This is a genomic window from Bacillus sp. FSL K6-6038 (assembly GCF_038050455.1).
GTDB lineage: Bacteria > Bacillota > Bacilli > Bacillales > Bacillaceae_G > Bacillus_A > Bacillus_A pseudomycoides.
The window spans coordinates 3749602-3807272 of the sequence record NZ_JBBOUH010000001.1; the positions used below are offsets into that span (position 1 = coordinate 3749602).

At 36.8% G+C, this 57671-nt stretch carries 52 protein-coding genes, 1 pseudogene and 1 other annotated feature (2 of these 54 only partly in view); of the genes and pseudogenes, 5 read left to right on the plus strand and 48 right to left on the minus strand.

Features of this window, described 5'->3' with window-relative positions:
* From coaBC to NSQ40_RS19685, 6 genes are all read right to left on the minus strand, one after another.
* Positions 1-276, minus strand: the 5' end (the start) of a protein-coding gene (gene coaBC / locus NSQ40_RS19660) for a bifunctional phosphopantothenoylcysteine decarboxylase/phosphopantothenate--cysteine ligase CoaBC (RefSeq protein ID WP_003199652.1). The gene continues 930 nt to the left of window position 1, outside the view; the window shows 276 of its 1206 coding nt (coding positions 1-276); it begins with the start codon at positions 274-276; its stop codon lies off the left edge, out of view.
* A gap of 198 nt (positions 277-474) precedes the next feature.
* Positions 475-687, minus strand: coding sequence for a DNA-directed RNA polymerase subunit omega (gene rpoZ, locus NSQ40_RS19665; protein ID WP_003199650.1), 213 nt, complete (start codon positions 685-687; stop codon positions 475-477).
* A gap of 1 nt (position 688) precedes the next feature.
* A complete protein-coding gene (gene gmk, locus NSQ40_RS19670; protein ID WP_003199649.1) occupies positions 689-1306 on the minus strand; it encodes a guanylate kinase in 618 nt (205 codons plus the stop codon).
* A gap of 13 nt (positions 1307-1319) precedes the next feature.
* Complete coding sequence (gene remA, locus NSQ40_RS19675) at positions 1320-1583, minus strand: extracellular matrix/biofilm regulator RemA (RefSeq protein ID WP_001251459.1); 264 nt, start codon at positions 1581-1583, stop codon at positions 1320-1322.
* A gap of 67 nt (positions 1584-1650) precedes the next feature.
* A complete protein-coding gene (locus NSQ40_RS19680; protein WP_003208193.1) occupies positions 1651-2526 on the minus strand; it encodes a YicC/YloC family endoribonuclease in 876 nt (291 codons plus the stop codon).
* 99 nt (positions 2527-2625) lie between these two features.
* Positions 2626-5346 (minus strand): calcium-translocating P-type ATPase, SERCA-type, encoded by a 2721-nt coding sequence (locus NSQ40_RS19685; RefSeq protein ID WP_258248238.1) that lies wholly within the window; start codon positions 5344-5346, stop codon positions 2626-2628.
* 104 nt (positions 5347-5450) lie between these two features.
* Here NSQ40_RS19685 and NSQ40_RS19690 point away from each other — a divergent pair, with 104 nt between their 5' ends.
* The 3 genes from NSQ40_RS19690 (at position 5451) to NSQ40_RS19700 (ending at position 9273) form a co-directional block, all read left to right on the plus strand.
* On the plus strand, positions 5451-7160 hold the full coding sequence (locus NSQ40_RS19690) for an Rqc2 family fibronectin-binding protein (RefSeq protein WP_003199640.1): 1710 nt from the start codon (positions 5451-5453) through the stop codon (positions 7158-7160).
* A 422-nt stretch (positions 7161-7582) separates the two neighbouring features.
* Complete coding sequence (locus tag NSQ40_RS19695; RefSeq protein ID WP_098158930.1) at positions 7583-8650, plus strand: M24 family metallopeptidase; 1068 nt, start codon at positions 7583-7585, stop codon at positions 8648-8650.
* A 98-nt stretch (positions 8651-8748) separates the two neighbouring features.
* Positions 8749-9273: a DinB family protein gene (locus NSQ40_RS19700; RefSeq protein ID WP_041488515.1), complete on the plus strand. Its 525-nt coding sequence runs from the start codon at positions 8749-8751 to the stop codon at positions 9271-9273.
* Positions 9274-9308: 35 nt separating this feature from the next.
* On the opposite strand, the gene NSQ40_RS19705 is transcribed toward NSQ40_RS19700, so the two are convergent.
* Positions 9309-9689, minus strand: a complete 381-nt coding sequence (locus tag NSQ40_RS19705) for a YoqO family protein (protein ID WP_258248237.1) — start codon at positions 9687-9689, stop codon at positions 9309-9311.
* A gap of 194 nt (positions 9690-9883) precedes the next feature.
* Here NSQ40_RS19705 and NSQ40_RS19710 point away from each other — a divergent pair.
* Together NSQ40_RS19710 and NSQ40_RS19720 are read left to right on the plus strand one after the other, a co-directional pair.
* Positions 9884-10203: pseudogene (locus tag NSQ40_RS19710) on the plus strand (hypothetical protein); the annotation flags it as partial.
* A gap of 275 nt (positions 10204-10478) precedes the next feature.
* The gene (locus tag NSQ40_RS19720; RefSeq protein WP_003199628.1) at positions 10479-10730 is read left to right on the plus strand and encodes a YbeF family protein; all 252 of its coding nucleotides are present in this window, start codon (positions 10479-10481) and stop codon (positions 10728-10730) included.
* Between the two features lie 1093 nt (positions 10731-11823).
* Here NSQ40_RS19720 and NSQ40_RS19725 read toward each other — a convergent pair.
* The 41 genes from NSQ40_RS19725 to NSQ40_RS19930 form a co-directional block, all read right to left on the minus strand.
* Positions 11824-13239 (minus strand): homocitrate synthase/isopropylmalate synthase family protein, encoded by a 1416-nt coding sequence (locus NSQ40_RS19725; RefSeq protein WP_258248236.1) that lies wholly within the window; start codon positions 13237-13239, stop codon positions 11824-11826.
* A complete protein-coding gene (locus tag NSQ40_RS19730; RefSeq protein WP_041488513.1) occupies positions 13236-14300 on the minus strand; it encodes an alpha/beta hydrolase in 1065 nt (354 codons plus the stop codon). The genes NSQ40_RS19725 and NSQ40_RS19730 overlap by 4 nt, the downstream gene beginning before the upstream one ends.
* Positions 14301-14314: 14 nt before the next feature.
* A complete protein-coding gene (locus NSQ40_RS19735; protein ID WP_033798446.1) occupies positions 14315-14752 on the minus strand; it encodes a DUF441 family protein in 438 nt (145 codons plus the stop codon).
* A 15-nt stretch (positions 14753-14767) separates the two neighbouring features.
* On the minus strand, positions 14768-15634 hold the full coding sequence (locus tag NSQ40_RS19740; protein ID WP_003199617.1) for a HesA/MoeB/ThiF family protein: 867 nt from the start codon (positions 15632-15634) through the stop codon (positions 14768-14770).
* A gap of 13 nt (positions 15635-15647) precedes the next feature.
* On the minus strand, positions 15648-16496 hold the full coding sequence (locus tag NSQ40_RS19745) for a HesA/MoeB/ThiF family protein (protein ID WP_033798445.1): 849 nt from the start codon (positions 16494-16496) through the stop codon (positions 15648-15650).
* A gap of 674 nt (positions 16497-17170) precedes the next feature.
* Positions 17171-18382, minus strand: a complete 1212-nt coding sequence (locus NSQ40_RS19750; protein WP_003203522.1) for an IS110 family transposase — start codon at positions 18380-18382, stop codon at positions 17171-17173.
* 516 nt (positions 18383-18898) lie between these two features.
* Positions 18899-19531 (minus strand): orotate phosphoribosyltransferase, encoded by a 633-nt coding sequence (pyrE, locus tag NSQ40_RS19755; RefSeq protein WP_098158931.1) that lies wholly within the window; start codon positions 19529-19531, stop codon positions 18899-18901.
* On the minus strand, positions 19528-20244 hold the full coding sequence (pyrF, locus tag NSQ40_RS19760) for an orotidine-5'-phosphate decarboxylase (RefSeq protein WP_003199832.1): 717 nt from the start codon (positions 20242-20244) through the stop codon (positions 19528-19530). Before pyrF ends, pyrE begins: the two co-directional genes overlap by 4 nt.
* Positions 20245-20246: 2 nt before the next feature.
* Positions 20247-21158 carry a dihydroorotate oxidase B catalytic subunit gene (gene pyrD, locus NSQ40_RS19765; protein ID WP_018764743.1) on the minus strand — a complete coding sequence of 304 codons (912 nt, stop codon included), beginning with the start codon at positions 21156-21158 and terminating at the stop codon, positions 20247-20249.
* A complete protein-coding gene (gene pyrK / locus NSQ40_RS19770) occupies positions 21155-21934 on the minus strand; it encodes a dihydroorotate oxidase B electron transfer subunit (RefSeq protein WP_098158932.1) in 780 nt (259 codons plus the stop codon). The genes pyrD and pyrK overlap by 4 nt, the downstream gene beginning before the upstream one ends.
* On the minus strand, positions 21931-25149 hold the full coding sequence (gene carB, locus NSQ40_RS19775; protein ID WP_098158933.1) for a carbamoyl-phosphate synthase large subunit: 3219 nt from the start codon (positions 25147-25149) through the stop codon (positions 21931-21933). Before carB ends, pyrK begins: the two co-directional genes overlap by 4 nt.
* A complete protein-coding gene (locus tag NSQ40_RS19780; RefSeq protein ID WP_018764746.1) occupies positions 25134-26231 on the minus strand; it encodes a carbamoyl phosphate synthase small subunit in 1098 nt (365 codons plus the stop codon). The genes carB and NSQ40_RS19780 overlap by 16 nt, the downstream gene beginning before the upstream one ends.
* Positions 26228-27514 (minus strand): dihydroorotase, encoded by a 1287-nt coding sequence (pyrC, locus tag NSQ40_RS19785; protein WP_033796376.1) that lies wholly within the window; start codon positions 27512-27514, stop codon positions 26228-26230. Before pyrC ends, NSQ40_RS19780 begins: the two co-directional genes overlap by 4 nt.
* Complete coding sequence (locus NSQ40_RS19790) at positions 27498-28412, minus strand: aspartate carbamoyltransferase catalytic subunit (protein WP_098158934.1); 915 nt, start codon at positions 28410-28412, stop codon at positions 27498-27500. The genes pyrC and NSQ40_RS19790 overlap by 17 nt, the downstream gene beginning before the upstream one ends.
* A gap of 148 nt (positions 28413-28560) precedes the next feature.
* Positions 28561-29844 (minus strand): uracil permease, encoded by a 1284-nt coding sequence (uraA, locus tag NSQ40_RS19795; RefSeq protein ID WP_003199817.1) that lies wholly within the window; start codon positions 29842-29844, stop codon positions 28561-28563.
* A 147-nt stretch (positions 29845-29991) separates the two neighbouring features.
* Positions 29992-30534: a bifunctional pyrimidine operon transcriptional regulator/uracil phosphoribosyltransferase gene (gene pyrR / locus NSQ40_RS19800; protein ID WP_001156487.1), complete on the minus strand. Its 543-nt coding sequence runs from the start codon at positions 30532-30534 to the stop codon at positions 29992-29994.
* Between the two features lie 204 nt (positions 30535-30738).
* Positions 30739-31647: an RluA family pseudouridine synthase gene (locus NSQ40_RS19805; protein ID WP_258248300.1), complete on the minus strand. Its 909-nt coding sequence runs from the start codon at positions 31645-31647 to the stop codon at positions 30739-30741.
* Between the two features lie 4 nt (positions 31648-31651).
* Positions 31652-32110, minus strand: a complete 459-nt coding sequence (lspA, locus tag NSQ40_RS19810) for a lipoprotein signal peptidase LspA (protein WP_018764750.1) — start codon at positions 32108-32110, stop codon at positions 31652-31654.
* A gap of 123 nt (positions 32111-32233) precedes the next feature.
* On the minus strand, positions 32234-32563 hold the full coding sequence (locus NSQ40_RS19815; RefSeq protein WP_018764751.1) for a molecular chaperone DnaK: 330 nt from the start codon (positions 32561-32563) through the stop codon (positions 32234-32236).
* A gap of 226 nt (positions 32564-32789) precedes the next feature.
* Positions 32790-35555, minus strand: a complete 2766-nt coding sequence (gene ileS2, locus NSQ40_RS19820; protein WP_033796378.1) for an isoleucine--tRNA ligase — start codon at positions 35553-35555, stop codon at positions 32790-32792.
* Positions 35556-35629: 74 nt separating this feature from the next.
* Positions 35630-35854, minus strand: a binding site (T-box leader).
* A 51-nt stretch (positions 35855-35905) separates the two neighbouring features.
* Entirely contained in the window at positions 35906-36412 is a 507-nt protein-coding gene (gene divIVA, locus NSQ40_RS19825) for a septum site-determining protein DivIVA (RefSeq protein WP_016116021.1), read from the minus strand.
* 91 nt (positions 36413-36503) lie between these two features.
* Positions 36504-37277, minus strand: a complete 774-nt coding sequence (locus tag NSQ40_RS19830) for a YlmH family RNA-binding protein (RefSeq protein WP_003208221.1) — start codon at positions 37275-37277, stop codon at positions 36504-36506.
* 15 nt (positions 37278-37292) lie between these two features.
* A complete protein-coding gene (locus NSQ40_RS19835) occupies positions 37293-37556 on the minus strand; it encodes a YggT family protein (protein ID WP_003199802.1) in 264 nt (87 codons plus the stop codon).
* Positions 37557-37562: 6 nt separating this feature from the next.
* On the minus strand, positions 37563-38027 hold the full coding sequence (locus NSQ40_RS19840) for a cell division protein SepF (RefSeq protein ID WP_003199801.1): 465 nt from the start codon (positions 38025-38027) through the stop codon (positions 37563-37565).
* A gap of 19 nt (positions 38028-38046) precedes the next feature.
* Positions 38047-38721 (minus strand): YggS family pyridoxal phosphate-dependent enzyme, encoded by a 675-nt coding sequence (locus NSQ40_RS19845; protein ID WP_003199799.1) that lies wholly within the window; start codon positions 38719-38721, stop codon positions 38047-38049.
* A gap of 5 nt (positions 38722-38726) precedes the next feature.
* Positions 38727-39536: a peptidoglycan editing factor PgeF gene (gene pgeF / locus NSQ40_RS19850; protein WP_003199797.1), complete on the minus strand. Its 810-nt coding sequence runs from the start codon at positions 39534-39536 to the stop codon at positions 38727-38729.
* Positions 39537-39651: 115 nt separating this feature from the next.
* Positions 39652-39930, minus strand: a complete 279-nt coding sequence (locus tag NSQ40_RS19855) for a YlmC/YmxH family sporulation protein (protein ID WP_016116026.1) — start codon at positions 39928-39930, stop codon at positions 39652-39654.
* 150 nt (positions 39931-40080) lie between these two features.
* A complete protein-coding gene (gene sigG, locus NSQ40_RS19860) occupies positions 40081-40860 on the minus strand; it encodes an RNA polymerase sporulation sigma factor SigG (RefSeq protein WP_003199794.1) in 780 nt (259 codons plus the stop codon).
* A gap of 194 nt (positions 40861-41054) precedes the next feature.
* Complete coding sequence (gene sigE / locus NSQ40_RS19865) at positions 41055-41774, minus strand: RNA polymerase sporulation sigma factor SigE (protein ID WP_003199790.1); 720 nt, start codon at positions 41772-41774, stop codon at positions 41055-41057.
* 19 nt (positions 41775-41793) lie between these two features.
* Positions 41794-42711 carry a sigma-E processing peptidase SpoIIGA gene (gene spoIIGA / locus NSQ40_RS19870; protein WP_033797269.1) on the minus strand — a complete coding sequence of 306 codons (918 nt, stop codon included), beginning with the start codon at positions 42709-42711 and terminating at the stop codon, positions 41794-41796.
* Between the two features lie 492 nt (positions 42712-43203).
* A complete protein-coding gene (ftsZ, locus tag NSQ40_RS19875) occupies positions 43204-44361 on the minus strand; it encodes a cell division protein FtsZ (protein WP_003199787.1) in 1158 nt (385 codons plus the stop codon).
* Positions 44362-44400: 39 nt separating this feature from the next.
* Positions 44401-45702: a cell division protein FtsA gene (gene ftsA / locus NSQ40_RS19880; protein WP_003199785.1), complete on the minus strand. Its 1302-nt coding sequence runs from the start codon at positions 45700-45702 to the stop codon at positions 44401-44403.
* Between the two features lie 401 nt (positions 45703-46103).
* Positions 46104-46874: a cell division protein FtsQ/DivIB gene (locus NSQ40_RS19890; protein ID WP_003199783.1), complete on the minus strand. Its 771-nt coding sequence runs from the start codon at positions 46872-46874 to the stop codon at positions 46104-46106.
* 98 nt (positions 46875-46972) lie between these two features.
* Positions 46973-47878 (minus strand): UDP-N-acetylmuramate dehydrogenase, encoded by a 906-nt coding sequence (gene murB / locus NSQ40_RS19895; protein WP_018780901.1) that lies wholly within the window; start codon positions 47876-47878, stop codon positions 46973-46975.
* 50 nt (positions 47879-47928) lie between these two features.
* Positions 47929-49032, minus strand: coding sequence for an undecaprenyldiphospho-muramoylpentapeptide beta-N-acetylglucosaminyltransferase (gene murG, locus NSQ40_RS19900; protein WP_098158936.1), 1104 nt, complete (start codon positions 49030-49032; stop codon positions 47929-47931).
* A 107-nt stretch (positions 49033-49139) separates the two neighbouring features.
* Positions 49140-50237: a stage V sporulation protein E gene (gene spoVE, locus NSQ40_RS19905; protein ID WP_018764756.1), complete on the minus strand. Its 1098-nt coding sequence runs from the start codon at positions 50235-50237 to the stop codon at positions 49140-49142.
* Positions 50238-50321: 84 nt separating this feature from the next.
* On the minus strand, positions 50322-51674 hold the full coding sequence (gene murD, locus NSQ40_RS19910) for a UDP-N-acetylmuramoyl-L-alanine--D-glutamate ligase (RefSeq protein WP_003199773.1): 1353 nt from the start codon (positions 51672-51674) through the stop codon (positions 50322-50324).
* Complete coding sequence (gene mraY / locus NSQ40_RS19915) at positions 51675-52649, minus strand: phospho-N-acetylmuramoyl-pentapeptide-transferase (protein ID WP_018764757.1); 975 nt, start codon at positions 52647-52649, stop codon at positions 51675-51677.
* 22 nt (positions 52650-52671) lie between these two features.
* The gene (locus tag NSQ40_RS19920; protein WP_003208236.1) at positions 52672-54147 is read right to left on the minus strand and encodes a UDP-N-acetylmuramoyl-L-alanyl-D-glutamate--2,6-diaminopimelate ligase; all 1476 of its coding nucleotides are present in this window, start codon (positions 54145-54147) and stop codon (positions 52672-52674) included.
* Between the two features lie 282 nt (positions 54148-54429).
* On the minus strand, positions 54430-56346 hold the full coding sequence (locus NSQ40_RS19925) for a stage V sporulation protein D (protein ID WP_003208238.1): 1917 nt from the start codon (positions 56344-56346) through the stop codon (positions 54430-54432).
* A 100-nt stretch (positions 56347-56446) separates the two neighbouring features.
* Positions 56447-57671 carry the 3' portion of a penicillin-binding protein gene (locus NSQ40_RS19930; protein ID WP_098158937.1) on the minus strand. Its footprint extends 923 nt past the window's final position, so the window shows 1225 of its 2148 coding nt (coding positions 924-2148); the start codon falls outside the window, past its right edge; the stop codon is at positions 56447-56449.

Consider the following 57671-nt stretch of genomic DNA (forward strand, 5'->3'; position numbering starts at 1 on the left):
ATTCGCTGTTGCTGGTGCAATAAGCACAACGTCCGCCCAATCCGCTAAATCAATATGAGCGATAACTGCAGAATCTTTTTCATCAAACGTATCCGTGTATACATCATGGCGAGAAAGCGCTTGAAATGTAAGAGGTGTAACAAATTTCATCGCCGATTCACTCATCATTACTTTTACAAGTGCTCCTGCTTGTGTTAATTTACTCGTTAACGCAGCCGCTTTAAAAACAGCAATGCCTCCTGTTACACATAGAAGTATCTTTTTCCCTTTTAGCATATGACTCGTCCTCTTTCTTTTTCAAACTTATTCTGCTGAAATGTATTCATTCCAGCTCGTCAGTGCTAGTATTTCATTAAACAAAAACCTATTTCTTTTAGCTCTATCATAAAAAAATAACAACCTACTTGTAAATAGGTTGTTACCGTTACATAGAAAAGTATAAAGTCTATGTTTTCATTTGTCGAAGAGAATGCCTTACTCAGATACTTTCTCTTCGCTTGGTACATAATTTAATGCTTCCGCATCGATTTCTTCCAACGCTTTACCTACACATTTATGAGAAACAGGATTTTCAACAACACAGTTGTTAGCCATTTGCATTTCACGAGCGCGTTTTGCCGCTACTGTTACTAATGTATATTTAGAGTCGATTTTTTTTAGCAATGAATCAATTGATGGATTTAACATATTATATACCCTCCGTCATTTCTTTATAATATTTCGCTACTCTGTCGCGGCGGCAATGTTCACCAACCACAATAGCTTTAATGCGTTCACAAGCAAGTTCTACTTTATCATTTTCTACTACATAGTCATAAGCGTCCATCATCTCGATTTCTTCTTTTGCTACAGTTAAACGATTTTCAATAACATCTTCAGTCTCTGTACCGCGACCAACGATGCGATTCTTAAGCTCTGATAAGCTTGGAGGAGCTAAGAAAATAAATACCCCTTCTGGGAAAGCTTTCTTTACTTGAATTGCTCCTTGTACTTCAATTTCTAAGAATACATCTTTTCCTTCTTGCAATGTTTTTTCAACATAATCGATTGGTGTTCCATAGTAATTCCCAACGAACTCTGCCCACTCAAGCAGCTTTTCGTTACGAATCATTTCTTCAAACTCTTCTCTCTCTTTAAAGAAATAATCCACACCATCTACTTCACCTTCACGCGGTTTACGTGTCGTTACTGAAATAGAGTATTGAAATCTTGTATCTTCATGGCTGAACAACTCTTTTCGAACTGTCCCTTTCCCAACGCCAGAAGGTCCTGAAAGAACGATGAGCAACCCTCTTCTACTTCTCATAAATATGTAAAACCTACCCTTCCTCACTTAAATCTTCTTTATTATTTAAACGATGTGCAATCGTCTCTGGCTGAATTGGGCTTAGTACAATATGCCCATCATCCATAACAATAACCGCCCTTGTTTTTCTCCCATACGTAGCATCTAGTAACACGTTATGTTCACGCGCTTCCTGCACCGTTCGTTTAATAGGAGCTGACTCCGGACTTACAATTGCAATAATTCGATGAGCAGATACAATATTCCCATATCCAATATTTAAAAACCGCATGGCCATAGTTTGCGCCTCCTAGTAAGTCTATCCGATTTCCCCACCACGTATAACTTTATATATTTTTTGACAGCTACTCAATATTTTGTACCTGTTCACGAATTTTTTCAAGGTTATTTTTCATTTCTACAACATATTTTGAAATTGTTAAGTCGTTTGCCTTAGAACCGATCGTGTTAATTTCCCGATGCATCTCTTGTACAATGAAATCCATTTTTCTACCAACAGGCTCCTCGATCTCAAGGGCTTCATGAAATTGAGCTAAATGACTTTGCAAGCGAACCAATTCTTCATGAATATCCGAGCGCTCCGCAAACATCGCTACCTCTGTCAGCAACCTTTGTTCATCTAACTCATGATTATGTAATTCTTTTAAGCGATTTTCCAATCGTTCACGATATTTTTGAGTAACAATTGGTGCATGCGGAATAATCGCATTTACACAATCGTGTATCTCTTGTAAACGATACGCCATATCTTTATGTAATCGTTCTCCTTCGCCATCTCTCATCGTTTTTAACGTACGAGCAGCTTGGCGAACAGCTTCATATAAATTTTGTTCAAATTGTTCATTTACATTTTCCATTTCTTCAATCGCCGTTACTTCTGGCATTGCCATTAATTGTTGAAGTGTAATGGAATCTTGTAATTGAAATTTCGTTTTCACGTCTTCCATAATGGATTTATACTGCTTGAGAAGCGGCCAATTCACACTTAACTTTCTTTCAACAAGCCCTTCCCCTGTAATAATAATGGACACTTCAATACGCCCGCGGCGAACTTGTTCTGCAATTAACTTACGAATTTTGTCCTCAAAAACCATCATTTGTTTCGGAAGTCGAATGTTCATCTCTAAAAAACGATGGTTCACTGACTTCATTTCTACTGTAATTTGAAAAGCATCATTTTCCACTTTCGCTCTTCCAAATCCTGTCATACTAGAAATCATCTTTATCACATCCACACCATGAAATAACTCAATGAAAAAGGTAATAGAGATGCAACTCTACTACCTTTTGTAAATTATATCACATTTTCATATCATTGACTATTTCAAGTTTATGCCTCTCTTATACAATATCGGCTTCTTCTTCTCCTTTTTCCCTGTCAATAAAGAGCCGACTAATAAAAATGTTGGAATGGACGATAAACCAACGATTAATAACCAATCTCTCGCTTGAATTGGCATTGTACTAAAAATCGGTTGCAATGGTGGATAATAAATAACCACAAGCATTAATAACACCGAAATAATAACTGCTCCAACCAAATATATATTCCCAAAAGGATTACGATGGAATATAGAGTGTTCACTGCGGCAGTCAAATACATGAATAAGCTGTGCTAAAACTAGTGTAGCAAAAGCTACTGTTTGCGCATATTTCAATTCATTTGGATGCTGATTAAATGCAATAATAAATGCCAGCAAGGTTACAATACCAATTAAAAAGCCTCTACTCACAATTTTCCAAGCCAACCCTCTTGCAAACACCCCTTCTTTCGGATGCCGTGGATTTCTTCTCATCACATCTCCCTCAGCTGCATCCAACCCTAGTGCCATTGCTGGTAAACCATCTGTTACTAAATTCACCCATAAAATTTGAATTGGAACCATCGGAAGTGGTAAAGCAAGCATCATCGCAAATAACATAACTAAAATCTCTCCAACATTTGATGCTAATAAATACCGAATGAACTTCCGAATATTCTCATATATATTTCGTCCCTCTTTAATTGCCGATTTAATCGTAGCAAAGTTATCATCTAGCAAAACAAGAGAGGAAGCTTCTTTAGCTACATCCGTTCCTGTAATTCCCATCGCTATCCCAATATCAGCTGTTTTAATAGCAGGAGCGTCATTCACTCCATCACCTGTCATCGCCACAATATGATCTTTATTTTGAAGAGCTTTTACAATTTTTAATTTATGTTCAGGAGATACACGTGCAAATACATAGGTATCTTCTACAATATCCTCTAGTTCATCTACAGACATATTTGCTAATTCTACACCTTCTATAACGCGGCCATTCGGTGGTAAAACCCCTAACTGCTCCGCAATTGCCATCGCTGTTACTTTATGGTCTCCTGTAATCATTACCGTTTTAATACCAGCCTCTTTACACTCTTTTACGGCCTGTTTCACTTCTGGTCTTGGCGGGTCTATCATTCCTTGTATCCCGACAAGCATGAAATCTTTTTCTACTTCTCTTTCATGTTCAATTGAATCTGTTACTTTTAAAGCCCTAAATGCAACAGCAATCGTTCGAAGCGCTTGACTTCCAAGGTTATGAATTGCCGCTTGCACTTCTTTACGATATAACTCACTTAAAGGTTGCTGTTTATCCCCCCATAAAATTGTTTGGCTCATTTGCAAAAGAACATCAGGTGCCCCTTTTGTGACTACAAATTTTCTACCATCACGATCACGAACGATTACGCTCATCATTTTTCGTGTGGAATCAAAAGGGAGTTCATGAATAATTTCAAACTTCTCTTTTAAAGCTTCTCGGGATATTCCTGCTTTCATCGCCGCTGCAACGAGCGCACCTTCTGTCGGATCTCCATCTAGGACATATGTTTTTTTCTTTTTTACAATGCTCGCGTTATTGCATAAACACCCAAATGTTAATAATTGATATAACGCCCTTGTAGATTCCGGATTAACCTTCTGCTCACCTTTCATAAATGATCCAGTAGGCTCGTAGCCTTGCCCGGTTACATGCCATGTTTCGCCACCTGACCACATATGTGTTACCATCATTTTATTTTGTGTCATCGTACCCGTTTTGTCCGAACAAATAACAGAAGCACATCCTAAAGTTTCTACTGCTGGTAATTTTCGAACAATCGCTCTCTTTTTAATCATGCGCTGTACACCAAGTGACAATGCGACCGTAACAATCGCTGGTAATCCTTCTGGAATTGCTGCAACAGCAAGTGACACACCCGCTAAGAACATATGATACACTTCATTCCCTTGATACACTCCAGCTAGTACAACAAGTGCTGTTAAAATAAGGGCAACAATGATTAGAATCTTCCCAAGTTGTTCTAATCTTCTTTGCAGCGGTGTTTCCATTTGCTCTGCATTTTGCAACAGATTTGCAATCTGCCCCATAGCCGTGTTCATCCCTGTAGCTACTACTACTCCGGCCCCGGAACCCCTTGTTATCATCGTCCCCATAAATGCCATATTTTTTTGATCACCAATCGCAACATTTTGACCGCCTAATGCTTCCACTTTCTTTTGAACAGGTACAGATTCTCCCGTTAAAGCCGATTCCTCGATATATAAACTCGATGCTTCAACAAGACGAATATCAGCACCAATACGGTCGCCGCTAGAAAATTTAATGATATCCCCAAGGACAAGTGCTTTAGATGGTATTTTCATCCATTTTCCATTTCGTAAAACCGTTACTTGCGGGGCAGCTAATTCTTTCAAAGCCTCCAATGATTTTTCTGCTTTTCTTTCTTGAAAAAAACCAAGAACACCATTGATAATAACAATTGCGACAATTGCAATCGAATCAATATACTCTCCTAAAAAAGCTGAAATGATTGTCGCACCAAACAAAACAAGTACCATAAAATCTTTAAACTGCGCCAAAAATACAAGAAGTGCAGAAGGCCGCTTTGCTTCTTGTAATTCATTTGGCCCTAGCTTCTTTAAGCGCCCTTCCGCTTCTTGCTCTGACAGTCCTACCTTCACATTCGTATTCGTTCTTTCTTCCACTTCATGTGCACGCATTTCATACCAATTCATCTCGCTATCGACCTCCTGATTGCAGACATGCTCTAATGAAAGCTTATTCAGTCCCGTCCAAAAAAATGCTATAATTAACATTTAGTTAGAAAGGAGTGTTCATAATGGCATTCGATGGATTATTTACAAGAGCGATTACACATGAAATTGCAAATTCTCTTCAAACAGGAAGAATTTCAAAAATATATCAACCATCAAAATATGAGGTTTTGTTACATATTCGAGCAAACGGAAAAAATCAAAAATTACTTATTTCCGCACACCCTACATACGCACGTATGCATCTTACAAATCAAAGTTATGATTCACCAGCATTACCACCAATGTTTTGCATGCTTCTTCGCAAACATTTAGAAGGTGGATTTATTGAGAAAATTGAACAAATCGATTTAGAACGTATCATTCAAATTACCGTTCGAAGCCGTAACGAGATTGGGGACGAATCGTTAAAAACATTAGTGATTGAAATAATGGGTCGTCACAGCAATATTATTTTAGTAGACGCGAAAACAAATATCATTTTAGATAGCTTAAAGCACGTTTCTTTAGCGGTAAATCGGCATCGTACTGTATATGCTGGCGCTGAATATATTGCACCACCAGCACAGCATAAAATTAATCCCTTGCAGATTGAAACACAAGATGAGTTTATTAGGCCACTAGACTTTTTAGCAGGAAATATGGATAAACAACTTGTTGGGGCCTTTATGGGGATTTCTCCGCTATTTGCAAAAGAAGTTGTAAAGAAAGCTGTTATGGTAAATGAACATGCATTATCAGAAGCGTTTTTCACATTACAAAAACCAATGCAAGCGCATCAATATGAACCAACAATGATAACGGCAAATGGAAAAGAGTTCTTTTATCTCTTCCCTCTTACACATTTAAAAGGGGATAATAAAACATTCTTATCTGTAAGTGAATTATTAGATCGATTCTTCTTTGGAAAGGCTGAACGCGATCGTGTAAAACAACAAGCACATGATTTAGAACGATTTATGCACAATGAAAAAGCAAAAAATGAAAAGAAATTAATTAAATTACAAAAAACACTACAAGATGCTGGGAAAGCTAATAAATATCAATTATTCGGTGAACTTCTTACAGCTAACATGTATGCATTAAAAAAAGGTGACAAAGAAATTGAGGTTGTCAACTACTACGATGAAAATGGCGGAACAGTAAAAATTACATTAGATCCACTGAAAACACCGTCAGAAAACGCACAACGTTATTTCCAAAAGTATCAAAAAGCGAAAAATTCTGTTGCAATCGTAAAAGAACAAATTGAAAAAACAAATGAAGAAATCCTTTACTTTGATAGCCTACTTCAACAAATGGAGGCTGCTTCTTCAAAAGATATCGAGGAGATTCGCGAAGAATTAGCTGAAGAAGGTTATATGCGTAACCGTAAGTCGAAGAATACAAAGAAAAAAACATCAAAACCGATATTAGATAAATATATCTCTACCGATGGAACAGAAATTTTAGTCGGTAAAAATAATAAACAAAATGACTATTTAACAACCAAATTTGCACGTCGTGATGAAATTTGGTTACATACAAAAGATATTCCTGGTTCTCACGTTGTTATTCGCTCATTAGAACCAACTGAAGAGACTTTATTAGAAGCTGCTAAACTCGCTGCTTATTACAGTAAAGCAAAAGATTCTAGTTCTGTTCCTGTAGATTTCACAAAAATTCGCCATGTTAAAAAACCAAGCGGTGCTAAACTTGGGTTTGTGACATATGATAATCAACAAACATTGTATGTAACACCAGATGCTGATACGGTGATGAAATTAAAAGCTTAAAACAAAAAGAGGTAATAACGATATTAATTAAATCGTTATTACCTTTTTTTATACCTATCACTTAATAAAAACTATTTTTCACAAAAAAGTTATTGAGCAATTAAAAATATATCGTGTTAAAAAGTTTATACCCTAGATTTTCATGTCAAAAAAATGTAGACACATATAATTTTATATGTCTACATTTTTTGACAGTATATTCATTACTAAGTATCTTCCCTCATAAAGTGAAGCTTTAATCAGTAGGAGGTTTTCTTCATCCCCACTGATTATTAGCCCTCACCAATCGGGTGCCCGATCCCCACCTATCTTCTTTACTTTTGTTGAATTTTACAGTGGGGGTCTTATTGCCCACGAACAGCTAGATTGAGAATATTGGCATAATTATTGCTTTATATAGACAATGAAAAGGAGGAATCAAAATGACTACTAGAATCAAAAAAATTCAAGAACAACTAACCGAATATGGAATAGACGGATTACTCATTACGAAAAAGGAAAATCGCCAGTATGCAACTGGATTTACAGGTAGTGCTGGAGTCGTATTACTATCTGCAACTGAAACTGTATTCATTACAGATTTCCGCTATGTCGATCAAGCAAAAACACAGGTACAAGAAACTGAAATCATTATGCATAAAGGAAACATAGAACAAGAGATTGCAAATCAGACAACTAGATTAAACATCCAAAGACTAGGCATCGAAGAAAACAATATGACCTTAAAACAGTATAGTTCGTTAAAAAAATATACAAACATCAAACTTGTACAAGTAAGTGAACTAGTAGAAACAATCCGTTCCATTAAGGAAGAGTCTGAAATCGAAACAATTAAAGTTGCAGCACGTATGGCCGATGAAGCATTTCAACATATAACAGGATTTCTAAAACCCGGTGTATCTGAATTTGATGTCCGAGATGAATTAGAGTTTTTTATGCGAAAACAAGGGGCCTCTTCCTCATCATTTAACATTATCGTAGCTTCTGGAGTCCGTTCTTCTCTTCCCCACGGCGTTGCCACAAATAAGATGATTGAAAACGGAGATATGGTTACATTAGATTTTGGTGCACTTTACAATGGGTATTGCTCTGATTTAACACGTACTATTGCGATTGGAAGTTACTCCAAAGAATTCGAAAAAATATATAGTATTGTATTAGAAGCATTAAAACGAGGAACCAAAGCAATCCGGCCTGGTGAATCCGCAAAAACGATTGATGATGTGACAAGAAATTACATTACAGATAACGGCTACGGTGAATACTTTGGCCATTCTACCGGCCATGGCGTTGGATTAGAACTTCATGAACCACTTCGATTATCACAAGAAAGTAAAGCTACTTTACAAGAAGGAATGGTTGTTACTGTCGAACCAGGTATTTATATTCCAAACTGGGGTGGCTGTAGGATTGAAGATGATATTGTCATTACAAAAGATGGGCATGAAGTAATTACAAAGGCAAATAGAGACCTTATTGTTATTGGTTAATAACCACAAACTTGATTCATATACGCTCCTAAAAAAGAATTTCTTCCTACATATAGAAACCCTTCTATAAAGAAATTATTTATTAGGAGGAATTTCTATTGAATTTCGTAATTGATAAGATTGACGGATTAAACACAGAGTTCTCAAAACTTGTTTCTATGCTGAATTATACTCGCTATACAACTATGCAAGCTGTACAAGACTTAACAATTGAAGAACTCGATTATTTGCACGATGATCAGGCAAACTCGATTGGTATGCTTTTGTACCATATGGCTGCAGTCGAGTTTTATTATCAAATTCATCCCTTTGAAGATCGCGAGCCAACAGAAGCTGAATTAGAACGCTGGTTACCAGGAGTTGAATTGGGTGATCTTGGACGTCAAACGATTAAAAATCACCCTATAGACTACTACATAGATACGTTACAAAAAGTTCGCGATAAAACGATTGCAACGTTTCAATCACTACCAGATGAATGGCTATATAAAACCACAACGTTTTGGCACGACAAACCTGCAAATAACTACTTCAAATGGTTCCATGTATTCAAGGATGAGCTGAGTCATCGCGGGCAAATTCGTTTAATTAAAAAAATGCAAAAAACTCATTCTGTAAAATAATAAAAAGTGCTATCTCTTAGCGAGGTAGCACTTTTTTATGTTTTAGATACGTCATCACCTAATAATAATTTTTTATTCACTTTTGTAACAATCATTCCCACAATACCTAAGATTATAAGTAAATATACTAATCTAGCAAAAGATAGCCACCCTTGAAAAATTGGCATCATATCCATTTGTCTACCGCCTTCCAACAATATGAATGGCACTGTAGCTATTAAAATGACAAACTCAATTCCTAAAACGATCTTCTTTTTTCGGGTGTATGCTCTAAATTCATCCCAACGATATAATACAGCAAAAATAAAACCCACTGCATAAATAATGTCGATCCAATCACTTTCAATAAAATACTTTAAAATAAGTCCTATAGCGAAGCATCCCATAAGACCGTAAAAACCTATTTTCTCCTTCATATATTCCATCTCTCTATCTAGTAATAAAACCGTATAATATTTTATCCACTTTCAGGATTATTTGTATTATATCATCCACTTTCACCTTGTAAGTGCAGTACATGAAATTGTTATATTTTCTTTCTCTACGTACTCACACACTCCCACTCTCTTCATACACTAAACTACCCGAACGCCTAAAGGATGTGAGCAAAATGGGAGTAGAATTAACACTTCTGCACGCCCTCTATATTCTTTGTTTACTTACAATTATCACCTTTTTTTATTCTTCGAAAAGATACGACAATCATTTGTATTGTTTTTTATCTTTTTACTAGCTCTAACCGCAACACATTCCATTCCTCTTGCCGTTAGCGAGATTTTTCAAAGTTTTATCTATGCCATTACCGAACTACTACCAACTATTTTAATCATCTCTATTATTATTTCAATGAGCAATTTACTCGTGCATACTGGTTCTGTTGAATCAACTGAACCAGCTAAAGTTCTTACTTCTATTACTCCTCGCACAAAAAAATGGTTAGCAATTTGTAAAGTAGATCCATTCGAACTTGCTAGACGCAATTTTATACCGGTCGTTATCGGGTTAATTGTCACTACAATTGTCGCGATGTTTCTTTTATAACCGTAGACAAGTTTTCTTTGCTTACTGTTTTCCTTTGCGAACTGTTGAAATATACTGATTCCCAAAAGGGATTTCAAACCATCTGTCAAAATTATATTAAGAGAACAATTAGTTTAAAACGTTTAAAAGAAACATATTACTTCTTAAGAAAAGGGGACATAACCATGAGTGAATTGATTTTCTTCTTATTTATTTGTCCATTACTTATTTTTATTGTTTCAGTACTTGGGACACGTAGAACAAGAACGTATTACGTAATGCCAATTGTAACGTTTGCTATTTTTCTTATATTAGGAGTTATATTGTTTCCCCCTTCATTTTTCTTTTGGATTGGCATGTATAGCATCTTCTCATTTATCGTTTCTTATATAACTTTATTATTTGTAAAGGGGTATGAAGCTGTGGAGGGAAAATAGTAATATCTTTTATTTAAGAAATTTAACGATTCTGTTTGAAAATGTACCTCTCATCTTCAAAATCATTCTCTTTATCTTTTTTAAATAGCCTTTTTAATTTATCAAACAATCTTTCCCCTCCACCTAAAGATAATGATATATAAGTTTTCGTTTTCTTAGCTTGATGACAATGGGGTAACACAACATGCCCATCAACTTAAGACATTTTATAATTCATAAATATTTAAAGATGAAGTTACCGCTCAGAGAAAAATTTGATAAAGTTTTTAATAATATTCTTCCTTATCGCAATAATTATATTTTATAAAGCTGGGTCCTGCCACATCGCTATCAAGCTAGTATTTTGAAATGTCCCACAACGAAAAAAATGAAAGCTGTATTTCCATGCAACTATGAAGAGATAAAATTTTCGTTTTGAGGAAACTTCAGTAACGTTCAATTCGTCTTGTAAGCTCTTTTCAATATATTCAATTGAGTTTTGTATTCTTTCAAAATGATTCATTCCTCAATACCACAGTATATTCATATTTTATAATTCAAACAAAATATTTTTTGGTAATTTTCGCTAATTCTACCTTTATATTGTAACCTATACTCTGTGCCTCTTTATGAATTTTAAGTGCATTTAAAAAGATGGCTTTCCTTTAACGCAAGGAAAGCCATCTTTTAATTTTCATAAGTTATCTTTTTACCATTGTTTCCATCTTATGCAAACTTATGAATACTTTGATTAGGGATCTGTATGAACTATTTAAGGGCGCAACACATTTGTACCAGAGTCAATAATCGTATACATGTGCTTTCAGATAGATAAGTAATGTTTATGAACACATAAAAAAAGAAGAGAATTTTTATAATTCTCTTCCTTTTTAAGTAGGGAAACTTTCATGCTCTTTAGTTGTTCAGTTCATTGAAAAATGCTGTAAAATTTACCCTTTCTATTATCTACTCTTGAAAATTAAGGTTCTTATTCGTCTTTTGAAGTAGCTCCCTATCTTCATCAAGCAAAAAATAAAAACATCCCAAAAACGAAATTTTTTTTCGTTTTTGGGATGCAAATGTATTTTAACTTAATGGCATTTTAGATTACCCATTATACATGCATTTTTGATAAATTATCCTCTAACAAACTAGAATTATAATTAGGTGCTAGTACGATATTTGTATATGTTCCTATACCCGAAAGGTACTTATACCTATGCTTGAAACCCGTTGGAATAAAAACAGATGCAGGACTCTCAATGATTTGAGACTCTCCTTCAATTTCCACTTCACATACGAGGCCTGTACCATCTATTTTATTCCCCCAGAAGATAAAGGCACTATCACAATGATGTGCGTGAATATCTACATGTCCTTCTAAGTTATCATCCATATGCGCACCGTAGAATACACGCTGTATCACATAAAATGAAGCCCGTTCATCCGTTCTATAATCCATCTGCACCCACCGCTCTCCTGGACCATCGCGATGATATAAAAGCTCAGATGCTCCCTTTACAAATGGTTTACTAACTCGGAGAGACTTTGAAAGCCTTGGCCCTTTTCTTTCTATGCATTTTTGTTGAATGTTCCTTACTCTTCCTATCATTTCAGGCTGAATACCCTCGTATGCTGAGTCATTCTGCTGAACAGCTTTTTTATGATAAGGTGCCGTATGAGTAAATATGTTCTTTCCAATAATCGGTCTCCAATGATCTACTTTACAACCAGTAGCTAATTGAAGAGATCGAGTCAATTCAGGAATCATCTGTAGTTTAAAGTACTGAAGATTACGCTTTTGAGATAAAAATACTGATAAATTTAGCAAGTCAACAATCCCAGCACGTTCACCTATTCCGCACAATGTAGTATCAATGACAGATGCCCCTGAATCGATTGCAGCAAGAGCATTTGCCATGGCTAGTCCTAAATCATTATGAAGGTGAACTTCAATCTCACAAGGGAATGTCTCAACAGATTTCTTCACGATTGTCGCACACTGACTTGGTTCCCAAATTCCTACAGTGTCTGCTAAACTGATTCGGTCTGCTCCAGCTACATGTGCAACCTGTCCAATGTAGGCGATATCTTCCCATTCAGTTCGCGAAGCATCTTCAATAGTAAAACGGATTTTCATCCCTAAAGATTTTGCTTCTTCAATAGCTTGTTTCACTTGATTAATAACGTAGTCTTTTGATCTATTGGTGTACTTTGTTTGTAAAGAAATGGGGTTAATAGACGCCCAGATTCCTATCCAATCGGCACCAGCACGATAAGCCGCATGAACTTCTTCTTTTTTTGCCCGAGCATGCATAAGTATTTCAGCGTACTTTGCAGAGGCTGCAACTTCTCGGCAAATCTCTTCTTCTTCTTCAGAAATACCCGGGTGTCCAACCTCGATAAGAGTTACTCCAAAATTCTCTAACATATGGAGTAAGGTAATTTTATCTTCCTTGGAGAAACGAATACCACATTGTTGTTCTCCTTCACGTAAGGTGGCATCCAATATTGTTATACCCTTATTCATTCCTTTTTTCCTTCTTTCATTTCTATAAAGTTTAACGTTTGTTCGAATAGGCTATTACGATTCTTTTCATAAACAGCCCAGTGCGTTGCATCGGGGATTACAACTTCTTTTTTTTGTTTTGTACCTGTTAGTTTTGACATCATATTTCGGTCTGCAAACGTGTCATCTTCTCCATAAATGACAAGTACTGGAACGTTAATTTTAGATACATCATATAAAGGCTGATTTTTCCAAATGTAAAACAAATCCTCTAGTGGACCAATTGGTCGACGAATAGTTTGATTATTTTTCTTACTCATAGGATCCGAATTGATAAATACTTGTTTTACGGCATCCATTGCTTCATTTGTAACGATTGTTTTCTTTCCCATCATCATATGCCAATGATGCATTCCTTTATCAAAGTCCACCATTTGATAGGCTGATGCTTCAGGATTAAATTGATTAGGTTGTAATGGATTTTCAAGAGATTTTGTCATCATAGGAAGTGTGAATCCATGCATATACCCATATAAAATAAGTTTATTAATATCTTGAGGATGGGATATTGCATAATTTCCAGCGACAACACCCCCATATGACCATCCTATTATATGAATCTTTTTCACATTTCTTTTCTTTTGGATCCACTTTACAACTGTTTCTAGATCCTTAGTTGCATCATTCACATGAATAACCGGACGGTTTTGGGAAGGAGGATCTGACATTTCTTTAGGGCGAGAAGAATGACCAAACCCTCGAAAATCCATGGCCCAAGTATCATATCCTTTTTTGGCATACTCATCCATCCACGAATATTTTGGTACATCAAATGCTTGAGCTGTAGGTACACTAAATGGTTCTAAAAATAAGACAATTTCATCGGATTTATACTGTTTTTTATTATTTAAGTTTTTATGAAGCAAAAATAATTTTTCTTCTCCTTGCTGAATTTCTAATTCTTGTTTTACTACTTTAGGAGTCTGAGCATTTTGAGAAGTTTCTTTTATATTAGAACAACCAGACATAAGCATTATAAAAAAAATCCCTACTAAACTAATATGTGTCCATTTTATCTTCATTTAGAATGTCCCTTTCATTTCATAGAAATAATAGCTATTATTCCAGCCGCAATAATTAATCCGGCTGGTAAACCTTTTGTAAATAATACGGCAACAAGAGTCCCTATTAAGACACCTAACAATATCGTAGGATTCATAGATAGAATTCCTACACCCTTCCCTCCTATGTATGACACAGTGAAACCTGCAAGAATGGACCCTAATCCCATAGGGGAAGCAATTAATTTTACTACGTTTTCGTTTGTAATCTTCCCTGATGCAATTGGAATTAAAAAGAATAACATAAGAAAGAAAATACCAATTTGAAAAGAGTATTGTTGAATAAAATGTAATAAAGTTTTTTGTCCAACAGCAAGTAAAATTCCTAATAAGCAAGCCGCACCAGCTAGTGCATAATCCTTTATAAGCAGAGCGAGCATTACAATTATTCCAAGTAACAAAAAAGGAAGCATAATCTTTTCTCTCATCTATAGTGTGGTATAGTCCCAACTACCATTTTCCGGTATAGAGACTTGTACCATATTCTGGTTTGCAAGGTTAATTTGAATTAAATTTGGACTTATTACAGGTCTTAACTCTTCTCGATTTATCATAAATTTAAATGCTTCAAAGCTTGCTAGAATGCCTACTATATTCGCAACGGGAGACAATACAGCCCATGGACGATCTTTTTGTACATAACTGCTTGCCCATTTCTCATCCGCGCCATATGTAACGGAATGAAGAGCACGTCCATCTTTTAATTCATGAATTTTATTTTGCATTTCTGGTGTTAGCTCTTGTTGATAAGACGGATATCCTAACGCAATTTCATAGGGCGTAGAGTTAGGAGTTAAAGACATGACACCACCTCTAAAGGGGGGGGTAACCGCGATCCAAATAGAAGGGATTCCTAGTTTCTGAGCTGTACGATGGATAATTACTCTCGCTACTAAATTGTCAGTTGCATCTATAATGACATCTGCATTCGTTAGAAGTTCTAATGCATTGTCCTCGGTAACAAATTCTTTTGTTATCTCTATTTGTAATAATGGATTAATGTCTTGCAAAACTTCTAAAGCGACCTCTGCTTTTTGCTGTCCTAATTTACTGATGGAACTTAGCATTTGTCGATTGATATTGCTTGCTTCAAATACATCTTGATCAATAACATGTAAAGAACCTACACCCATTCGTGCCAATTGAATGAGTGTAATTCCTCCTACTCCCCCTGCTCCAACTACAGTAACGCGAGCATTTTTTAATTTTTCTTGCTCCTCTACAGAAATGACGCCAATATTTCGCGTGAAACTTTCTTCATATATATTTTGTGTATTTTTATTTTTTGTTAACAAATTATTTTCCTCCTTACAGTGTTGTATAATCCCAACCATCTTTTGGTGCATTTTTTACTTGGACGGGGTTCTGGCTATTTACATCAATAACAATCCCTTTTGGAGCTCTCGCTAACGGTTCACGACCAGTTAACACTTGGATTGCTTCATGAAAGCTAAATAATGACAATAGATGGGCACGCATCGGCGTGATAATCCATCCTGCTTTTCCATCACAAAAATCTTGTGCCCACTCTTTTGGTGCCCCTTTTTCTACAGAATACCAAGCTCGACTTTTCTTTATATCCGCAATTTGTTGTCTTAATTCGTGATTGGTTAATTTGCCTCCTACAATAGATACATTCAATGCTTCCTCATAAGGAATTCCAGTTGGAAAAAATGTAGAAACAAATCCTCTTGTGGGAGGACTACCTGACATCCCCACACTTGGTATACCTAATTCTCTAGCAGTTCTATGTATAATAACTCTTGAAGGCATATCATCTACGGCTTCTACTACAATATCGTGCCCTTTTATAAGTTCGATTACATTATCTTCATCTACTCTTGTTTGTATAAAGTTTGTTGATATATAGGGATGTATATCTTTTACAACCTGTTCTGCAACTTTTGCTTTTGGTTCACCTATAACACTAGAAAGTGCTAACATTTGTCTGTTAATATTAGATATTTCAAATTCATCTGGATCAACGCCTGTAATATGCCCAATCCCCATCCGAGAGAAGAGAATTGCTTCATATCCACCTACACCCCCTAATCCAAAAATAATAACCTTCTTATTTCGAAGACATTCTTGTTCCTGTTCAGAATACACACCAATATTCTTCTTAACCATTTCCCAATAATATGAATCCATATCCATTTTGAAGTCTCCTTTATATGTAGTAACCATTTCAAAAAAATAATTCCTGTATATAAAAATAGCCTAGAAGTATGTCTTTTTTGTGTGCTATTTGTAAAAAAATAGAAAAATCTTCAATTCTTATTTTTTTAACAAATGAATATCTCTCCATTTATCCCGCATTAATGGGCAGTAATACTCCCACCTCAAAATTCTACGAAAGCAAAGAAGTTAAGTGGGAGATACACTGCCCATAAAAGCCCGATTGGTTCAACTAATAATCAGTGGGAGATGGAGAAAACCCCCACTGATTAAAGTTTCACTTTATTAAAGAACTAAATAAATATAGCAATTTTTTTTTAGTTAACAGAAGATGTCTTCCGTTAACTTGTTAAACTTAATATATATAATAGATACTTTTTACGGAACACAATTGAAGAAAGAAGGATGATGATGGATTTTAAAACTTGGTTAAAAAATGAAGAAAAACGAACGGAAATCGCACCGTTACGAAAAGAAAACGATTTTTGATATTTCTTACGATTAGTCAATCCTTATTTTTAGATTTTTAATCAATTAAATATCGCAAAGCCTATATCATATATGTTAAATTTAATGCAAACTAAATACCCCTAATATGTATTCGTTTTTTTACTAGGGGGAATAAATATAGTATGATGAATGAGACTATGATTTCAGGCGGTTAACCGATAATCATAGTGTATGTTATGTGTAATAAGGTAGAAGAGGAGCTTCAATAACTTATTTACACATGCGATTGACGCAACTTTATGACATTTGTTATAAGGTTGCGTTTTTAATTTATCATAATACTCAACAATGTGGTTCTGTCCGTAACGACGTAGCTTTATCATGTTCTGGATAATGAGAAAAAGAAGCTTACGCAGATGCTTATTTCCACGTTTATTGATCTTATCTTTGAAAAAAGTTTTTCCTGATTGAAAACGGCGTATATCAATACCTGCAAATGCATTAAGTTGTTTGTTATTTTCGAAGCGAGTAATATCCCCGATTTCAGCTAACAAACGTATAGCCGTATTGGGACCTATTCCCGGAAAACTAAGAATAATTGGATATTCTGTGCGACTTTCAGCTAATCGTACCATCTTCGTGATACACTGTTCTTTTTGATAAAGGAGCTCCTGATAGCGTTTCGCGTACGATTTGAGTTGTTCACATAAAACGTCATCCTGACGTACGGCTGGATAAGAATACCTGGCAGCCTCAAGTACTTCCATAGCTTTCTTTTCTGCTATGCTGATTGAGATGTTTTTATTGGTATTCTTGCGAATCTGATTCTTCATGACCGTTTTGGAAAGATTTTGAACAAAATCTGGGTGAGGGAATAATTGAACAAAGTTTAAAAATAAATCTGACTTAGTTGTGAAAATCTGTTCCAATTCCGGAAATGTCAACTGAATGACTTTATGCATCCGGCTACGAATCAAAGATAATTCGTCATCCAGTTCACTATAAAACCTTGAGAGTGATTTTAATTGATAAAATAAGTTATCTGTGCCTGTCTTTTCCCTCCGGGAAGCCGTGAAATGTGTGAGAGCTAATTGATGCGCGTCGCTTCTATCGGTTTTATGAATCCGTAAGGAATCGCATTGTAATTTCGCTTCTAAAGGATTCAACAGAAAGTATTCAAACTTGTTATCTTGCATAAAACGCTCTAGTTGTCTCGAATAGACACCAGTTGCTTCGAACACAATATGAGGTGATTTTTTATTTTCATTCATAAGTTGATCTATTCGTTTTCGTAGTTCTTCAAAATCGGGCTTAGAATGATTGATTTCACTTTCAAAAATACATTGTTTTTGAGCATTATAAATAACCATATAACTCTTTCCCATACTAACATCAAACGCAATTACATGTTGCATATTTTGCCTCCTTATGTAGAATTGAAGTCCTCATCTTACTCTTATCGATTCCCATTTCTTATACACGATCTCAAGGATCCACATACTAAACTGATTCAAATAAGGTAAGTGAAGAAGATCTGTTTTGGGTACGGATTTAAAATCCCAATATCAAAGCGACCTATTCTTCACTTCTACTATAAAAAAATAGTAGTGTAAACCAATGCCTTGGTTTACACTACTAATCTTAGTATGTTTTGGGTGTTATGTATTGTAAGATGTTACAAATACGAAAATCCACATAAAAATATAAAAAAACCATTAAATAGTTTTTGTCATGCCCATTTTTAGTGTATTCATAGAGAATCAATAAAAATGCACTACCATATTACCTTTTAGTATGCTTAGCTTGATGACGATGTGTCGGGACCTCATCTAGAATAATTGTTAGAATTACCAGGATAAGAGGATATTTATCTAACCATATTTTCTATAAAAAACACGACCGCGTTTCCCCCGCGGTCGTGTTCTTTATAATTAGGCTGTAATCCAATCCTCGTCAGCTGGATTTTTACGCCATTCTTGTAATTTTTTTGTTTCAGCTTGTCCGATCATACCTTTTTCTGCTGCCACTTCAGTTAATGCACTGTAGTCGCTTAGAGAATATGATGCTACGTTTGCTGCTGCTAGTTTTTCTTTTCCTGCTTCAAGCTCATACGTGAAGATTGATACGATTCCTAATACTTCACAGCCAGCTTCGCGAAGTGCTTCTACACAAGTAATTGCACTGCCGCCAGTTGAAATTAAGTCTTCTACTACTACTACTTTTTGACCTTTTTCTGCTTTTCCTTCAATCTGGTTCCCTTTACCATGACCTTTTGCTTTACTACGTACATAGCACATTGGTAAATCCATACGATCACTTACCCATGCAGCGTGCGCAATACCAGCAGTTGCTGTTCCTGCAATAACTTCTACAGTTGGGAAGTGTTCTTCGATTAACTTCTCTAATCCTGCCGCAATCGCTTGGCGTACTTTTGGATATGATAACGTTAAACGATTATCACAATAAATTGGTGATTTCATACCAGAAGACCATGTAAATGGATCATTTGGTTGTAAAAATACTGCGCCAATTTCTAATAGATGAGATGCGATTTCTTTTTTCATATTGTTACACCTTCCCACTGTTGTTTTACGGTTTTATACGCTTCAAGCGGATTTTCTGCCTTTGTAATACTACGTCCCACTACAATGTAACTTGAACCAAGTTCACGTGCACGCTTTGGCGTTGCTACGCGTACTTGATCATTAACATCATCGCTTGCAAGACGAATCCCCGGTGTTACTGTTACAAATGCAGGTCCGCATACTTCACGTAACTTTGGTACTTCTAGTGTCGAACATACAACACCATCAAGTCCACTTTCTTTCGTTAATTTTGCATAATGAGCAACCGCTTCTTCTAACGTTTTCTCAATACCAATCTCTTTTTTCATCATAGCTTCCGAAGTGCTTGTTAGTTGTGTAACTGCAATACAAATCGGTCTCTCTTTTCCTTCTCGCTTACCTTCCACTAATCCCTCAACCGCAGCTTTCATCATGCTACTTCCCCCAGCAGCATGAACATTTACCATATCAACATCTAGACTAGCTAGGCTGCGCATAGCGCTTTTTACTGTATTCGGAATATCATGGAGCTTTAAATCTAGAAAAATTTGATGCCCTTTTTCTTTTAAGTACGTAATGATAGCAGGTCCCTCTTTATAGAATAGCTCCATACCAACTTTGACAAATAACTGTTCCCCTTCAAAGTGGCTTAAAAACTGTTCTACCTCTGCCTTACCTGGAAAATCCAGTGCAACGATTAAAGACTGTGACATGTTTATTTCCAGCTCCTTCCCTGACATTCCGAAATGTGATCAAATCCTAATTCATCTAATAACGCTGGTAATTCTTCAATAATTGTTGGACATACGAACGGATCAACAAAGTTCGCTGTACCAACTGCAACTGCGCTTGCACCAGCGTAAAAGAACTCAATTACATCTTCTGCTGATTCAATACCGCCCATTCCGATAATCGGAATGTTAACCGCTTGACTCACTTCATGTACCATACGAATCGCCACTGGCTTAATTGCAGGTCCTGATAGTCCGCCTGTACGGTTTGCTAAAATGGGTTTTGCTGTTTTTAAATCTAGACGCATACCAAGCAATGTATTAATCATCGTTAATCCGTCTGCACCTGCATTTTCAATTGCCTTCGCAATCTCTACAATGTTTGCCACGTTCGGTGACAATTTCACATATACCGGCACTTCAGAAACCTCTTTTACTCGCTTCGTTAAATCAGCAGCAATTTCTGGGACAGTACCAAAAGCTATACCACCCGTTTTTACGTTTGGACAAGAAATATTTAATTCTAGCGCATGAACATTCGGTGCTTTTGAAATTTCCTTTGCAACTGCTACATAATCCTCAGCTTGTGAACCTGCAACGTTCGCAATAATCGGAAGATCGAATTGCTCTAGCCATGGTAATTCAGAAGTCATTACCTTTTCTAGCCCAGGGTTTTGAAGCCCGATTGCATTTAGCATTCCGCCTGGTGTTTCAGCAACACGAGGCGTTGGATTTCCATAACGAGGTTGTTCTGTCGTTGCTTTAATCATGATTGATCCAAGTACGCTTAAATCATAAAATTGCGCATACTCACGACCAAACCCGAAGCAACCAGAAGCTGGGATGATTGGATTTTTCAACGATAATCCTGGTAATTCAACTTGCAATCTGTTCATAGTACAACCTCCCCGATTGGAAATACTGGCCCGTCGCTACACACCTTCTTGTAAGAATGTCCGCTTGGATCTTCTTGCAAGTGACATACACATGCGAAACATGCTCCAATACCACAGCCCATACGTTCTTCTAGTGAAATGTAGGCTTTTTTCTCTTTATAACGACCTTCTAATGCACGTAGCATTGCCAAAGGTCCACATGAGTATAAAATGTCAAAGTCGATTCCATAAGCATCAATCACATCTGTTACAAATCCCTTTGTACCATGTGTACCATCAACTGTTGCCACATACGTATCGCCAAGCTCTGCAAATTTCTCTTCGTAGAAAACAACATCTTTTGTTTGGAAACCTAAGATGTGAATGACACGTACACCCTTTGCAACAAGACGCTGTGATAACTCATAAAGTGGTGGTACACCAATCCCTCCACCTACTAATAGAGCTGTTTGCCCAGCTTCCGCTTCTTCTACAGGAAAACCATGGCCTAATGGTCCTAATACATCTACAATTTCACCTTGTTTTTTCTTTGCTAGTGTTTTTGTTCCTTGTCCTTCCGCACGATATAGCATTGTAAATTCGTTCTTGTCTTGATCGACATTACAAATACTAATTGGGCGGCGCAGAAGGGGCGTAATGCCCTCTGCTACCTTAATGTGTACAAACTGCCCTGGTTCGTTCATTTGCTGTACAAGATCACCTTGAAGCACTAATTCATAAATATTTTTTGCGATTTCTGTTTGGTTAACGACGATCATATTTTGCTTTTGCATCATGCATGTACCACCTCGTGACGCTGCGCTGGCGCGATTTCTTTCATTGCGTGAGCTGAGAATGTCATGGATTCTAGTACTCTTAAAATTGCTCTTGTTGTATCAAGTGAAGTTAAGCAGGCCACACCATTTTCTACTGATTCACGGCGAATGCGGAAACCATCACGCGCTGGTTGTTTTCCTTTTGTTAACGTATTGATTACAAACTGTGCTTTCCCTTGACGGATAATATCAAGTAAGTTGTAGTCTTCAGAATCAATTTTGTTTACAACTTGCACCGGAATGCTTTTCTCTGTTAACGATTGTGCTGTTCCTGCTGTTGCTAATAAGTTATAGCCGATTTCATGGAAGCGTTTTGCAATTTCCATTGCTTCTTCTTTATCTTTATCCGCCACAGTAATGATTACTGATCCGTGCGTTGGAATGTTAATTCCAGAAGCAACAAGTCCTTTATATAGTGCTTTTTCAAGCGTTAAGTCTTTCCCCATTACTTCCCCTGTTGATTTCATTTCAGGCCCTAATGTTGTATCAACTGAACGTAGTTTCGCAAATGAGAATACTGGAGCTTTTACATACACTTCATTCTCTTCTGAGCGATAGCCAGTTTCATATCCTTGTTCTACAAGATTTTGACCTAAAATAACTTTCGTTGCGATATTCGCCATCGGTACGCCTGTAATTTTACTTAAGAATGGTACTGTACGGCTCGCACGTGGGTTTACTTCAATTACATACACTTCGTCTTTGAATACTACAAACTGGATATTCAGTAATCCAACAATGTTTAATCCTCTTCCAAGTGCAATTGTATTTTCGATAATTTGTTCTTTCAGTTTTGCAGATAAGCTTTGCGGTGGGTATACTCCAATTGAGTCACCAGAGTGAACTCCAGCGCGTTCAATATGTTCCATAATACCTGGAATGAATACATTTTCACCGTCTGAAATTGCATCTACTTCAATTTCTTTACCAACCATATAGCGGTCAATTAATACTGGATGATCCGCATGAACTTTAACCGCATTTTTCATGTAATGCAGTAGTTCTTCTTGACGATATACGATTTCCATCGCACGCCCACCAAGTACGTAAGATGGTCTTACTAATACTGGGTAACCAATTTCTTCAGCGATTGCTACCGCTTGTTCTACAGTCGTTGCTGTTTTACCAACTGGTTGCGGGATACCAAGCTGTGTTAAAGCTGCTTCAAATTTATCACGATCTTCTGCACGGTCTAAATCTTCAAGTGATGTTCCTAAAATTTTCACACCGTGTTCTTCTAATTTAGCAGCTAAGTTAATTGCCGTTTGTCCACCGAACTGAACGATAACACCTTCTGGCTTCTCTAAATCAATGATGTGCATTACATCTTCGATTGTTAATGGTTCAAAGTATAATTTGTCAGAAATACTGAAGTCTGTTGAAACTGTTTCTGGGTTATTATTAATAATAATTGCTTCATATCCGGCTTCTTTAATTGCCCATACAGAGTGAACTGTTGCATAGTCAAACTCAACACCTTGACCGATGCGGATTGGACCAGATCCAAGTACAACTACGCTTTTACGATCTGTAACGATCGATTCATTTTCATCTCCATATGTGCTGTAGTAGTAAGGTGTTGCAGATTCGAATTCTGCCGCACAAGTATCTACCATTTTGAATACTGGCGTCATGCTATTTTCTTTACGCACATCATAAATTTCACGTTCTGTTTTATCCCAAGCAGCTGCAATGTAATGATCACTGAAGCCCATTTCTTTTGCTTCTTGTAATACTTCCATATTTCCTACATTCGCTTTTACTTCGCGTTCCATGTTTACGATGTTTTCGACTTTTTGTAAGAAGAAGAAGTCCATTTCACACCATGCGTTGATTTCTTCTTTCGTTACACCTTGACGGATTGCTTCTGCTACAACAAACAGGCGCTCATCATCTGCTTTTATAATACGTTTTTTCATCGTTTCTTTATCAAGTTCTTTTAAATGATCTAGTTCTAGGTGATAAATACCAAGCTCTAGAGAACGAACTGCTTTTAGTAATGATTCTTCTAGGTTACGTCCGATAGACATAACTTCACCAGTTGCCTTCATCTGTGTACCAAGCGTTCTGTTTGCTGATTCAAACTTATCAAATGGCCAACGTGGAATTTTAGAAACAACATAGTCTAGTGCTGGTTCGAAACATGCATATGTTTTTTGTGTTACTGGGTTTACAATTTCATCTAATGTTAAGCCGACTGCAATTTTCGCTGCTAACTTCGCAATTGGATATCCTGTTGCTTTAGATGCTAGTGCAGATGAACGACTTACACGTGGATTCACTTCGATTACATAATATTGGAAGCTATATGGATCAAGTGCAAGCTGAACGTTACATCCACCTTCAATTCCTAACGCACGAATAATTCGTAATGAAGTGTTACGTAACATTTGATACTCACGGTCACTTAATGTTTGGCTCGGCGCTACAACGATAGAATCACCTGTGTGAACCCCAACTGGATCGATATTTTCCATGTTACATACTACGATGGCATTGTCGTTTGAATCACGCATTACTTCGTATTCGATTTCTTTACAACCAGCAATACTCTTTTCTAATAAACATTGCGTTACCGGGCTATGTTTTAAACCACTTGTTACGGTTTCAATTAATTCTTTTTCATTGTGGCAAATACCGCCGCCTGTTCCGCCAAGTGTAAATGCTGGGCGAACGATCACCGGATACCCAATTTCTTTTACAAATTCATATGCTTCATCAAGCGTATGAATGATTTCACTTGGTGGTGTTGGTTCATTTAACTCTTGCATTAATGTACGGAATAGATCACGATCTTCCGCTTGCTCAATTGCTGATAATTTTGTTCCTAAAATTTCAACTCCACACTCGTCAAGCACACCTGATTTCGCAAGTTCAACAGCCATGTTTAAGCCCGTTTGACCACCTAATGTTGGTAAGATTGCATCTGGACGTTCTTTACGAATAATACGGCTTACAAATTCTAATGTTAATGGTTCAATATATACTTTATCTGCTGTTGCAGTATCTGTCATAATTGTTGCTGGGTTAGAGTTAACAAGGATTACTTTGTAACCTTCCTCTTTAAGAGATTGACAAGCTTGTGTACCAGAGTAGTCAAATTCCGCTGCTTGCCCAATTACAATTGGTCCTGATCCGATTACTAAAATTGTGTTAATGTCTAAGCGTTTTGGCATAACTCTTCCCCTTCTTTCTTGAAGTTTTCAATCATTGTTAAGAAATCTTCGAATAAATCATTTGCATCTTCTGGTCCCGCTGAAGCTTCTGGATGATATTGCACTGTAAATGCTGGGAACTTCTTATGACGAAGTCCTTCTACAGTTCCATCATTTAAAGCTACATGCGTAATTTCAAGATCTGTATTTTCAACTGACGCTTCTTCTACTGCGTAACCATGGTTTTGAGAAGTAATTGCTACTTTTCCAGTTGCAAGATGTTTTACTGGATGATTTAAACCACGGTGACCGAATTTTAACTTACTTGTATTCGCACCAGATGCTAGAGCAAACAATTGATGTCCAAGGCAAATCCCGAATAAAGGTACTTTTCCGATGATTTCTTTTAACATTTCAATTGCTTCTGGTACATCTTTTGGATCACCAGGTCCATTACTTAACATAATTCCGTCTGGACTAAGGCGTAAAATTTCTTCCGCTGTTGTATTGTAAGGTACAACGATTACATCACAATCACGTTTATTTAGCTCGCGCAAAATACCGTGCTTCATTCCGAAGTCTACAAGTACAACACGATGGCCACGGCCTGGGCTTGGATATGGATCTTTTGTTGATACGCGTTTCACATGATCTGTAAAGACTGTCGCTTTTAATTGGCTAACGATGTACTCTACATCCGCATCCATGTTGCAAAGACGCCCGCGCAGTGTTCCATATTGACGAATTTTTCGCGTTAATTTTCTTGTATCAATTCCTGCGAGTCCGGGAATATTTCTTTCTTTTAAGTAATCATCTAACGAAATTTCATTACGGAAGTTAGATGGGTGATCACAAATTTCGTTTACTATTAAACCATTTACAGATGGATGAATTGATTCGAAATCATCACGGTTAATGCCATAGTTTCCGATTAATGGGTACGTAAATGTTACAATTTGACCGCAGTATGATGGATCAGATAATGTTTCTTGATATCCAGTCATTCCTGTTGTAAATACAACCTCACCTGACTTTTCGATCTCTCCTCCGAAACCTTTTCCAATTAATACTGTTCCATCTTCTAAGATAAGCTGTCTTTTCATACTAATGCACTCTCCTTTTGCCATGCGATCTTACCGCCAACTATTGTCATAACCGGCCATCCTTGACACTTCCAGCCTGCAAACGGCGTATTTTTTCCTTTTGATAAGAATGTTGTTGGATCAATTTCTTCTTCTTGTTCTAAATCGATAATTGTAATATCTGCCGCTCTTCCTTCCTGCAAGCGACCTGCTTCTAAACCAAATGTATCAGCTGGTTTTTCTGTTAAGAATTGAATCAATTGTTCTAATGTGATAATCCCCTTTTTCACAAGGTTTGTATATAGTAATGGGAATGCTGTTTCAAAACCAGTAATTCCAAATGGTGCTCTTTCAATACCTTGTGCTTTTTCTTCTGCTGCATGCGGTGCATGATCTGTTGCGATTATATCGATTGTTCCATCTAATAATCCTTCAATTAAGGCTTCGTGATCTTCTTTTCCTCGAAGCGGTGGATTCATTTTAAAGTTTGGATCAACACCTGGGATATCATCTTCACATAATACTAAGTGGTGTGGTGTTACTTCTGCTGTCACTTTAATTCCAGCACGTTTTGCATCACGAATCACTCGTACAGATCCTTTTGTACTTACGTGACATACGTGATAGTGGCAATCTGCCGCTTCCGCAAGTAATATGTCCCGGGCAATATGTACAGATTCACATACTGATGGGATACCGTTTAATCCGTGTTCCTTAGAAAACTTCCCTTCATGTACACAACCTTTATTAATTAGTGTATTTTCTTCACAGTGTGCAACGACTGCCATATTTAATTTTGCTGCACGTTTCATAGCAGCTAGCATCATGCTTGCATCTTGTACGCCTACTCCATCATCAGTAAACGCGAATGCTCCAAGTTCTTTTAATGTTTCAAAGTCTGTCATTTCAGAACCTGCTTGACGTACTGTAATTGCGCCATATGGCAGTACATTTACATGTGCTTTTTCTTTAATTCGTTTTTGTAAGTCTTCCATATGTTCTTTGCTGTCTGGTACTGGGCGTGTATTTGGCATTGCGCAAATTGTTGTAAATCCACCTTTTGCTGCTGCAAGCGTACCTGTTTCAATTGTTTCTTTATGTTCACCACCTGGTTCGCGAAGATGAACGTGTACATCTACTAGTCCAGGTGCGATTAATTTTTCATTTACATCGATTACTTCAACATTATCTGCCGTAATATTTTCTGCTACTTTCGCAATTTTACCGTCTTGTACAAGAAGATCTGTTGCTACAATTTTTCCTTCTTCATTTAGATAACGTCCATTTTTAAACAAATAATTCATGTTTCATTCCTCCTAATACATTTGGTAATGCGCGTTTTAGTACAGCCATTCTTACGTAAACTCCGTTTTCCATCTGTTTGAAAATGCGGGAACGCTCACACTCAACGAGTTCGCTCGCAATTTCTACATCGCGGTTTATAGGAGCTGGATGCATAATAATGCTTCCTTGTTTCATACGTTTTTCTCGTTCAATTGTTAATCCGTGCTGTTCATGATACTCTTTCATGATGTCTGTTTCATAATGGTCATGACGCTCATGTTGCACACGAAGTAACATCATCACATCAACTTCTGGAACAAGTTCATCTAAACTTCTGTATGTTCCGAATGTGTTAGTTTCATCTTTCCACTCTTCTGGGCTAGCAAAGTAACTTGTTGCTCCTAGTTTCGTTAATGCTTCAGCATTAGAGCGGGCTACTCGGCTATGGCGGATATCTCCAACAATTGCAATCTTTAATCCTTCGAAGCTTCCAAACTCTTGTTTAATTGTTAAAAGGTCTAGCAAGCATTGTGTTGGATGATTTCCACATCCATCTCCAGCATTTAGGATTGGAATATTTACTTTATCTTTTAGCTCATCGAAGTAGCGATCTTGCTGATGGCGGATGACTACTGCTTTTGTTCCGATTGATTCTAGTGTTCTTATCGTATCGTATAATGTTTCTCCTTTTTGTACGCTAGAAGAATCTGCTGAGAAGTTTAATACGTCTAGTCCTAATCTCTTCTCGGCAACTTCGAAGCTAAACTTTGTTCTCGTACTATTTTCGAAAAATAAGTTCGCTACAAACGTTTGCTCTGTTGTTTTTTTACTTCTTCCATTTACGAAATCTTCTGCGTCTTTTAGGATTTCCGAAATCTCTTCTTTCGATAATTCACTCATCGTTAACAAATGGCTCATTGTCATCCCTCATCTTTCTGATTTTTATGATAACATTTTTGTATTTATATAACAACGATTGCATAAAAATACCCTAATCATATGAGACTAGGGTGCGAGAAAAAAGCCACCCTTTTCGGTCTCACAGGACTGAATTAAAAGGTTGTTTTTATGAAGCAATCTGCTTAGATTGTTGTTTCTGTTTCATTTCAGGTAACAGTAGATTTAACAGTACGCCAACGATTGCTGCAAGCGCCATTCCTTCTACTTGGAATGATTCTCCGACACGAAGTACCGCGCCACCAATACCGATTACCAGAATCACTGATGCAATCATTAAGTTTCGTTTGTCGCTTAAGTCTGTTTTATCATCTACCATCATGCGTAAACCGCTTGATGCGATTACTCCAAAGAGTAAGATTGATACGCCCCCCATAACTGGTGTTGGAATCGAGTGAATCAGTGCGGAAATCTTACCAATAAATCCGAACATAATCGCGAAGACTGCTGATCCGATGAATAAGTATACACTGTAAGCTCTCGTAATTGCCAGCACACCTATGTTTTCACCGTATGTTGTATTTGGTGGTCCACCAATTACTGATGCGATTAATGTCGCTACACCATCTCCAAAAATCGAGCGATGTAAACCTGGTTTTTCAATTAAATCTCGCTTAATAACATTTCCAAGTACGATTTGATGCCCGATATGTTCTGAAATTGTTACAAGTGCTACTGGCACCATTAAGAGTACAATCTTCCATGAAAACTCTGGCGTGTAAGTTACAAATGGTACGACAAAGTCTGGTACATCAAACCATTTCGCCTCAGCTACTGGCTTTAAGTCCACCAAGCCTTGGAAGTAAGCGAAGATATATCCTCCGATAATCCCTAATAGAACTGGTATGATGCTGAAAAATCCTCTTCCGAATATAGAGCAAATGATTGTAATTGCTAGCGTTACTAATGCTACTGAGAAGTGTGTAACACTATACTTGCCACCTGCATCATTCATTGCCATATTCACTGCTGTGTGTGCTAATGCTAATCCGATAACCATTACAACTGGACCAACGACAATTGGTGGGAGTAACTTCATAATCCATGCTGATCCCGATTTCTTAATTCCAAGTGAAATTAAGATGTATACAAGTCCTGCTAGTAAACCACCAAGCATTGCTGCTCCTGGTCCTCCTGCTGTCTTCGCCGTAATAATCGGTGCGATAAACGCGAATGATGAGCCTAGATATGCTGGTACTTGACCTTTTGTTATAAGAATAAACGCGAGTGTTCCTAATCCACTGGAGATTAAAGCTACTGATGGATTCAATCCTGTTAAAAACGGAACAAGCACTGTTGATCCAAACATCGCGAACAAATGTTGTATACTTAAAAATAACCATTTTCCGGGTTTCGGTACTTCATGAATGTCTAACACTGGCTTTTGCTCCATTGTTATATCCTCCTTCAGTTTAAAACTTTGCAATAAAAAAACTCTTTGCGCCCTATGCACAAAGAGTCCTATACTTTCGTATGTCAAATTTGACATACGAAAGTCAAGACCCTTTGGCAGCCTCACAGGACTACATTTAAAAGGGCTTTACTTATCGTATATACTTACTCGATCTTGCTGATCCGTCTCTTGCAAATCAACTTCAATACGTTCTTCACTTGATGTTGGAATGTTCTTCCCTACATAATCAGCGCGAATTGGTAATTCACGATGACCTCTGTCTACAAGAACAGCTAATTGGATTTGTGATGGTCTACCTAAATCCATAAGAGCATCCATTGCTGCTCGAACCGTTCTTCCTGTATACAATACATCATCCACAAGAATAACTTTTTTCTTCGTAATGTCCACAGGAATATCTGAACCTTTTACAAGCGGTTCTTTATTTTTTGATTGCAATGTTAAATCATCACGATATAGCGTAATGTCTAACTCGCCTACTTCTATTTCTTTTCCTTCAATTTGACCAATTCGTTCTGCTAAACGCTGTGCAATAAAAATCCCACGTGTTTTAATTCCGACAAGAACACAATTATCGACACCTTTATTACGTTCCACAATTTCATGACTGATGCGTGTTAAAGCACGGCGAATCATTTGGTCATCTAAAACGACAGCTTTTTCTTGCATGCTCTACACCTCCAAGCTTTTTTCTTGCGTGAGAGGAATGGTATAAAAAAAGTCCTCTCAGCGTGTGCGAGAGGACTTTTGAAAAAAGGGTACAAGTACACCCTAAGTATTTCAAACCGTTACCTTCTCAACCTCACGGGGCTGTGTTAAAGGATCATTATTCAACTGTTGCTAGTATCGCAGGTTTTAATCGTTTTGTCAATACTATTTCCGTAAAACATTTAAAACTTCTTCAAATACTGCTGGAACTGGCGCCTCAAACTCGATATATTCGCCTGTATGAGGATGATTAAACCCTAAAATCCCCGCATGAAGCGCTTGTCCATTTATATCTAATGTTTTTTTCGGACCATATTTCGGATCTCCCGCAAGCGGGTATCCAATATATTTCATATGAACACGAATTTGGTGCGTACGGCCGGTTTCTAAACGACACTCTACAAGTGTAAAGTCTTTAAATCGTTCTAACACCTGAAAATGCGTAACAGCATGCTTCCCATTTTCATCAACCGTCATACTTTGGCGGTCCTTTTTATCACGGCCAATTGGAGCATCAATTGTCCCTTTATCATGTGGAATTACACCATGGACGATTGCTTTATATCGTCTTGTTACTGTTTTTGCCACAAGCTGATTTACAAGAGATTCATGTGCCATATCATTTTTAGCAACCATCAATAAGCCAGATGTATCTTTATCAATACGATGTACAATCCCTGGACGCATTACACCGTTAATACCTGATAAATCTGTACAATGATGCATTAACCCATTTACAAGTGTACCACTTGTATGTCCAGGAGCTGGATGCACAACCATGCCACGTGGCTTATTCACAACAAGCACATCTGCATCTTCATAATAAATTTCTAAATTCATGTCTTCTGGCAAAATATCAAGCTCTTCTGGATCTGGAATTGCTACTGCAATTTCATCATTTACTTTTACTTTATAATTTCCTTTAATGTCGTTTCCATTTACGGTTACAACGCCATCTTTAATCCACTGTTGTACTTGTGAACGTGACCATTCATTGTTCACTCCCGCGAGAAACTTATCAATCCGTTCGCTCTTTTGTTCTTCTGTAACTGTTACTTGTACTACTTCGCTCATTCAATTACTCCTTCATTTTCTTTCCTTCTAATAATGTTTGAATAATAATCAATACAACCCCAATACATAAAGCTGAGTCAGCTATGTTAAATACCGGATAGTTGTATGAAAAAATATACACGTGAATGAAATCCACCACTTCTTGTCTAAATACACGATCAATAAAGTTGCCAATTGCTCCGCCTAAAATAAGACCTAATGAAATCCCTAGGAGCCTATCTGTTTTTGCATACTTTTTCATATAAAATACGATAAATCCTACAAAAACAACTGTAATAATATAGAAGAACCACATTTTGTTTTCTAAAATGCCCCAGGCAGCTCCTCTATTCCGATGTGATGTTATGTATAATACATTATCGATAATCGGGATACTTGTACCTAATTCCATGTTTTTTACAATTAACCATTTCGATACTTGATCGATGGTAATGACAAATAACGCTATTAAATAATATATCATTTTCATTTCCCCCACAAAGACAGTGTACCTCAAAATTTTAGCATAGCTACGGTCTTTTCACAATGAACCTTTACGGAAGAATAAAATAAAATAAAAAAAGGTAATATAATATCGTTGTGCCTCTTAGACATTTACTTTCTCATATAAAAATTCATGAATTGTACGAGCTGTTGGCATCATTTTCATTTGCTTTACAGGAATGTATTTCCCAGTTTCCTCACAAATACCATACATATCGATTTCCATTTTAAATAATGCTCGTTCCACATCTTTTAAATCTTCTCTTATATCATGTAAAAATAATTTCTTTTTTCCATCTTCCTTCGATTCATAGCCTAATTCCAGTCCGAATTCTACATAATAAGTTTCTATCGCTTCTTTTGCCAGTCGTTCCTGTAGTTCTTTTTTCATCAATTGTAATTCTTCTTTGATTTCCATATAGATTTCATTCACGTGTACATCCCTCCCGGCTGCAATGTACCGTTAGTGTGTCCGAAATTTTCTCGCTTACCGCTCACACATTTTTCCTTCATAGGAAAGTGCTTAAAAGTTACTTCCTCCTGCCCAACAGAAAAACTTTAAGCAGTCGAACTTTTCATACATCTGCCACATGTTAAGAAGAATCCTTACTAAATACAAAAACTGACTACCGTAATAGCAGTCAGTTTTTATCACATCATTATTTTACATAATTTTCTTTTACTACTGTTGCACAACGCTCACATAATGTTTCATGTTCAGCGTCTTTACCAATTGTTTCAGAAACAACCCAGCAACGTTCACATGTTTCACCAGTTGCCTGCGCTACAACAACAGCTGTATGCTCATATTTTGGTGCACCCGCTGGAGCTTCTTCCATTGTTCCACCAAGTTTATACTCAGAGACAATAAATAATTGTTTTAAATCTTCACTAATAGACTCTAACATTTGTTTCATTTCTGCAGTTGGATATAGGGTAATACTCGCATTTAATGACTTACCGATTACTTTTTCATTACGAGCCACTTCTAACGCTTTTAATACGTCATCTCGAAGTGTCATAAATGCATCCCATTTTGTTTTTAACGCTTCCGCACCCTCTACTTCTACAGCTTCTGGCATATCGGTTAGCTGAACGCTTTCCTCTACAACACCAGGAACATATGGCCATACTTCATCAGCTGTATGAGGTAAGATTGGTGTTACAAGTTTTGTTAATGCAACAAGAACATCGTAAAGTACTGTTTGAATCGCACGACGGTCATGATGATTTGCTGCTTCAATGTATAAAATGTCTTTTGCAAAGTCTAAATAGAATGAGCTTAAATCAATTGTGCAGAAGTTATGAATTGCATGATATACTGCCGCAAAGTCATATGTTTCATATGCTTCTTTTACTTTTGTAATTAAGTCATTTAATTTCACTAGCATGTAGCGATCTACTTCACGTAATTCAGCTTTCGCTACTGCATCTTGACTTGGATTAAAGTCAGCTAAGTTTCCTAATAAGAAACGGAATGTGTTACGGATTTTACGATATACTTCTGCAACTTGTTTTAAAATATCATCTGAAATACGCACATCAGATTGGTAGTCAACAGAAGATACCCATAAACGTAAAATATCTCCACCTAATTGATCCATGATTTTCTTCGGTACAACAATGTTCCCGATAGATTTACTCATTTTACGACCTTCACCGTCTAATACGAATCCATGACTCAACACACCTTTGTATGGTGCTTTACCTGTTACTGCAACTGCTGTTGATAATGAAGAGTTAAACCAGCCACGGTATTGGTCAGATCCCTCTAAGTATAAATCAGCTGGACGTTGTAAGTCTTCGCGCTCTTCTAGGACAGCTTGGTGAGAAGAACCTGAATCAAACCATACGTCCATAATGTCTGTTTCTTTACGGAATTCGCCATTCGGACTAGATGGATGTGTAAATCCTTCTGGTAATAAATCTTTCGCTTCACGTTCGAACCATACGTTAGAACCGTTCTCACGGAATAGATCTGCTACGTGATTGATTGTTTCATCTGTAATAATTGGATCGCCATTCTCTGCATAGAAGACAGGAATCGGTACACCCCATGCACGTTGACGAGAAATACACCAATCACCACGGTCACGAACCATATTATGAAGACGTGTTTCCCCCCATGCTGGTACCCATTTCGTTTCTTCAACAGCTTGTAATAACTCCTTGCGGAACGCTTCAATAGATGCAAACCATTGCGCTGTCGCACGGAAGATAATTGGTTTTTTCGTTCTCCAGTCATGTGGATAAGAATGCGTAATAAATGTTAATTTTAATAACGCGCCAACTTCTTCTAATTTTTCCGTAATTGGCTTATTAGCTTTATCATAGAATAGACCTTCAAATCCAGGTGCTTCACTTGTTAATACACCTTTATCATCAACTGGGCAAAGAACTTCTAATCCATATTGTTTCCCAACAAGGAAATCGTCTTCCCCATGTCCAGGTGCTGTATGTACACAACCTGTACCAGCATCTGTTGTAACGTGCTCACCAAGCATAACTAAAGAATCACGCTCATAGAATGGATGCTTCGCAACTGTATACTCAAGTTCGCTACCTTTAACTGTTTTCACAACTTCAGCATTTTCCCACTCTAACGTTTTAGAAACTGTGTCAAATAGTTCAGAAGCAATAATATATTTTTCATCATTTACTTTCACAATGCTGTATTCAAGTTCTGGATGAACAGAAATACCTAAGTTGGCTGGTAATGTCCAAGGTGTTGTTGTCCAAATGATAAATTTCTCGTCGCCCTCTAATACGTCTTTTCCGTCTTTTACAGGGAATGCCACATAAATAGATGCTGACTTTTTATCATTGTATTCAATTTCAGCTTCAGCTAAAGCGGATTCACTTGTTGGAGACCAATAAACTGGTTTTTGTCCTTTATAGATATAACCTTTTTTCGCCATTTCACCAAATACTTTAATTTGCTGCGCTTCATAAGCTGGCTCTAAGGTAATATATGGGCGATCCCAATCAGCACGCACACCAAGACGTTTAAACTGTTCACGTTGGCGATTGACTTGTTCGTATGCATACTCTGCACATAATTTACGGAATTCTGCAACCGTCATTTCTTTACGTTTTACACCTTTATTTGTTAAAGCTTGTTCAATTGGTAAACCGTGTGTATCCCATCCTGGTACATATGGTGCACAGTATCCAGTCATTGATTTGTAACGAACAATAAAATCTTTTAATACTTTATTTAACGCATGTCCCATATGAATGTCACCATTCGCATATGGAGGACCATCATGCAGTACAAATAAAGGACGACCTTTTGTATGTTCTTGTACCTTTTCATAAATGTTCATCTCAGCCCATTTTTCTTGCATTGCAGGCTCACGCTTTGGTAAATTCCCACGCATTGGGAATTCTGTTTTCGGCATTAGTAATGTATTTTTATACTCCACGCTTAATTCCTCCTCGAATGTATAAAAGAAAGACCCTAAAAAATGGAATAAAAAAGAGACTTTCTCATCCCCAAAAAAGGGACGAGAAAGTCTCCCGCGGTACCACCCTAGTAGACCGTACACGTATGCACAAAGTCCTCTTTATATTCTTAACGCGAATATACGCCTACGCTTACTTTTTTGTTCAGCGCGGAACTCCAGGGTGATATTCCCATTTATCTCCTTATCCTGAGCTTACACCGTCCTCAGTTCGCTATATAAGGTATGAAAAAGGTACTTATCCCTATCTTCGTTTTTCTTAATAAATATGTTGTTTAAAATTATATGTAATAATGAGAAAAACGTCAAGCTTACACTGTTTCTTCTTTCTTTAATAGCTCGTCCACTTCTTCTTCTAGCTCAATTAATTTGTCCCAATCATCGTTGTTTAACATTTCAAGCTGTGCTTCTAATAACATACGGAAACGCGTACGGAATACTTTCGCTTGTTTCTTTAGCTCTTCAATATCAAATGCAACTTTTCTTGATTTTACTAAAGCTTCATTAATGATACGATCTGCATTCTTTTCTGCTTCACGTACAATTAATTTCGCTTCTTTTTGTGCATTACGCTTTACTTCTTCCGCCGCTTCTTGTGCAACAACGATAGACTTATTTAGCGTGTCTTCAATGTTAGAAAAATGATCTAATTTACCTTCTAGTTGAGCAACTTTTTCTTCTAATGCTTTTTTCTCGCGAATGACCAATTCATAATCTTTGATGATCTGATCAAGAAACTCATTTACTTGATCCTCATCATAGCCACGGAATCCGCGACCAAATTCTTTGTTATGAATATCTAATGGTGTTAACGGCACAAACGCCACCTCCAAGTAGTTATCTGAATTTTCCTCTTTTAATTATATCTTTTCTTCGACAAAATAAGGGATTTTCCTTCTAAAAAACCAATCATTTTAGTATACCATACAAAACTCGCCATTTGTCGCGTTTCGTTTTTCCTTCTACAGAAAATAATTTACTCCGGCCATATCCCCTAATTGAAAAAACATCACCCGGAAAACACTCATATGCAGTTTGTTCAACAGTTTTCCAGTTCACTTTCACAAGACCGTTTTTTATAAGCGGTTGTACTTTTTGCCGTGATAGATGAAGCATTTCAGCTAGCAGGACATCTAATCGAAGGGATGAAACAGTTCCAGACTGCTCTTTCCATTCTTCTTGCAATCGTAATACTTTGTCTGCTTGTACAGAGGAAAGTGAGACCGTCATTTTTCCTATTGATTGTAAATTCATTTCAATGTAAGAAACAATTTCTTTTGCAACTATAATTTGGGCACGATTTTCTTGAAGCAAAATATCACCACACTTTTCTCTTGTAAGACCAAGAGACATAAATGCACCTAATATTTGCCTATGTTCAAGCGTATAAAACTTGGAAGGATAGTCAATTTCTAATACTTCAACTTGGAAATCTTCTTCATTTAAATCAAGATAACTCGGATAAATAAGAGCTCTTTTCCTTTCCGCTTTTGGCTCAGCACCATAAAGACGCAAAGTAGCATCCCCTTGATTTCCAATTATCGTAGCAACAATTTGCTGCTGACGCGGATCCAGAAAATCCGTTAATTTCACTTGATGATATTCTTCAGCCACCTGTTTCCACTCTAACACTTTATCGACAAAGACCACTTCTTCGGGTCTAAAATGCTCATAGATGCTCATTCATTCAACCTCTTATTACAAGAAATAACGAAACAGACTTACTAAACCACTACTAGCCAATCTCAACGCAATAATTGCAACAATTGGAGAAATATCAATCATGCCAAAAGGTGGGATAAATCTCCGAAACGGTTCTAAATATGGTTCACAAATACGTGATAGAAAATCACCAAATGTTGATTCTCTAGCCCCTGGAAACCAAGATAGAAGGATATAGATAATAAGCGCCCAGGAATAAATCTGGATGATCCAAAGCAATGCTTGTAAAATAATCGTCATGGCGTATTACCACCTCTTTATATTTGTCTCTTCCTCTTCACCGAACAACTCAGAAATGGCCCCAACAATATCCACAGTCTCAGGTGTACAAATAAATGTTTTCGGTCCTAATTTTTGAATATCCCCGCCTATAGCGTATACAGTACCACTTAAAAAGTCAACGATACGCACAGCTTGATCTGTTGACATCCTTTGCAAATTAATGACAACCGCTCTTCTTCCCTTTAAATGATCCGCAATCCCTTGTGCTTCCGAATATGTGCGCGGTTCTAACAAAACAACTTTGGAAGATTGCTTTGCTGTTTCAATACTTACAATATTTTGTTTCGGCTGTGCTTTCGTAAGTGGAATATCCTGCTGCTCTGGTGGATCTTGTTGTTTTTTCATTTCAGCTTGCTCCTTTTCCTTTTCGTAAGCTTCTCGCTCTTCTGGAGTGTCAAAAAAGAAGTATTTTACTTTTGACCAACTCATAATAACATTCTCCTTCCTTTTATGCTTTTCCTACTAAAATCGTTCCCAAACGAATATATGTAGCACCTTCTTCAATTGCAATCGTATAATCATTTGACATTCCCATTGATAACTCTTTACACGGAGCGTATGATAATCCTAGTTCTTGTACTTGTTTTTGCAAACCACGCAATTTCTTAAAACAATGACGAATTTCGGCTTCTTCCTCAGTAAATGGTGCCATTGTCATCAATCCAACAACTTCAATTTTATCAAATTCTTGCAAAGCACGAATAAACGCAATCGTTTCCTCAGCCGCTATCCCTTGCTTTGATTCTTCAGACGATGTTTTCACTTGTACAAAACATCGAACCTGCTTTGTAGTACGCTTTTGAATTTCTTTCGCAAGTGAAATGCGATCTAATGAATGCAAATAATCAATCTCATTAATAATTTCTTTTACTTTTCTCGTTTGTAACGAACCAATGAAATGCCAATTTACTTTTGAACCAAAATGCTCATACTTCTGTAAAAAACCTTCATTACGATTCTCACCTAAATCAGTAAGTCCAGCTTCTATTACTTCATTTGTTTTTTCAATTCCTACTGTTTTTGTTACTGCAACGAGCTTAACCTCTTGTGCCGATCGCTCTGCTCGTTCACATGCTATTTTAATTTTCTCATTTACAAATGCTAAATTCTCTTGCACTACCACTGTTTTCAATCCTCCTTAAAGCCTATGAAACTCAACATTCTTCCTGTTTTTCCCCGATCACGACGATGTGAGAAAAACAATTGTTCTTCACAGCTTGTACAAAGAGACGACATCATAATATGCTCTTCTTTTATGCCAGCTTGTATGCATAATATGCGATTGATTTCTTTTAAATCAATTGCATATTGTCCGTCTGAAATCAATTTATATGGAACATGTCCGTTTACCGCTTGTTTTGCTGCTGATAATACGCGATCATCAACTACATAACAGCAGGACCCTATGGCTGGTCCAATTGCAACATAAATCTCATGAGCTGGCACCCCTTCCGCACGCCACTTTTGAATCATTTCTTTTGCAATTTCTTTTACAGTGCCTTTCCATCCAGCATGTGCCAGTCCTATCATACCTTGTGATGGTGCATAGAAATAGAGTGGAACACAATCAGCATAACAAGATGTTAAACATACATCTCTATCAGTCGTATAAATACCATCTGTGTTTGGAATACCCTCTTCATATGAATAGATTCCTCGCCCTTTTTCTTGCTGTCCTACTTTTTCAACATGATGATCATGAACTTGTTCTGAACAAATCCAATTTTCTAATGTTTTTTGTAACTTGTTCGCTAAAATACGTCTATTTTCATGAACATTTTCCATCATATCATTTACATGTAATCCTAAATTCATCGCATGAAAGGAGCCTGTACTTACTCCACCATCTTTTGTCGTAAATCCTGCAGTAATGTTTCCAAGTTCTTTCCACGCTTGTAAATACAATATACCGTCCTCATATATAAATGGTTCTCTCATAAAGCGGCTCCTTTTAATAAAATAACATAAAAAGCATGGTACTTCCTGTCTATTTTACCATACTTTTATTTTTCCATAATGACAACATAAAAAAAAGAGGAATTTGTAATATTCTTTAAGAAATTGTCGGTGTTTGTATTGATTCTGTTACAGAATTGACATGATCAGCTCTTACTAATATTACATCCTCTCCAATTTTTACAATTTGCTTCCACGGAATAACAAACTCTGCTTCTTTCCCAAATATTCCTAACATACGTGTTTGCTTTGAAATAATGACAGCTTGAATCTTCCCTGTATTCATATCAATATCGATATCGCTAATGTTTCCAAGTTTTTTTCCGTCAGAGACATTTACAACATCCTTAATTTGAAACTCTGAAATTCGTATCATTGTCATTCTCCCCTTTTATGTTGTGTAATCGATAAGTCTCCTTCTGCCAGCGGTTTCACTTTACTGTCATTATATGAACACGCAATCTTTCCTATGAACAGAATCTCGGGGCACGCAACATAAAAAGATCTCATCGTAAATGATGAGACCTTATCCTTGAATTGTTTTATTCATTTGTTTAATTGCTGATTTTTCAAGGCGTGATACTTGCGCTTGAGAAATCCCAATTTCTTCGGCAACTTCCATTTGTGTTTTCCCTTGAAAAAAACGTTTTCGGATAATCATTTTTTCGCGATCATTCAATCGTTTCATTCCTTCTTTCAACGCCAATTCTTCCACCCATTGCTCGTCCCTTTGTTTATCATCACTCAGTTGATCCATCACAAAAATAGGATCGCCCCCATCATTATAGATTGGTTCAAATAGTGATACTGGATCTTGAATGGCATCAAGTGCAAAAACGATTTCTTCATGTGTCACTTCAAGTACTTTTGCAATATCCATCGCCGTTGGTTCTTTTGAATTTTCAGCAATTAGCTTTTCTCTTACCTGTAATGCTTTATACGCAATATCTCGCAACGAACGAGAGACGCGAATTGGATTGTTATCACGCAAATATCTACGAATTTCTCCAATAATCATTGGCACAGCATATGTTGAAAATTTAACATTTTGGCTTAAGTCAAAGTTATCAATGGATTTCATAAGTCCAATGCAGCCGACTTGAAATAAATCATCAACAAATTCTCCTCTGTTGTTAAATCGCTGAATGACGCTCAGTACAAGACGTAAGTTTCCATTTACTAATTTCTCTCTTGCGCTTATCTCTCCACTTTGCATTTCTCGAAATAATTTACGCATCTCTTCATTTTTTAGTACTGGAAGTTTAGCTGTATCAACACCGCAAATTTCTACTTTGTTTCTCGTCAAAGTGTTCCCTCCTATCGGGAGTTGCTGTACAGTGTAAAGTATCTCCTTTGGAGGGAATTTTATGCATACCGTTTTTCTGTCACTTTTAATAAAAATATCATTCGTGCTTTACTCGGAAATACAACAAAACCAATCGGAATACCGATTGGTTTTGTACAATCTCCTTGATGATCTAACCTTTTAACAACGTCACTTTATACCATTTTATTAAATTCTTTTCGAAGCCTTTTTATAATTCTCTTTTCAAGTCGAGAAATATAAGACTGTGAAATCCCTAGCATATCTGCCACATCTTTTTGTGTTTTTTCTTCTCCCCCTGCAAGTCCAAAACGGAGTTCCATAATTTGTTTTTCACGATCATTCAGTTGGTGTAGTGCTTTCTTAAGAAGATGTCTGTCTACATTAGCCTCTAAATCTTTTGTAATAATATCATCATCCGTACCAAGAACATCTGATAGTAACAATTCATTCCCATCCCAATCAATATTTAATGGCTCATCAAATGACACTTCTGAACGATTTTTATTATTTCTACGTAGATGCATTAAAATTTCATTTTCTATACAACGTGATGCATAAGTCGCTAATTTTATTTTCTTTTCAGGGTTAAATGTATTCACAGCTTTAATAAGACCAATTGTTCCAATACTAATCAAATCCTCAATATTAATTCCTGTATTTTCAAATTTACGTGCTATATACACAACAAGCCGTAAGTTACGCTCAATAAGTAATGACCGTGCTGCTTGATCACCTTTTGGCAATTTATTGAGGAGTACTTCTTCTTCCTCTTTTGTTAAAGGCGGTGGCAATGCCTCACTTCCACCGATATAGTAAATTTCATCAGTCTTAATTCCAAGTTTCAGCAATACTTTATACCAAAGATATGTGAAATAAAATTTTATTTTCGTCATATTCTCCCGCCTCTCATAATTAAGCAATTGTCACTTTTGGTGATATCAACATTTTCGGATGTATAATACATTGATACTCTCCATTTGTAGATAATTGCTGTGTATTTAAGCCGATTAATACTTTATTTACGACCATATTGCTTCCTTCATGATAAATTTGAACAACATCTGGCTTAATTGCCCATAAAAATTGATGCTCAACTCCTACTGCTCGAAAAGGAATTAAACGTAGTCTCGTTGCCCAACCTGAATCATTTTCTGGTATTTGTGGAATCTCTGTTTTGGAATAAATTTGTTCTATTAACCATGTTGGTAAACAATGCTCTAATGATGAAATATGCATAATCATTACCGGTGTTTTTGTTATAGGGTCATGAAGCTGATTTCCACTATCAATCAAGCCATCTAGTTTAATTTCATTTTCAACTAATCTAATATTCACTTGTACAATTTGGTCATAATGAATCTTAGTCACTTCCACATTTTCAATACGTTTTTTTGAAAAGTAATAAATAATCGGAAATCCCAAAATCACAAACATCCAACTTACTGGATCACCATAAGACATTGCTTTCGCCTGAACTAATCCATCTACCATGTCATTCGTTTGTAGGAAAAAATGAGTTCCAATTAATCCTCCTCCTACCATAAATGTTACAAAATAAAAGGTAAAAACAATCTGTGTATAATCTCTAAAAGTAGAAAATCCAAATGCTGTATACACAATAAGTAACGAATACAATAATTTCATAATTGGGTGTGTCATCATAGAAGCAAAAGGAGTAAAGGCAAAAATAACAATTGTAGAACCAATAAATGTCCCTAGCACAAGCCTCCATCTTTTGATCTTCTTTTTCAACACAGTTGCTGTTAATAAAAGCAAAAGAAAATCAATGCAGGCGTTTAACAACCAAACAACGTCGGCGTAAACAACCAAACAATTCACCTCTTTTTTTAAGTTGAGACTAGTATAAAGCATATCCAATAGGAAAGTGTGTCAATTTGCGGAGGGGTTTTTTTGTTATTTTGTGGTTTCTAGACATAATCTGTCGTGAGGTATATATTGTGAGCTTTCTAATAATAAATTCTTCAGTTCCCTTCATCTATTTTTCTTACTTTCTATAATTTAGATGATGGTCTTACTATATAAATACAAATTGAAAAAACGACATAAAACCTTTCTTTTTAAGTGAAAGAGTGCATACGGCCATGCATAGAAGCGGTCAGATTAATCCTTTTCCTGCCATATGCAAGTTAAAACAAAGAGAGAAACGAGTGCTGGTCACCTTTTGTTCTTCGTAACAGCGACTTGTACGTTGAAAAATCAAAATGAATTTATATATTTATGAATAGCGAGATAAGTTTTTTTATTTTAAAATATTTAAGGTTGTGTAATAAAAAAGAAAGGAGCCCTGAGGCTCCTTTCTTTTTATCGTCTACGACGGTTACGTAAAAATGCTGGAATATCGATATCATCTGAATCTGTATTACGATCATGTACAATAGACTCTTCACGTTTCACTTCGCGTTTTACTTCACGTTGTTTTTGTGGCTGTGCTGTTGGTTGTTGCTGTTGCGCGTGATTTGTAGTCGCCGTTGAACGTACAAATGTTTTTGGCGGCTGAACTGTAACACTATCATCAAAACCAGTTGCAATTACAGTAACAACAATTTCATCTTTTAAACTCTCATTAATTACAGAACCGAAAATCATATTCACTTCTGGATCTGAAGCTGAAGCAACGATATCTGCCGCTTCTTGCACTTCATATAAACTTAAGTTTGTGCCCCCAGTAATATTCATAAGAACACCTTGTGCACCATCGATAGATGTTTCTAATAACGGACTAGAAATTGCACGTTTTGCTGCTTCTGCTGCACGGTTTTCACCAGTTCCAACACCAATACCCATTAATGCAGAACCTTTATTAGACATAATTGTTTTTACGTCTGCAAAGTCTAAGTTAATGAGACCAGGTGTAGCAATTAAATCGGAAATACCTTGTACACCTTGTCGTAATACGTTATCCGCTTCGCGGAACGCTTCAAGCATTGGTGTATTTTTATCTACAATTTCTAAAATACGATCATTCGGTATAACAATGATTGTATCTACATTATCTTTAAATGCTGTAATCCCAGATATAGCTTGCGTCGCACGTTTGCGACCTTCGAATGTAAATGGACGTGTTACAACACCAACTGTTAACGCGCCTAGTTCTTTTGCGATTTGTGCAATAACTGGAGCTGCACCCGTACCAGTTCCACCGCCCATACCAGCTGTTACAAAGACCATATCTGCACCACGAAGTGCTTCTTGGATTTGTTCTTTACTTTCTTCAGCGGCTTTTTTCCCTACCTCAGGATTTGCGCCGGCACCAAGTCCACGCGTTAATTTTCCGCCAATTTGCATTTTCGTTTCAGCTTTTGATAAATTTAATGCTTGCGCATCAGTGTTCACAGCAATGAAATCCACACCTTGTACACCGTGCTCAATCATACGGTTTACAGCGTTATTTCCGCCACCGCCGACACCGATAACTTTTATGCTCGCTAATTGATCTTGAGTAGTATCAAACTCTAACATGTCGAAATCCCCCTAGAACCTCATTTTTCGTGTGCAATTTTAATCCCATAAATAGCGGAATACACGTTTTACTTTTGACATCATACGCTCATTGTCTTCATTATTTTTGCTTTGCTTACGCGTTGTTTGTTTTACAGGTTGCTGCTGTACCGGCATTGGTGCTGGTACAGGTTCAAAATGCTCTTCCTTTTCCTGAACATTTTTTCCGCGCAATTTCGCTTTTTGATAAGAATGTTTAATTAATCCGACTCCAATTGTATACTGTGGTTCACGAACGCCAATATAATCTGGAGTGGCTATACGAACATTTTCATGTAAAATATCATATGCAAGATCAAGAACACCCGGCATAGAAGCAATCCCACCAGTAAGTACATAACCAGACGCTACTTGTTTTACTCCTAGCTTCCGGACCTCTTCTTGAACAAACATCAAGATTTCCTCTACACGTGCCTCAATAATATCAGATAACTCTAGTTGTGAATATTGTTCTGTTTGATCGCTTCCCATAATAGGAACCGTAAACACTTCTTCTTCAGATGCAGTATCATAAAAAGCATGTCCATATTTCAGCTTAATTTGATCCGCACTTTCAGTTGAAGTTTTAAGTCCTATAGCGATATCCTTCGTTATATGATCTCCACCTAAAGGCAATACACTTGTTGCTTGTAACTCTCCATCTTGAAAAATCGATAAGGTTGTAGATCCTCCGCCAATATCAACAAGGGCTACACCTCTATTTTTCTCATCAGAAGATAAAGCAACCGTTGCAGCTGCTAAAGGTTGCAGACAAATATCAACAATTTCAAGGCCCGCTTTTTCCACACAACGTAGTAAATTATGTAATAACGTTCTTGAGCCTGTAATTAACGTGCCTTCCATTTCTAATCTTACACCAATCATCCCGCGTGGATCGTTAATCTCATCAAGACCGTCTACTATGAATTGTCGAGGCACCACATCAATAAATTCACGTTCAGGAGCAATTGATACAACTTGTGCTGCATCCAGAACGCGTAAGACATCTTCATTTCCAATTTCACGATCTTCATTTGAAACAGCGACAACTCCGTGACAAGGAAGAAGCTGCACCTGATTTGCATTCACACCTACAACAACTTGTTCAATGTGAATTCCTACCATACGCTCAGCTTGTTCAATTGCTTTTTTGATTGATCGAACAGTTTCGTCTATGTCAACTATGGAGCCCTTTTTCAAACCATTTGATTTTACGTTTCCAACACCAATAATGTTTAAACCATCATTAACCATTTCACCAATGATGACTTTAACATTGGATGTACCGATGTCAAGACTAACATATATTTCATTGCTGTTCATTCTTTGGCACCTCCTTCTTTATTTATACCATACAGGTCAATATATGGAACAACAATCGCAGCTTTACTATTTATAAGAAAAATATTCAACGTCTTTATGCGTTTCCCTTTTTTAACCCTATATTTTTCTTATTTTTATTTAACATTCACTTATTGCAATCACAGTAATCTGTGAATGACTGCTTTATCTTTGAAATAACTCGATTTCAAATGCAAAGATTATCGCCAAATATAAGTCTACACTAAGATGTACTCATAGAAAAGCTAAACTTGTACCAATCCTAGCATGAATCGAAGAAAATCTAGTTATTTTTCACCAAATTAATCATAATTGTAATGAAATTTACACATAGAAAAACACACTTGTCGTTATTGTATTTGAAAAGAAATAAAACTACTACTCTACTGCTTTTTTTCTTCATTATCTAAATATTTAAAGTATGCGCCAACTTCTAAATCAATTAGGGCTTTTCTACCCGACTCTATATTTTTTATAATAAGTGGATATGCTTCCATACGCTTCGCAAAATCTTGTATAGTTGTACTCACTTCATAACCTTCATTCATATACAAAGTAAGATGGTCTTCATTTGAATTCGTTGGAGCATAATGAATTTCAGAAATAGATCTGAGAATAGTCGGAGTTAATTTTTCTAGCTCTTCAATTAACTCTTTCATTTTCTCTTCTTTAAATGGTTCAAAAATCGGAGCTGCGACAGGTAATTTCCCGTTCGGAAGCACGTCAAGTGTTTTACCATTTTCTAGAAGTGGCTGTAACTTTCCACCTTTGTTTATATAACCTATCGTTACATACTCTTCAATGTGAATGTCAATTTTATTTGGAAAACGTTTTTTGACATTTACTTTCTTAATTTCATTTCGTTTTGTTAAATTCTCTTCAGCCTTATGTGCTGTCACTCGAAAATAACTCGTGTCATATGTAACTCCAGATTCCTTCATGACTTGTTCATCTGTCATATAATGATTTCCTAGAACACTTATCTTTTTTATATTACTAAGTGGAGACCGAAAATAAATTAAAAAAAGTACTAATAAAAATAAAATCGATACATATAAAATTAATCTCTGATTGACAGGTTTTTTATTCTTCTTTTTTTGATTCTTTAGTTTTGGTACACGATCTTGTAGTTTAATCACTTTACTATTTTTCATGTACGATCCCCCTATGTAACATAAAGAACGGCATGTTACGCATGCCGTTCTTATCTTCTTATTATACCATAAATGATAATGAGCGGAACAAACAACAGCTATCTTCCAATAATTTCCACTTCCGTATGCATATCTACACCAAATTTTTCTTTAATTGTTTTTTTGACAAATGCAATTAAATCCAGCACATCTTGTGCTGATGCAGATCCTGCATTGACAATAAAGTTTCCATGCATTTCGGAAATTTTCGCACCGCCAATTTGATGACCACGTAGACCTGCCTTTTCGACTAAATCTCCAGCGAAATTTGGTAGTGGATTTCTAAATATACTACCGGCACAAGGATGATTCCATGGCTGAGTTTCACGACGATAGTCTTTATTCTTTTGCATTACACCAACTATTTCTTCACGATTTCCTTCTTTCAACTGCAATTTTGCTTCTACTACAATGCCAGGACGCTTTGTTTGTAAAACAGAAGTACGATAAGAAAATCCCATCTCTTCTTTTGTTAACCACTTCATTGTACCATCTTCAAACATAATACGCGCGCTCATCAAAATTTCTGACATATCTGATTTATGTGCACCGGCATTCATATATACTGCTCCACCGACACTTCCTGGGATACCACTAGCAAACTCTAATCCAGCTAGACCTTGGCGACTAAGTAGTGTTGACAACTTAATAAGAGGATATCCTCCTCCAACTCGTACAGTAGTTCCTTCTACTTCTAAGTGATCTAATCCTTCTCCTAAACGAATTACAACACCTTCAATACCTTTATCAGATACTAGAAGATTAGAACCACGTCCAATTGCTGTCCACTTTGTGTTATATTTCTTTACTAGATCTAAAGTATTCTCCACACCAGCAACACTACTTGGCACGATTAGAATATCAGCTGGCCCACCTATTTTCATAGTTGTATAACGAGCTAACGCTTCATTTTCTAACACTTTACCAACTTCTGCTTCGATAAGTTCCTTTGCTAATTGTTTCATGATGATCTCCCCCATATTAAATCTCCGTATTACAGTAGTATGCAGGGCATTCACCTAACGTTATTTTGTACAAGTTTTTTCATCACTTCAAATAACTTATTTGCTGCATCCGGAATTCCTAACTGCGTAGCAGCTAGTTTCATGTTTTGTAATGTTTGTGTATTTAATAGAATTTCATCAATATCATGAAGAAGAGCTTCAGCAGTTAAATCTTTTTCAAGAAGCATTTTTGCTGCTCCCTTATCGACAACAGATCTCGCGTTTTTCTCTTGATGATTATTTGTCACATAAGGACTCGGAATTAAAATACTTGGTTTTCCTAACGCTGTTAACTCTGCTAATGTTGTAGCACCAGCACGTGAAACGACAAGATCCACACCAGTAAGTACCTCTGGCATATTATGAATAAACGGTTTAATGATTACATTATCCGGATTCCCTTTTTGTTTTATAGCCTCCATGACTTTATCATAATGCACTTCACCTGTGATATACAATACTTCATAATTTTTGTTACCAAATTGTTCAATCGCTGCCACAAACGCATCATTAATCGGTCTTGCCCCGCGACTTCCACCAAAAATAAGCACAGATTTTTTAGAAAGAGATAATCCAAGAGAACGCTTCCCTTTCATGCCATTTTGGTTCATTACTTCTGATGCACGCGGATTTCCTGTCATGACAACTTTCGACTTTGGAAAATGTTCAGATGCCGCTTCAAAACAAACAGCTACCTTATCCACATAGCGACTTAAAAATTTATTGGTTACACCAGGTACACTATTTTGTTCATGTACAATTGTAGGAATCCCTAATTTCGCCGCCGCATAAACGACTGGACCACATACATAGCCTCCTGTACCAATTACAACATCTGGATTGAAGCGACGAATATATCGTTTACTATCTTGTACACCTTTTAGAAAACGCATCACTGTTTTTACATTATCAAGGGATATTTTCCGTTTAAATCCACTAATGACAATCGATTGAAATGGTATCCCTGCTTTTGGAACAATTGTACTTTCTAATCCATTTTCCGTACCAATGTATAGAAATCTTGCTTCAGGATGTAGTTTTTTTATTTCTCTAATTAACGCAAGAGCTGGATATATATGACCTCCCGTGCCACCACCACTAACTAATACTCGCACTACAAATTCCTCCGCTTCTCTGTTCTAAATTCAATTTTATATATTCATATATTTATAATATATTTTCCGTTTTCTACACACGAAAAACCCTGTCTTATAAACAGGGTTTAGTAGCGAGAATGACGACTTATATTCAATAATACGCCAACTGCCATTAGCATTAAGGTCAAACTCGACCCACCATAACTTAAAAATGGCAAAGTAATTCCTGTAACAGGCATTAGTCCTGTTACAACACCAACATTAATCATCACTTGAATCGCAATCATCGCCACAATACCTACTGCCAAAAACGTACCATATAAATCAGGCGCTCCTAATGCTATACGAATCCCACGCCATAATAACAGACTAAATAATAATAACACAAACGACCCACCAATAAAACCTAATTCTTCGGATAAAATCGCAAAAATAAAATCTGTTTGTGGCTCGGGTAAATAAAGAAATTTTTGTCTACTTTGTCCAAGTCCTAGCCCAAACAAACCACCGGGGCCAATCGCAAGTAACGATTGAATAATCTGAAATCCACTCCCAAGTGGGTCTGACCACGGATCCAAATAAGACGTAATACGTTTCATTCGATATGGTGCCGATGCAATTAATCCAACAAATCCCGCTACTCCTATTAGCCCTAGCATTGCAAAATGAAAAATGCGTGCTCCTGAAACAAAAATCATTATGATACATGTCCCAACCATTACTGTTCCTGTTCCAAGATCTGGTTGTAACATAATCATTCCAAATGCAACAAATACAAAACCAAGTGCTGGAAGTAGCCCCTTTTTAAAAGATGTAATCAATTTTTGTCTTTCCGCTAAAAATTTAGCTAAAAAAATAATCATCGCAAATTTCATAAATTCTGACGGTTGAATCGAAAATGCTCCAATCCCAATCCAGCTTCGCGCTCCCCCTCGAACAAGTCCAACTCCAGGGATTAAGACAAGAATGAGAAGGATAAAACAAATGAGCAAAATCACTTTCGAATAAGTACGCCATGTCCAGTAGTCAATTTTCATAATAAAAAACATGGCAGCTACACCAAGTACCGCAAATAATAGCTGTCGTTTTGCAAAAAAGAATGAATCCCCCATCTTATAGGAAGCCCAGACAGCACTTGCACTGTAGACCATAATCATTCCAATTGTTAACAACAAAAGTGTTACGATAATTAAAATAAAATCAGGCGTTTTCTTCATTGGCAATGAGCACCACCTTTTTTGAAGAAGCTTTTTTCTTCTATGTAACAAAACATCAGTAGGTGTTAGCCTACTGATGTTTTGTTTACTTTATATAAGTTTATGCACAGCTTGTATAAAAATGTCTCCTCTTTCTTCAAATGTTTTAAATTGATCCCAGCTTGCACAAGCTGGCGAAAGAAGAATTACATCTCCATCTGTAGAATGAGAATACGCTCTTTCTACAGCCTCTTCTAAATTATCGACACTTTCAATAATATCTATCCCTGCTTTTTCAGCTGCCCTTACTAACTTAGGTGCTGTTTGTCCATATGTTAATATCGCTTTTACATGTTCAAAATATGGAATTAAATCATCGAATTCATTTCCTCGATCAAGCCCACCTGCTAACAAAATAACAGGCTGCGTAAATGCTGATAGCGCCTTTTCTGTTGCTAACATGTTTGTTGCTTTTGAATCATTATAAAACTTACGATTATTAATTGTTGTTACATATTCTAAACGATGTTTTACACCTGTAAAGCGTTTTAATACGGCAATAATTGCCTCATTTTCTACCCCTAGCAATTTAGCAATACTCATAGCAGCTAGAATATTTTCTAAATTATGTTTACCCGGTAAAACGATATCTTGAACTTCAACGATTTTCTCACCTTTAAAATAAAGAGCTCCGTCTTTAATACATGCACCATCTTCAATTACCTTAGTAGCCGAAAATAATACTTTTTGTCCTTTACTATTTGCTGATAACGCCATTACATCTACATCATCAGCATTAATTACACTATAATCAGCTTCAGTTTGGCTTTTAAAAATATTCGCTTTTGCTAAACCATACTCTTTTTTTGTACCATGATAATCTAAGTGAGCCTCGAACAGATTTAAAAATGCTGCAATTTTAGGCTGGAATGTTTCCACTCCCATTAGCTGGAATGATGAAAGTTCTGTAACAACTACTTCATTTTCTTTTGCTGCTTGCGCGACTTCACATGCTACGGTACCTATGTTTCCAGCAATAACAGGATGTTTTTGTCCTTCTTTCAACATTTCAAACGTTAGTGTTGTCGTTGTTGTTTTTCCATTTGACCCCGTAATTCCAACAAACGGTGCTTCTGAAATACGATATGCAAGCTCCACTTCTGTCACAATTGGAATCTGTTTTTCTTTCGCTGCAACCAGTAGTGGATTGGAATATGGAATCCCTGGATTTTTTACAACAAGTGAAATATTTCTTTCTAACAACTCTAGTGGATGACCACCGCATACAACGTCCATTCCTTTTGCTTGCAATTCTGCAGCTAATACATTATTTGCTAACGGTTTTCCGTCATTTACAATAACATTTGCACCTAAGCTTTTTAATAAAGTTGCTGCTGCATAGCCACTTTTTGCAATACCTAATACAAGAATATTTTTATTTTGATAGTCAGTTACAGTTTTCAATTACATCCACACCCCGATATAAATTCCTAATACTGCCAATAAAAATCCTACAGACCAGAATGTTACAACAACACGCCATTCTGACCAGCCACATAATTCGTAATGATGATGCAGTGGACTCATTTTAAAAACACGTTTTCCTGTCGTTTTAAATGAAATAACTTGAATAATAACAGACAAAGTTTCCATTACAAATACGCCGCCAATTACAACAAGTAATAATTCTTGCTTTAATAAAATAGCTACGGCAGCTATTGCACCACCTAAAGCAAGGGAACCTGTATCTCCCATAAACACTTTAGCTGGATTTGCATTAAACACTAAGAATCCAAGTACCGCTCCTACAACTGCCATACAGAAAATAGCTACGGCATATTGATCTTGAGCAACTGCAATAATGCCAAATGCTCCAAATGCAATTGCGGCTGTTCCTGATAACAATCCATCTAAACCATCTGTTAAATTGACTGCATTTGATCCACCAATAAGCATAAATAGCACAAGGATAAAATATGCCCAGTGTAAATCAAATTTAATTTCGGTTCCTGGAATCATTAAATGTGTATCAAATCCCTGCCCTTTTGCAATTACAAAGAATGCAATTGCAATAACTAGCTGACCGATTAATTTTTGTTTTGATGTTAAACCAAGATTTCTTTTTTTAACAACTTTTATATAGTCATCTAAAAAACCAATCAATCCATAACCAAATGTAACTAATAATAATAATGATACTTCCGCATTTAAATGTTTAAATTTAATTGCCATGATAAGTGTTGTCACCATCATAGACACATAAATGACAATACCACCCATCGTTGGTGTTCCCGATTTCTTTTGATGTGATTTTGGCCCTTCATCACGAATACTTTGCCCAAACTTTAACCTACGTAAAATTGGAATAAACAATGGCGAAAGGGCAACAGAAATTAAGAAAGCTACCCCAGCCGTTACTAATAAACCTTGTTCAAGCACATGTAGTCCCCCTCTCATGTTGTTACTCTTTGTTGTTTAAACGCTCAGTGATTGCCTCTTTCGCAATTTCACGATCGTCAAAATGATGTACTTCTTTGCCAATAATTTGATACGTTTCATGCCCTTTTCCAGCAATGATAATAATATCTTCTGCCTTCGCTTCTGAAACCCCATAGAAAATCGCTTCTTTTCGATCAACAATGACTTCATAATTATTTCCTTTTGCACCTGCTAACATATCATCCAAAATCGCTTGTGGATCTTCACTTCTTGGGTTATCTGAAGTCAAGATTGCGTGTGTTGCATATTCTGTAGCGACACCAGCCATAATTGGCCTTTTCGTCCGATCACGATCACCGCCGCAACCAACAATACAATACACATTCCCTTTTGCAAATTGTTTCGCTGTTGTTAACACATTTTCTAAACTATCTGGAGTATGTGCATAATCGACAATAACTGTATAATCTTGTCCCCCGTCCACAACTTCAAAGCGGCCTGGAACTCCAGTTAAATTCGTCACAACATGAATAATCGTTTGCAAAGTTACACCAGACACAAGAGTAGCGGCTATTGCTGCTAAAACATTGTATACGTTAAACTTTCCAATTAACTTCATCGTAATATTTACACTTTCACTTGGCGTAACAAGGGTAAATGTTGTTCCACCACTCGTCATCACAATATCTTTTGCCATAATATCACTATGTGTATCAATTCCATACGTAATAACCGTAGCCGCAGTACTTCTCATATACTCTTCTGTTACTGGATCATCACTGTTTAACACAGCGTACTTTTCACGGTTATGATGATAGCTATTACCAAGCTGAGCAAAAAGCAAGCCTTTTGCATGCTTATATTCTTCCATCGTTTTATGATAATCTAAATGATCTTGTGTTAAATTTGTAAATACAGCTACATCATAATCACAACCGTGTACACGGCCAAGACTTAATGCATGTGAAGAAACTTCCATTACTGCGCTATTTACATTTTGCTCAACCATACGGCGAAACGTTTGCTGAAGTGTCAGTGCATCTGGCGTTGTATTTTTCACCTCGAATGTTTCATCACCGATTTTCATATTAATTGTTCCAATTAGCCCTGTTTTATGACCGTGTGCCCGCATAATTTCATCCATAATATGCGATGTTGTTGTCTTTCCATTTGTACCTGTAATCCCAATCAAGTGTAATTTATGCGTTGGCTGTCCGTAAAAATAATCAGCTAAAACCGCTAAAGAACGATAGGTATTTTTCACAAGTACAACTGGAACGTCAACATCAATCGGTCTTTCCGCAACAATAGCAGCCGCACCTTGCGCGGCTGCTTGCTTAGCAAAATCATGGCTATCAACCGTATACCCTTTCATACATACAAATAAGCTTCCATTTGTCACTTTACGTGAATCTGCTTCAATGGATGTAATTTCTGGATTTTCTTTTGGAACAACTGGAAAATCATGCAAACATGATACAAGTGTGTGCAACTTCATTTCACTAAACCCTCTCTACATTGTTTATTTATCTCTTACTTAATAAGTAATTCTTCCTATCCTTCATTCGCTAAAAATTGAAGAAGGAAGCATTTGCTGAGAGCCCGAAAAATCAGACTCGTTTATCAGTGCATCATATAATACCTCAGCTGATAAATTCTTTATTTTTTATGTTCAAGAGCAATATAATCTGTTTTCATAGAAAATAAATTTCTATGAAAACAGAGATTATATATTAACTCAACTTCCACCAATTGTATCACAAAACACAATCTCTGACTTTTAATTACCAAAGTAAATCCTAATTTTTGATCCTTCCTTTACTTTGGCACCAGCTTCTGGTGATTGTTTAATTACTTTGTCTCCCTCACCACTTACATCGAGCTGCAAATCTACAAGCTGCGTTTGCAAATCTTTTTTCTTCATCCCGATTAAATCCGGAACTTCTATTGTAGGTGTATCGCCCCATTTATATTCCCTTTCAACCTGCTCCTTGCGTGGCTCTACTCCCATCACAGGAAGCACATCACGAAGAATATTTCCTACAATTGGCGCAGCAACAACACCACCAAATTGAGTAACTCCTTTTGGATTATCCACCGCAACATACACAACGATTTGTGGGTCATCTGCTGGAGCAAACCCAATAAAAGATACAATATAATTATTATCTAAATATTTTCCGTCTTTTACTTTTTGGGCAGTTCCTGTTTTTCCACCAACACGATAACCATCAATATATGCACCTTTACCAGAACCTTTCGCTACAACATTTTCTAACGCATAACGAACTTTTTCCGATGTTTCCTTGGAAATAACTTTTCTTTTCTCGACCGGTGTTTTCTTTCTTACAACTTGATTATTCGATGGATCAACAAATTCTTTCGCAATATACGGCTGGTATAATGTCCCACCATTTACAGCTGCCGCTACCGCAGCAACTTGTTGGATCGGTGTAACAGAAACCCCTTGCCCAAAAGAAGTCGTCGCCTGTTCAACCGGACCAACCTTATCTAAGTTGAATAAAATCCCTTTTCCTTCTCCTTGCAAGTCAATCCCTGTCTTCTGTCCAAAACCAAAATCACGAATGTATTGGAATAACTTTTCTTTTCCAAGGCGGTCCCCAAGCTCAATAAAACCTGGGTTACAAGAATTTTGAACAACTTCTAAAAACGTTTGACTACCGTGGCCACCAGCTTTCCAACAACGTAGCCTAGCGCCTCCAACTTCAGCTGCTCCATCATCATAAAACGTATCTTTCTCCAAGTCTACTAATTTTTCATTTAAAGCAGCCGCAAGTGTAATGATTTTAAAAGTCGATCCCGGCTCATATGTACTCCATACAGGCAAGTTTCGATTAAACACTTCTGGTGAAACACTCTGAAAATCCGCGGGATCGAAACTTGGGCGACTTGACATTCCTAAAATTTCACCATTTTTCGGGTTCATCGCGATTGCGATCATACCATCTGGATTATACGTAGAATCTGCGATATTCATTTCTCTCTCTATAATCGTATTGATTCGAGAATCGATTGTTAATTTTAAATCTAAGCCTGCCTCTGGTTTTTTGAAATCATCTCCAACATTCGGCATCCTTTGCCCTTTCGCATCTGCAAAAAAGCGCACATGCCCTTTATCACCATTTAGCTCTTTATCATAATACGACTCAAGTCCCATAAGCCCCTGATTGTCACTACCAGCAAACCCTAGTACATGGGATAAATATTTTCCGAACGGATAATACCGAATGGAATCTTCAGCAATATAAACACCTTTTAAACTTAAAGCACGTACTTCCTTTGCTTTATCATGAGAAATTTTCCTTCCGCCCTTATCCAATCTTACAATGGACTCTTTTTTTGTAACCCGTTTATAAATTTCCTCTTTTTCCACACCTAAAACTGCAGCTAACTTCTCTGCAGTCTCTGCTGGTTTTTCAATTTGCCTTGGTACAACAAAGACAGTTGGTGCACTTTTATTCGTTGCAAGCTCCACACCATTTCGATCTAAAATTTTTCCTCGTTCAGGTTCGAAAGTAATATTACGACTCCACGAATCCTTTGCACGATCTGTTAACATATTCCCAAGAAAAAACTGTACGTATCCAAGACGAATATCAATAATTGTAAAAATGAGTATACCTGATATAAGTATAAAAATAAGTCGCTTTCTAACTGTTACATTCGATACACGCATATTGGAACAAGCCTCCTTTACGCCTAGCTTGTTCCAATATATGCTTGTACCTATTCGAATAGAACCTCTTGGACTTCTTACATTATGCACCTAGAACATTCTATGGCTTTTCTGCCTCTTGCTGTGGCTCAAGCGGTGGTACAAGTGTTACAGCTAATTCCGTACCTGCTTGTAACGGCGTTCCTTCCGCCACACTTTGTTCTGTCACATATCCTGTACCAGATGGCTTCAAATTAAGATTTAACGTTTTCGCTAAATTCATTACATCCCGAAGTGCCCATCCTTGTATATTTGGCATCAACGGTTTATCTCCTACTAAGAAGACTCGATCGCCCTTCAATGTTTTTTCAGTCGCTTTTGGTACCTGTTGTTTTACTTTTCCTTCACCTACTATAATCGGACGGAATTTGGCTTTTTCTAATGTTGCTTTTGCCTCTTCCATTGTTTTTTCGATTACCTCTGGAACAACCGCCTGTTGCTCTTTCACATATTTCTTCGAATCTTTCACTTGATTCGGTTTAATTTTCAAATACTCTAAACTATTTTTCGTTACAGATTTAAACATTTCCGCGAGAGGTTGTGCCCCGTATTCATTATCTTTTAATTTCGGCTGCTTAATTGCAAAGTAAACAATTAATTGCGGATCGTCCATTGGTGCCATACCAAGGAATGAGAAAATATAGTTTTCTTTTCCAGTCATATATCCACCTTTTCCATCCGGAATTTGTGCTGTTCCTGTTTTACCACCAACAGAGTATCCATCGATTTTATACGCATTCCCTGTTCCTTTTGGTGAGGTAACAACGCGTTCTAATAATTGTCTTACTTGTTCTGCTGTTTCTTTTGTAACTGGTTGCCCCACTTCTTCTGGTTTATGCTCTAATTCCACTTTATTCGTTAGTGGATCTACAATTCGATCGATGGTATAAGGTTTCATCATTTTCCCACCATTTGCGATTGCGGTTGCAGCTTGTACAAGTTGCATCGGTGTTACAGTAGAGCCTTGTCCGAATGCTGTTGTTACCTGTTGAATCTGCTGGTCAAATACAATTGTATTTTTTCCTTCCTTAGGTAAATCAATGCCAGTCTTTTCATCCAATCCAAATTTATGAATATATTGACGGAAACGATCTGGACCAAGTTTTTGATCTCCTAAAATTGCAAATGCAACGTTAGAAGAACGCTCAACCCCTTCATCAAATGTAATAGATCCCCAGCCTGCACCACCGTTATGATCTTTTATTTTACGATTTCCAACTGGATACGTACCTGACTGGTAATATTCTTGACCATTATATACACCTTCATTAATCGCCGCAGCTAAT

Coding starts and splice junctions, on each gene's coding strand:
- NSQ40_RS19705 (WP_258248237.1), bottom strand. CDS start 9,689: ATGAAGGAGAAAATAGGTTTTTACGGTCTTATGGGATGCTTCGCTATA.
- pgeF (WP_003199797.1), bottom strand. CDS start 39,536: ATGAGAGAACCATTTATATATGAGGACGGTATATTGTATTTACAAGCG.
- NSQ40_RS19840 (WP_003199801.1), bottom strand. CDS start 38,027: ATGAGTTGGTCAAAAGTAAAATACTTCTTTTTTGACACTCCAGAAGAG.
- remA (WP_001251459.1), bottom strand. CDS start 1,583: ATGGCCATGCGGTTTTTAAATATTGGATATGGGAATATTGTATCTGCT.
- uraA (WP_003199817.1), bottom strand. CDS start 29,844: ATGGAGCAAAAGCCAGTGTTAGACATTCATGAAGTACCGAAACCCGGA.
- NSQ40_RS19920 (WP_003208236.1), bottom strand. CDS start 54,147: ATGAAGTTGCACACACTTGTATCATGTTTGCATGATTTTCCAGTTGTT.
- gmk (WP_003199649.1), bottom strand. CDS start 1,306: ATGAGAAGTAGAAGAGGGTTGCTCATCGTTCTTTCAGGACCTTCTGGC.
- NSQ40_RS19690 (WP_003199640.1), top strand. CDS start 5,451: ATGGCATTCGATGGATTATTTACAAGAGCGATTACACATGAAATTGCA.
- murB (WP_018780901.1), bottom strand. CDS start 47,878: ATGAAACAATTAGCAAAGGAACTTATCGAAGCAGAAGTTGGTAAAGTG.
- pyrC (WP_033796376.1), bottom strand. CDS start 27,514: ATGAATTATTTGTTTAAAAATGGACGTTATCTAAATGAAGAAGGAAAA.
- ftsZ (WP_003199787.1), bottom strand. CDS start 44,361: ATGTTAGAGTTTGATACTACTCAAGATCAATTAGCGAGCATAAAAGTT.
- NSQ40_RS19830 (WP_003208221.1), bottom strand. CDS start 37,277: ATGAGCATCTATGAGCATTTTAGACCCGAAGAAGTGGTCTTTGTCGAT.
- pyrE (WP_098158931.1), bottom strand. CDS start 19,531: ATGAAAAAAGAAATCGCATCTCATCTATTAGAAATTGGCGCAGTATTT.
- NSQ40_RS19720 (WP_003199628.1), top strand. CDS start 10,479: ATGAGTGAATTGATTTTCTTCTTATTTATTTGTCCATTACTTATTTTT.
- NSQ40_RS19735 (WP_033798446.1), bottom strand. CDS start 14,752: ATGCTTCCTTTTTTGTTACTTGGAATAATTGTAATGCTCGCTCTGCTT.
- lspA (WP_018764750.1), bottom strand. CDS start 32,110: ATGATATATTATTTAATAGCGTTATTTGTCATTACCATCGATCAAGTA.
- NSQ40_RS19725 (WP_258248236.1), bottom strand. CDS start 13,239: ATGAATAAGGGTATAACAATATTGGATGCCACCTTACGTGAAGGAGAA.
- carB (WP_098158933.1), bottom strand. CDS start 25,149: ATGCCAAAACGCTTAGACATTAACACAATTTTAGTAATCGGATCAGGA.
- NSQ40_RS19890 (WP_003199783.1), bottom strand. CDS start 46,874: ATGAAAAATAGTAAAGTGATTAAACTACAAGATCGTGTACCAAAACTA.
- sigE (WP_003199790.1), bottom strand. CDS start 41,774: ATGACGAAAATAAAATTTTATTTCACATATCTTTGGTATAAAGTATTG.
- pyrD (WP_018764743.1), bottom strand. CDS start 21,158: ATGAACAGATTGCAAGTTGAATTACCAGGATTATCGTTGAAAAATCCA.
- NSQ40_RS19925 (WP_003208238.1), bottom strand. CDS start 56,346: ATGCGTGTATCGAATGTAACAGTTAGAAAGCGACTTATTTTTATACTT.
- NSQ40_RS19805 (WP_258248300.1), bottom strand. CDS start 31,647: ATGAGCGAAGTAGTACAAGTAACAGTTACAGAAGAACAAAAGAGCGAA.
- pyrF (WP_003199832.1), bottom strand. CDS start 20,244: ATGTCACAGTCTTTAATCGTTGCACTGGATTTTCCAGGTAAGGCAGAG.
- NSQ40_RS19680 (WP_003208193.1), bottom strand. CDS start 2,526: ATGATTTCTAGTATGACAGGATTTGGAAGAGCGAAAGTGGAAAATGAT.
- NSQ40_RS19835 (WP_003199802.1), bottom strand. CDS start 37,556: ATGACGATTATTTTACAAGCATTGCTTTGGATCATCCAGATTTATTCC.
- NSQ40_RS19790 (WP_098158934.1), bottom strand. CDS start 28,412: ATGAGCCATTTGTTAACGATGAGTGAATTATCGAAAGAAGAGATTTCG.
- NSQ40_RS19745 (WP_033798445.1), bottom strand. CDS start 16,496: ATGGATATGGATTCATATTATTGGGAAATGGTTAAGAAGAATATTGGT.
- rpoZ (WP_003199650.1), bottom strand. CDS start 687: ATGTTAAATCCATCAATTGATTCATTGCTAAAAAAAATCGACTCTAAA.
- NSQ40_RS19780 (WP_018764746.1), bottom strand. CDS start 26,231: ATGAAAAGACAGCTTATCTTAGAAGATGGAACAGTATTAATTGGAAAA.
- NSQ40_RS19855 (WP_016116026.1), bottom strand. CDS start 39,930: ATGATACGAATTTCAGAGTTTCAAATTAAGGATGTTGTAAATGTCTCT.
- pyrR (WP_001156487.1), bottom strand. CDS start 30,534: ATGCAAGAAAAAGCTGTCGTTTTAGATGACCAAATGATTCGCCGTGCT.
- NSQ40_RS19750 (WP_003203522.1), bottom strand. CDS start 18,382: ATGCAACATGTAATTGCGTTTGATGTTAGTATGGGAAAGAGTTATATG.
- pyrK (WP_098158932.1), bottom strand. CDS start 21,934: ATGATGCAAAAGCAAAATATGATCGTCGTTAACCAAACAGAAATCGCA.
- NSQ40_RS19695 (WP_098158930.1), top strand. CDS start 7,583: ATGACTACTAGAATCAAAAAAATTCAAGAACAACTAACCGAATATGGA.
- ftsA (WP_003199785.1), bottom strand. CDS start 45,702: ATGAACAGCAATGAAATATATGTTAGTCTTGACATCGGTACATCCAAT.
- NSQ40_RS19730 (WP_041488513.1), bottom strand. CDS start 14,300: ATGAAGATAAAATGGACACATATTAGTTTAGTAGGGATTTTTTTTATA.
- NSQ40_RS19685 (WP_258248238.1), bottom strand. CDS start 5,346: ATGAATTGGTATGAAATGCGTGCACATGAAGTGGAAGAAAGAACGAAT.